This window comes from Bacillus infantis (genome assembly GCF_008180445.1).
In the GTDB taxonomy this organism is placed as follows: domain Bacteria; phylum Bacillota; class Bacilli; order Bacillales; family Cytobacillaceae; genus Bacillus_AB; species Bacillus_AB infantis_B.
In genome coordinates, this window is the sequence record NZ_VTER01000003.1 from 285,853 (window position 1) to 343,523 (window position 57,671).

The following is a 57,671-nucleotide window of genomic DNA, read 5'->3' on the forward strand; positions in this document are numbered from 1 at the left end:
GTCATTCAGCTCTTCGTTGATTTCAACTACCTTGCCGCTGATTGGAGCATATAATTCAGATACAGTCTTTACAGACTCAACGCTTCCAAAAGGCTCATTTACCGTGATGCTGTCCCCGACTTCAGGAAGCTCAACGAAAACGATGTCCCCGAGTTCTGATTGAGCAAAATCGGTAATGCCGACCCGTACTTTTTCTCCTTCAACTTTTACCCATTCATGTTCTTCTGAGTAACGCAATTCCTTAGGTATGCTGCTCACAATAATCCCTCCAAGATTCTAGTTCTTTACCGGGCTTAAGCCTTCGCTATAAAGGAAATAGCAGATGATGCCTTAAAGCCATGTTTTAGCAAAATCCTCTTCTTTGAAACCGACTGTCGCTTTTTGGCCGTCGAATGCCAAAGGCCGCTTTATCAGCATTCCGTCAGATGCAAGCAAGTCCAGCAGCTCTGTGTCGGACATGGTGTTCACCTTGTCCTTCAAGCCAAGCTCCCTGTACTTCTGGCCGCTCGTATTAAAGAATTTTTTAATATCGAGGCCGCTTTTTCTATAAGCATCTTCAAGCTCAGTGCGTGAAGGAGGATTTTCGACAATATGTACTTCATGGTAAGGAACGCCGTTTTCTTCAAGCCATTTTTTGGCCTTGCGGCATGTCCCGCATTTCGGATACCAGTAAAAATTCAGCAGCAAATTCTGCACCACCCAATCGTTTCTATCCAAACTCACAGGCTGATCACCCATTTAATTGCATACTATCATATTTTCGGCAAAATTCATAACCTTGAGTTTTAAAAATTTCGTCAGATTGACGTGTCCAAAAACAGCAATTGCCCCTCCGGATAGAGGAGCAATGCTTCTTTTAGCCAGTTTCGGATTTATATCCGATTATAGTACAAAACGCTCAGCGTCGATCAGCTTCTCTGAGGCCTCGCGCTTTTTAGCGATCAGATTGATCGGTGTGTGGCGGGTGAATTTGCGGAGAGCGGAAAGCATCATGCGCAGTGCATCCCCATCCTCTGCAGCAACCAAAGTCTCTTTCGCATCCTGTTCGATCTTATTGAATGCCTCCTGGCAGAAAATCTGCGTGTAAAGAAGCTTTTGCTTGCTCTTTTCAGCGCCGTCCTTGCTGATAGCCTTTTCCGTCCGGAGAACCGCCGACTCCATTGCATAGGCATTGGAAACGATGTCTGCAATATTCACCAGGATTTCCTGTTCTTTTTCAATCGCTTTGCCAAACTTCTGTGCGGCAAGCCCTGCTGCAAGCAAGCCGATTTTCTTGGCATTCTTCACTAAATATTTTTCCTGTGCCAAAGGCTCATCTCCAGGCTCCTCAGGCATCAGCATCATCAGCTCTTCCTGGAGCGCCTGTGCTTTCTGGAATAATGGCAGCTCTCCTTTGAAAGCTTTGCGCAGGTAAGTGCCAGGCACAAGAAGGCGGTTGATTTCGTTTGTACCTTCGAAAATCCTGTTGATGCGGGAATCGCGGTAGATCCTTTCAATTTCATATTCAGCCATGAAACCATAGCCGCCATGCAGCTGTACGCCTTCATCGGCAATATAGTCAAGGACTTCTGTTGCAAAGAACTTGTTCAGGGAGCACTCGATTGCGTACTCTGCAATAGAGTTGGCAACTTCCTTGCCGTTCTTTACTTCTTCATCTGTAAGCCTGCTCATCCGGTCCTCGAACAAACCGACTGTACGGTAGACAGAGCTCTCAGCCGCATACAGCTTTGCCGCCATATTGGCAAGCTTCTCTTTCGTAAGGTTGAATTGGGAAATCGGCGTTTTGAACTGCTGGCGCTGATTTGTATATTGTACAGTAACTTCGTACGCACGCTTGGAAGCTCCGACAGCTCCTACTCCAAGCTTGTAGCGGCCGATATTCAGGATATTGAAAGCAATGATATGCCCCTTGCCAAGTTCACCCAGCAGATTTTCCTTCGGCACTTGTGCATCTTCCAGGATCAGCGTCCTTGTGGAAGAGCTCTTGATGCCCATTTTCTTTTCCTCAGGGCCCGTTGAAACACCAGGGTACTCCCTCTCAACAATGAAGGCGGAGAAATGTTCGCCATCCACTTTCGCATAAACCACAAACACATCGGCAAAGCCGGCATTGGTAATCCATTGCTTCTCGCCGTTCAGAACATAGTGCGTGCCTTCAGCGTTTAATTTTGCAGTCGTTTTTGCCCCAAGTGCATCTGATCCTGAACCCGGTTCAGTGAGTGCATAGGCAGCAATCTTTTCACCAGTCGCCAGAAGAGGCAGATATTTTTGCTTTTGCTCTTCATCTCCGAACAAAACGATTGGAAGCGATCCGATTCCGACATGGGCGCCATGCGTGATTGAGAACCCGCCTGCACGGGACATTTTTTCAGCAATCAGAGCTGAGCTCACCTTATCAAGGCCAAGTCCGCCGTACTCTTCCGGCATATCTGCACCAAGGAGCCCAAGGTCCCCTGCCTGCTTCAGCAGTTTTACAGAGCGGTCAAATTCATGGTTCTCCAGGTGTTCAACCTGCGGGACCACTTCATTTACGACATAATCTTCAGTTGTCTTGGCAATCATTTTCTGCTCATCAGTATAATCCTCTGGTGTAAACACACGCTCATAGGATACATCATCAATCAGGAAGCTTCCGCCTTTGATTACGTTTTCTGTTTGGTTAGACATTCTTTTATCCTCCATTCAATTGAAGGAGCACCTGGCTCCGGTTTTTTATTGAAAGTTAAGATTTTAATATGATAGATGGCGTTTAGAGAAGCTCGAATACCCCGGCTGCACCCATGCCGCCGCCGATGCACATTGTGACTACCCCGAACTGCTGGTTGCGGCGCTTCATTTCGTGCAGAAGAGTAAGAGTCAATTTTGCACCTGTACAGCCCAGCGGATGCCCAAGGGCGATTGCTCCGCCGTTAACATTCACTTTATCCTCATCAAGGCCAAGCTCTCTGATAATCTGGATGGATTGTGAAGCAAATGCCTCATTCAGTTCGAACAGGCCGATATCAGACAGCTCCAGGCCTGCAAGCTTCAATGCTTTAGGAATCGCCACAATCGGTCCGATCCCCATTACTTCAGGGGGCACACCGCCAACGGCAAAGCTTCTGAACTTGGCCATCGGCTTCAGGCTGAGGGAATCTGCTTTCTCCCGGTCCATCACCATGACCGCGGCAGCGCCGTCGCTTGTCTGTGATGAGTTTCCTGCCGTAACTGAACCTGTGACAGAGAAAGCTGGACGCAGCCTGCCGAGTGTATCGACCGTTGAATCAGGGCGCACTCCCTCATCTGTAGTGAATTGAACGTTTTTCTCAACAAGCTTATTATCCTTTCCGACTGAACGGAAGGTCACATCCACCGGCACGATTTCATCCTGGAACTTTCCTTCCTGGATCGCTTTTGCCGCTCGCTGATGGCTCCGGACCGCGAATGCATCCTGGTCTTCACGGCTGATGCCGTATTTTTTGGCTACTTCTTCTGCCGTATGCCCCATGCCCATATAATATTCTGGTGCACTTTCCGCGAGCTTTGCATTCGGGCGGACCACATGGCCCATCATCGGCACAAGGCTCATTGATTCAGCCCCGCCTGCGATGACAGTGTCCGCACTGCCTACCATGATTTTTTCTGCAGCATAAGCAATGGTCTGCAGGCCGGAAGAACAATAACGGTTCACTGTTACTGCCGGCACTGTATGAGGCAGCCCGGCAAGCGCCCCGATATTGCGGGCCATGTTCAGCCCCTGCTCAGCCTCCGGCATGGCACAGCCGATAATCAGGTCATCGATATTGCCTTCATATCCTCCGGCACGCCTTAAGGTTTCTTTTACAGCCAGTGCCCCCAAATCATCTGGACGGACATGGGCGAGTGTTCCTTTTTTCGCTTTGCCGACGGGCGTCCTGGCACCAGCAACAATAACTGCTTCTCTCATCGTTCATTCCCTCTCTTTCTATGGATGTTCGAGATTTAATCTATCAATCTGCCAATCTGTCAGTTGCGCAATGGTTTTCCTTTTACAAGCATATGCTGCATGCGCTGCTGGGATTTCGGCTGCGCTACCAGGCTGAGGAATGCTTCCCTTTCCAGATCCAGAAGATACTGTTCATCAACTTCTGTCCCGTATGGCACCTTGCCGCCGGCAATGACATACGCCAGCTTTTGGGCAATTTTTAGATCATGCTCAGAAATAAAGCCGGAATACAGCATCGCCTGCGCTCCAAGGAGAAGCGTCGCATATCCCGTTTCACCGACTACAGGAATATTCTTCCTTACCGGCGGCGTATAGCCTTGTTCATGGAGAGCAAGTACAGCCTGCTTTGCATCATACAGCTGATGGTCCCCGTTCACGCTGATTCCGTCTGCAGCTCCCAGGAAGTTGTTTTCCCTTGCTTCCTCCCCTGAAGTTGATACCTTGGCCATAGCGATGCTTTCGAATACTTTGTTGGCCACTTTTTGCAGATCAAATTCCACTCCGTTTGGCATGCCTTCAAGATGCTTGATATACAGCTCCTTGTTGCCGCCTCCGCCAGGGATGAGGCCGACGCCTGCTTCCACAAGCCCCATATAAGTTTCCATTGAAGCCTGGATATGCGCTGCCGGCAGGCATATCTCTGCGCCGCCGCCAAGCGTCATGGCAAATGGCGCAGCCACTACCGGCTTGGTGCTGTACTTGATTTTCATCATCGCCTGCTGGAAGTGGCGGACAACCATATCCAGTTCAAAGACATTATCATCCTGGGCCTCCATCAGGATCATGGCCAGATTGGCGCCGACGGAGAAGTTCTTGCCCTGGTTGCCGATCACAAGGCCCTTGAAGTTCTTTTCAACCTCATCAACCGCAAAATTGATCATCTGGATAATATCGAGTCCGATTGCATTGCTTTGTGAATGGAATTCAAGAAGGGCAACCCCGTCTCCAAGGTCCAGCAGGCTCGCGCCTGTATTCTTCTTGATAACTCCCTTTTGTTTTTTAAGCTTTTTTAGATTAATATTCTTTGGATTTTCTTCTTCCGGCACATACTCGCCGTTTTTATAAAAAGAAATATCCCCGTTTTCTTCTTTATAGAAGGATGTATGCCCATTGGAGAGCATTTCCTTGATCCATGCAGGGACTTCCTTGCCTTCAGCTTCCATTTTACCGACAGATTTTTCAAGGCCGATAGCGTCCCATGTTTCAAATGGGCCCATTTGCCAGCCAAAGCCCCATTTCATGGCTTTATCTATGCTTGTGACATCATCTGCAATTTCGCCAAGCAGCTCGGCAGAGTACAGCAGCGCCGGGCTTAGAATATTCCAGAGAAGCTGTCCGGCTTTGTCATCTGCGTATACAAGCGCTTTCAATTTATTAGCCAATCCTTTTTCCTGCTTGCTCATTTCAACCGAAGCAGCTTTCAGCTTTTGGCGCGGCCCGTATTCAAGTGTGTCCGGATTGAGTTCAAGGATTTCTTTTCCTTCTTTCTTAAAGAAACCCTGTCCTGATTTGCTTCCAAGCCAGCCATTCTCAAGCATCTGCTTCATGAATACCGGCACTTCAAAGGCTTCTTTTTCCTTGCCGTCCACCTGTTCATATACGTTGTTCGCCACGTGGATGAACGTATCAAGCCCAACCACATCCAGAGTCCGGAATGTAGCGCTTTTCGGCCTGCCGATCAGGGGACCTGTCACAGAGTCTACTTCTCCTACGCTATAGCCGCCTTTGAGCATTTCCTGCACGGTGATCAGAAGTCCGTATGTCCCGATGCGGTTCCCGATGAAATTCGGGGTATCCTTCGCTTCTACAACGCCTTTGCCAAGCACATCTTCACCGAATTTCTTCATAAAAGAAAGGACTTCAGGTGCTGTCGTTTTTGCAGGGATCACTTCCAGCAGCTTCAGATAGCGCGGCGGATTGAAAAAGTGGGTGCCGATAAAATGCTTCTGGAAATCATCGGATCTTCCTTCAGCCATGCTGTTCACGGAAATCCCGGAAGTGTTGGAGCTGACAATGCTGCCGGGCTTCCGGAACTGGTCAACCTTCGCAAATACCTTCTTTTTTATGTCCAGATTTTCGACGACTACTTCGATAATCCAGTCTACATCTTTTAAACGTTCCATATCATCTTCAAAATTGCCGGCTTCAAGCAGCGCAAGGCTTTTTTTGGATGTGAGCGGTGCCGGCTTCTGCTTGAGAAGCTTTTGCAGCGCTCCCTGGCTGATCCTGTTTCTGACCGCTTTATCTTCCAAAGTCAGGCCTTTCTTCTGCTCTGCCTCATTCAGTTCACGAGGCACGATATCCAGCAGCAATGTCGGGATGCCAATGTTCGCCAAGTGTGCAGCAATGCCCGAGCCCATTACGCCGGAACCTAATACTGCTGCCTTCTTAATTTGTTGGATCAATTTTGTTTCCCCCTTTGACACTTTTGAATGAACACTCATTCATTTTCCTGATAAAAAAAATGGCAGAGAATGAGTTCTGTTAGTTAATACTATAAGATATTTCTGAAATTTTCGCAATATTTAGCAGTGAAATTTATTAAAATTTACAATCTCTGGCTAATAGTGAATTATCTTTGAATGGACAACCTAGTATGGAAGCCCCCCAAAGATGAACGGCACTTTATTGGCAAATGCAGTTCTTCGGGCGGGCAATCCCCGACTAATATTTGATTGGCAGGCAGGAGGTGAGCAGGATGAAGCATTAGAAAAACCCTTCTAAAGCAGGCGTGAGCGCCGCCAGTGTAAAAGGTGACGCTGGCCCGACAGTTGAACGTGACGGCGGAGGCAAGAGAAACAGCCAAAATAATCAGTATAAGAAGTAAGAATTGATGCAGGGGAGCGGGTGGCCGCTCTCTTTTTTGTGATTGTTTGGGAGGATGGCGGGGTGGCGAGGTGGAAATTAGGGGAGAGTTGGGGGATCAGGGGGTTTGAGGTGGGGCTGAGGTGGGGCTGAGGTGGGGTTGGCGGGGGTTTCGGTGGGTTGTATTTGCGGATATTAGCAACTTTTGGGATTTATTAGCAAGTTTGGTGGTTTATTAGCAACTTTCCTGTTTTATTAGCAAATTCTGGATTTTATTAGCAACTTTCAGCTTTTATTAGCAACTGGCCGCTTTCATCCACAATTACTAAGCGGCCTGCCGGTATTTGGGGACTTTCTCCTTGCACAGGGCAGTCAACCGACGGATCCTGCCTCCTTTATTTGCGAGATTTCCGATTTATTTGCGTGTTTCAGTTTTTATTTGCGACTTTCTGATTATATTTGCGACTCACAATTTTTATTTGCGGCTTCTCCATTATATTTGCGATTCCCCCATCCACACCACCAGCCAGCCCCTCTTCAAAACATCAAAAAAGCCCAGCAGATCCCCCGCTGGGCCTTACATACCTATTTCTTAACCATGCCCTTCAGCACAAATGCCACATTGGCCGGGCGCTCTGCGAGCCTGCGCATGAAATAGCCGTACCAGTCTGTTCCATAAGGGACGTATACCCTCATTTTATAGCCTTCATTGGCGAGCTCCAGCTGACGCTCATTGCGGATGCCGTAGAGCATCTGGAATTCAAATTGGCTGTTTGGGATATTATGTTCCCTGACCAGCTGCTTTGTATAGTCGATAATCGCATCATCGTGGGTGGCAACGGCTGTGTAGTTGCCGTTAATGAGATGCATTTTAATGATTTTCTTGAAGTTTTCATCCACGTCTTTCTTTTCCGGGAATGCAACCTCCGGGGATTCTTTATAGGCACCCTTTACAAGCCTCAGATTGGGCGAATATTGGTTTAGGTCGTCCATGTCGCCCTCTGTCCTGTACAGATAAGCCTGAATGACTGTCCCAATATTATCGTATTCCGATTTAAGCTGCTTGAAGATATCAAGTGTCTTCTGGCAGCGTGAATAGTCTTCCATATCGATCGTGACAAATACGCCGTTTTTCTTAGCTGCTTCCAGGATGCGCCTCATATTCCCCATTACCACATCATCGGAAATATCCAGGCCCATGCTCGTCATTTTGAGCGACAGCTGTGAATTGATTCCTTCACGGCCGATTGCTTCGATTGCCAAAATTGAGTTATCCGCCATTTCCCTTGCTTCTGCCTCATTGTCCACGAATTCGCCCAAATAATCAATGGTCACCACCAGACCCTTGCTGTTAAGATCTTTAATTACGTTGACTGCCTGGCTGATCATTTCTCCCGCAACGAAGCGGCTGGCCCCAAAACGAAGGCCGTACTTCTTCGCAAGCTTTGTCAGCGATTTATTTTTGGATAAAAAGAGAAAAAAGTCCCTCATTACTTGTTCCATAATGGCTCCCCCTTGAAAACGCATACATTTTGGATAATTAAGCCCTGTCTTTCAGCGAAATCCGGGCAGTGGCAAAGGATCATGATTCATGGATCATATTCAATTTTGTATATGGTCAATTTTCTGAAATGTGCCTTTGATAACCATAATTCTATCATCTTTCTCTTTATTTGAATATAATTTTCCGTGAAATTTAGCGAGATTTGTCGGCTGCTGGCCAAACTCTTCTATTTGCTGTTATATCGCTTTATTCCGGCTTCGATTAAATGCAGCTCCCTGCCTTTCATTCTGTCTTCCAGCTTTTTCTTGTATAGCAAAGCTGCATAATAAAAGGACCTTCCACCCTGGAAGATCCTTCATTAGTCGCTTCTGCTATTTTCTTCTTTCCGCTTTGCTTCATTAAGCTCTTTGATTTCCATGATCAGCTTCTTGACCGATTCCTTCGACTCCGGGCAGGTTCCATTCCAATGGCGGGCAAGAGCTGGCATTGATTTCGCGATATGATTATAAAGAATCCATATCTTTACCTTTTCGGTCATTTCCTCATTAGCTTCGCCGACAAGAAGTTCAGTATATTTGCTATAAAGGCCTTCTATTTCTTCTTTGAATTTTGGATCCATATTAAACTCCCCTTTCACTCACCCCAATGATTTTGGACAGGTGGTGCACCGCATTGAATCATCTATGAGATTCGAAAGGCAGCATGTCTTCCTCATCTTTGCTTCCTTCTCAGGCGAATGGAACTTTTTTAAAGGATTGTCCTTTATGCCGAATACTTTTCCAGGCAATCCCAGGAGACAGGCAAAATCACCCGCACCTCTTGCTTTCACCTCATCATGTTCACCAGCGAGGACTGATTCGTAGAGCCAATGGATGTAAACGGCTATGTTTTCCCACAGAATATATCTGGAGACTCCAGCTGCTTTGGATACTCTTTCCAGCAGAATTTTCATATGTTTTGAAAATAAAGCTTCAAAACATTCTTCCCTCCGCTCTTCACGGGGTTCAGGCTCTGTTTGAACGGAACTTGTATCCTTGAAATAAAAGCCTGGAAGCCACATTCCATTTTTATAGCCTGATACCACAGTGATATTGGGAAATGATACATCAAGCCTGCAATTTCCGGCTGTGAAGCTATATAAATAGATTACTGCCATGAAGCTGTATCTTTTAATAAAAAGTGACCCTGCGGCTGGGAGGGGTGCATCAAGCTCTTTCGCAAGCCTGTTCAGATATATTTCCATTTCCCCCGGCAGAAGAAGATGATCTGCATTTACTGAGAGAGGATCATCGTTCTCCTCCCGGACAAGGCGGAAATCTTCAAGCCTGCGTAAAGCCAGGGCTGATTCAGACACTGGCAGCCTCAGGCTTCTTCAGAATGCATCTGCCTTTTCCGTACGGGATGCATAATGGCGTGCCGAAAAGCGGATCCATTGTGACCTCGCATTCCATTCCGAACACATTGCGGACCAGGCTGCAATTGATGACGAACTCTGGCTTGCCCTGGGCAAAAATCTTTTTGTCCTTGATTGCTACTATATTATGGGCATAGCGGCAGGCAAGATTTAAGTCATGCAGAACCATCAGGATTGTCCTGTTCTCCCTCTCGTTGAGTTCAAACAGAAGATCAAGGATTTCAATCTGATGGGTCATATCCAGGTAAGTCGTGGGCTCATCCAGAAGAATGATATCGGTATCCTGCGCAAGTGTCATGGCAATCCATGCCCTCTGCCTCTGGCCGCCGGACAGGGAATCGACTGTGCGGTCCTTCAGGTGCTCGATCCCGGTTGCAGCAAGCGCATCATTCACCTTTGCTTCATCATCTTCGGTCCATTGCTTCAGCCATGTCTGATGCGGATATCTCCCCTGTTTCACAAGCTGCAGGACAGTCAGCCCTTCTGGTGCAGATGGCGATTGCGGCAGTATGGCCATCCTTCTTGCTACATCCTTTGTGGACAGCTTGGAGATGGCTTTTCCTTCAAGCAGGACTGAACCTGATTTCGGCTTCAAAAGCCTTGCAATCGAACGCAGCAGGGTTGATTTCCCGCAGCCGTTCCCTCCGATGAATACTGTGATTTCCCCCTTTGGGATTTCCAGCTCCAGTTCATTTATGATAATGGTGTCCCCATATGAAAGTGTCAGCTCTTTTGTTGAAATAGCCTGCCCGGCGGTCATAGCGATCTCTCCTTTTTTATCTTTTCATCCAATGGCTGATATTCTTATATGCTATCCATTTCGGGTTTTAAATAATAAGTAAATAAAATACGGCGCCCCGATGCTGGCAGTAAACACACCTGCCGGAATTTCAAGGGGCGAGAACAGTGTCCTGCCTATCAGATCGGCTGCCATTACAAGTATGCCGCCAATCAGGCCGGCAGTCGGCAGCAGGGCACCGAATGATGAGCCGACGAGCCTCCTTGCAATATGGGGAGCCATGAGCCCGACAAATCCAATCCCTCCGGCGAATGCAACAGATCCGCCGATCAGGCCTGTGCTGAGCATCAGCATGATGAATCTGTGGCGCTGCACTGCTCCGCCGATCCCGGTGGCCACATCATCCCCAAGCTCCTGGATGTTCAGGTTGCGGGCAAATATCATAGCCAGTGCCGATAATAGGATGATCCATGGGACAATAATTTTAACATTATCCCAATTCGATCCGTGGACAGTACCCGTGATCCATATATTGGCCTGTGAAGCCTGGTGGATGGGGCCAAGGATCATCATCAGATTAGTAAGCGCCTGGGTGAGGGTGGATATCCCTATTCCGATCAGCACAAGCCTGATTGGTGATGATCCATTTTTCCATGCCAGAAGATAGACAAGGAAAGCAATGGCTGCAGCGCCTGCGAAAGCGGCAACAGGCATCCATTCTATACTTACGGTCAAGGCATTATTATCATCACTGAATATCGCCAGGAAAGCCACAACGGCGACAGATGCGCCTCCGGTGATCCCGATGATGTCAGGTGAAGCAAGCGGGTTCCTGATCATCCCCTGAAGAATGCCCCCGGCAACAGCAAGCCCTATTCCCACCATAAGGGCAACAATAATTCTTGGCAGGCGGAAGTTCTTGATGACCAGCTGCTCCATATTCGTCCCTCCGCCAAAAAGGACCTGCAGCACTTTGAGCGGATTTATTTTCATCTCCCCCGTGCCTGTGCTGAAAAGAAAGACAAGGAAAGCAGCAGCAGCGAGAATGATTATGGTAAAAAGTGATTTACGGTCAGCCAGGAAGGAAATCCTGCCTTTGAATATCCTTAAATTTATATACTTGGACATCAGCTGCCAAACCCCCTTCTGGCGATATAAACAAAGAACGGGGTGCCGATGATGGCGGTCATGACACCGACAGGGACTTCCTGCGGCATGATGATATATCTGGCAGAAATATCTGCGGCTACAAGGAGGATACCCCCCATAATGGCTGAAAATGGGATCACCCATCGATGGTCGATCCCCACGACTGCTCTTGCCAGGTGAGGGATGACGATGCCGATGAAAACAATCGGGCCGGCTACGGCAACAGCGCCGCCAGCCAAAAGGATGATTGCGGCACCCGCGAATAGCTTCGTCCAGCCGGTGCGGAGGCCCAGCCCTGTAGCAACATCTTCGCCCATTGATATGACATTCAGCTTTTTCGCAAGTAGCAGGGATCCAATCCAGCCTGCCGCAAAGTATGGCAGTACAGCTGTGAGGGACTCCAGCTTCCTTCCTGAAACTGATCCTGCAAGCCAAAAGAGCACCTGTTCCAGCGCCGCTTCATTGACCACAAGCATACCTTGGGTGAAGGCTGAAAACATGGCGCTCATTGCAGCGCCTGCCAGTGTCAGCTTCATAGGGGTAAGCCCCTCACGCCCGACAGAGCCAATCCCATACACAGCTGCAGCGGCTGCTGCTGCTCCTGCAAAAGAGATCCAGGTGTACGCCTGGAGGCTTGAGACGGAGAACACAGATACGGCCAGAACGACTGCAAAGCCGGCGCCTGCATTCACTCCAAATACGCTCGGCGATGCGAGCGGATTCTTTGTCAGCGTCTGCATGAGCGCACCGGCAATCGCCAGGCTTGCTCCTGTAGCAGCACCTATCAGCGCCCGCGGAAGGCGGACTGATTGGAGGATAATATGTTCATTCGATCCATCAAAATCGGAAAAAGCCTCGAAAGCCATTTTCCAGGTAGTATTTGTATAGCCATACACTATGCTCGCGCACATTAGTAATAGAAGTATTAGAATTGAAATAAACAGCCCGAGCCATTTATGTCCTGTTTTTTTTAATAGCATCCTGCGTAAACCTTTCTGCACTCTTTTATAAAAAAATGACAGCTTTTCTCTATTAATAAGTCTAGGGGAATCGGCATACTCTGTCAATGAGTTTGAGAATCATTTTCATTAACCTGTTGACAGTTTGAACGCTTTCATTTTATGATAAGAAAGTCATTGAAAATGATTATCAATTAATCACATTTAGGAGGATACATATATGAAGCTGAGCAAAATTTATCTTGGCCTGTTTTCACTTATAGCCATCCTGATGCTGGCTGCCTGCGGAGGCGCTGCCGAAGATGAAGCGGCAGACAGCAAGGATTCATCATCCGGAAGCGGCGAAGATACAAGCTACACAGTAGAACATGCAATGGGAACTGAAACTTTAGAAAAAACACCTGAAAAAATTGTCATTTTGACAAACGAAGGCACTGAGGCACTTCTCGCTATGGGCGCGACCCCTGTCGGAGCTGTCCAGTCCTGGACAGGTGATCCGTGGTATGATCACATTTCAGACCAAATGAAAGATGTCCAGGTTGTCGGACTGGAGAGTGAAGTGAATGTGGAAGCCATCGCAGCTCTTGAGCCGGACTTGATCATCGGAAATAAGATGCGCCAGGAAAAGATTTACGATCAGCTGAAATCAATCGCGCCGACCGTTTTTGCGGAAACATTGCGCGGCAATTGGAAGGAAAACTTCGAGCTTTACGCCAAAGCCATCAATAAAGAGGAAGAAGGCAAACAGGTCATTGCCGATTATGATCAGCGCATCGCTGATATAAAGGAAAAACTCGGCGATGATGTGGACAAGGAAATCTCCATGGTCCGCTTCATGGCCGGAGATGTCCGCATCTATCATAAAGATTCTTTCTCGGGTGTCATTCTTGATCAGATCGGTTTTGCCCGCCCTGAGAGCCAGGATGCAGATGATTTTGCCGAGAAGAATGCCACCAAAGAACGAATTCCTGCCATGGACGGAGACGCTCTCTTCTACTTCACCTATGAAGAAGGGGACGGCGAAGCAACAGATGTGGAAAAAGAATGGATTGAAGACCCGCTCTTCAAAAACCTTGAAGTTGCTAAGGCAGGAAATGTATACAAAGTAGATGATACCATCTGGAATACAGCAGGCGGTGTCCTTGCAGCCAATCTCATGCTTGATGATATAGAAAAATTCATGATTAAATAAGGAAATTCTGCTTAACAGAAGCCCCCTCTTCTATATAGCAGCCAAAAGGATCCGGAAACGGATCCTTTTTTTATTAGCATCCGTTCATAACTATTCCAACTTTGGCAACAATATCGGTAACGCTAAAAAGATGCGGTGATATGAGTGAAAAAGAAAAGCTGGATGAAAAAGCCACGCATCCAAAAGGATGTTGAGTATAAAGACTGGGAAGAGTCACTTGTTAAATCTGAGGACTATAAAAAGACTTTCTATTATAACCAGAAAACGGGACTGAGGTTCGGCTTTTCCTTTATGTCTACACTTGTGGATGAGAGCATCCTCCAAAAAGGGGTCCTTCCTTATCTTCAGGGAGAGGAATTTACCCGGATCGAGGATGTCAAAAAGATCATTCCTATTCCAGATGTAAGTGTCTCCGAGGACCCTTCGGAAATTGAACAGAAGCTTTTCAATGGCTATGTAATGGTGACCATTGAAACAGAAGTAAAGCATTTTGCATTTGTTGCAGCCCAGAAGGAAGTTGTCAGAAGCCTGACCCAGCCTGAGGTGGAGTTCAGTGTCATCGGCCCGAAGGAGGCCTTTGTAGAAGCTATTGACCAGAACCTGAATCTGATCCGGAAAAGACTGTCCATTAAAGAGTTGATCATTGAGCAGTATACTATCGGAAAGCTGTCTAAAACGAAGGTCGCCGTCCTGTATATCGAGGGAATTGCCGACAATGAGAATGTCAACACGGTGCGGCAGCGCCTGAAGGATATTGAGATTGACCATATCATGGACAGTTCTTATCTTGTCGAAATCATAGCCGACAACCAAAACACAATATTTCCGCAAATCCTTGATTCGGAAAGGCCGGACCGGGTTTCCGGCATCCTTGCAGAAGGAAAGATCGCCATTGTGGTGGACGGCTCCCCGCAAGTGCTGATATGCCCGACGACGCTTGTGGAATATTTCAGTTCTTTTGAAGATTATTATCTGAATTGGTATTTATCTTCCTTCTTCAGGCTTGTCCGCCTGTTTGCGGTTGCCTTTTCCATTTTAATCACACCCATATATGTTGCTACACTGTCTTATCATTATGAACTGATACCAAAGGATCTGATGAGCACGCTGATCACTTCCAGGAGGGAGATTCCGCTGCCGCCGATCCTGGAGGCACTATTCCTTGAATTGACTATAGAATTGCTGCGTGAGGCCGGTGCACGGCTTCCTACCAAGGTTGGCCAGACGATCGGTATCGTAGGAGGAATCGTTATCGGGACAGCTTCTGTTGAAGCCGGCCTGACGAGCAACGTCCTTCTCATCATCGTAGCTCTCTCTGCCCTGGCGTCTTTTACTACACCAGTCTACCGGATGGGCAACACGATCCGCCTTTTGCGGTTCCCCTTCCTTTTCCTGGCTGAGTTATGGGGGCTTCTCGGGATTGTATTTTGCTTCTGCATCCTTATGACGCATCTGATCAGGCTGACTTCACTGGGCCGGCCTTTCCTGGAGCCGATCTATCCACTCAGAGTACCGGATTTAAAGGACGCGCTTATCCGCCTGCCATTCTCAAAGCAGTCAAAAAGGCCGGTATATGTCCGGGCTGAGCAGCCGAGGCGTTTTTCAAAAAAGAAGGCTCAGCAAAAGAAAGACATTGATGAGTAAAACGGAGGGTTATGGCTATGAAGCAGTCCTTGCCTGAAAATGTGAAAATATCTCCCTTCCTGATATTTTATATTATTGTATCCATACAGATAGGCATCGGCGTTCTTGGGTATCAGCGGATCATTGCCAAAACAGCGGGCTATGATGCATGGATGTCAGTCATCGCGGCCGGCGCCTCTATCCATATCATTCTCTGGATGATGTATAAGACAGCCGAAAATGCAGGGGGAGATTTAATATCCATCAACTCATTCGTTTTTGGAAAGAAAATCGGAAAGATAGTCAGCCTGGCTTTTTCAGCCTATTATATCCTCCTGACTACTACAATCATAAGAACCTATATCGAAGTCATCCAAGTCTGGCTGTTCCCGGAATTGAGCACCTTCTGGTTTTCTTTCGGCTTCTTGATCCTGGCAGCATATGTAGTCAGCGGGGGCCTGCGTACAGTCACCGGCGTCGCCTTTCTTGGCGCCATTCTTCCAAGCTATCTGATGCTGACCTTCGCCTTCGCAATCCCATTCAGCGATTACCGCAATCTTTTTCCTGTATTGGACCATTCCATTAAGGACATTGCACTCGCAGCAAGGGATATGTCGCTGACGTATCTTGGCTATGAAATCTTATTGCTTGTCTATCCATTTTTAAAGGATCCGGAAAAATCAAAAAAATGGGCCCATCTGGCCATTTTCACCACCACCTCATTGTATGTCATCCTGACAATCATTACCTTCGGCTATTTTTCTGAAAAGCAGCTGCAGAAAACTGTCTGGGCCACATTGACGATGTGGAAAATTGTTGAAATGCCTTTTGTTGAGCGGTTTGAATATATCGGGATTGCCAACTGGAATTTAATCATTCTCCCAAATGCCTGCCTGGCGATTTGGGGGGCAAGCAGGATCGTCAAACGGGTCGCGGGCATCCAGCAGCGCAAGAACGTCATTGGCATCGTCCTTATTTGCCTTGCTGTTGCCAATATATTTGAGACCAGGGAGCAGATTGATCTCCTCAATAATATCTCTTCCCAATTTGGCTTCTATTTTAATTACGGCTATGTTCCTTTGTTGTTTGCCGGCAGCCTCGTTGCAAAGAAGGTGAGGAAAAAATGAAATTATCCAGTTGTTTATCGCTCATTGCGGTCTGTATGCTGCTGACCGGATGCCTGGAAAAAGAAATTATTGATGATTTAAATATTGAGAGCGGGATTGCTTATGATTGGGAAGATAATAAATTGAAGGGCACTGCCCTTATCCCTGTCTACCTGCCCGACCAGCCTGTAAAAAATGTCACGTTTACCAGCACCTCCACATTGAGCAGGGATCTGCTGCTGGAAATGCAGCGCCAGTCATCTGAGCCTCTGGTGACTGGAAGCCTGGAGGTAGGCGTGTTCGGAAAGGAACTCACCCAAAGGGGTATCATAGATGTCCTTGACTCATTCCAGAGGGATGCCAGCATCGGCGCCAGGGTATTTCTCGCTGTTGCGGATAATAAGGCAGGAGATATCATGAAAGGCGAGTATGGGACAAGGGGCAATGCCATTTATATCTCCAATCTGCTCAAGCACAATATGGAACAGCGCGATGTCCCCAAAAGCAATCTCCAAATTTTCCTGGCATCTTTCTATCAGCAGGGCAAAACTGCTTATTTGCCTAAGCTGAAAGAAATGGGCAAGGATAAAGTCGAAATTGCAGGAATGTCCTTATTTAAATTTGATAAAGTGGTAGACGAAATTGATGCAGAGAAAATGTTCTTTTTTAAGCTGCTGGTAGACAAGTACAGCGAGGGTTCCTATAAGATAAAAATCGGGAACGATCAGGCATCCATCAAAAGCATTAAATCCAAGCATAAAATTAAAATCGATAAACGCGAGCCTTATGAGCTTAAAGTCGAAATAAATATAAAAGGGATTATACGGGAATACTCCGGAAAACAGCTGACCATAAAAGAAATCAAGGGTGTGGAGAAAAACTTCGAGAATCTTATAGACAGGGAAACGGAAGCCCTAATCACCCGCTTTCAAAAAGAGGGCATCGATCCGGTAGGAATTGGCGCTTTAGTAAAAAGCAAAACAAGAGGCTTTGATTTTAAGAAATGGGAAGACGAATACAAGCGCATGAGCGTAAAGGTTACAAGCAATGTAGAGATACTTGAATCAGGGGTAATAGAATGAAAAAAGGACAGGGGCTTCCCTGTCCTTAGTCACTATTGGAGAACATATACTTTTTATAATGGTAGCGGATGGAGAAGATCAGGCTGATGGCAAGCATGCTGCCCATAAGCGAGCTTCCTCCGTAGCTGACAAATGGAAGCGGGATACCCGTGATCGGCAGGAGCCCGATTGTCATGCCGATATTCTGGAATACATGGAATGTGATCATGCTGATGACACCGACACAAATATAGGTGTAAAAGTCGTTCTTCGTTTCCATGCCAACTTTCGTAATATGGTAAATCAGCAGGAAAAACAAGCTGATCAGAACACTCGCCCCAATGAACCCGAACTCTTCCCCGACAATACTGAAAATAAAATCAGTATGGCTTTCTGGAAGATAAACCTCCCTAGTGCCATAGCCCTTTCCGCTTGTCTCCCCAGAACCGATGGCAAGCAGGGAGCGTGTCAGCTGGAATCCGGTCGTCCCCTGATAATTATAGGGATCGATCCAGGAATAGATGCGGCCGAACTGGTACTGTTTGACGCCCAGATATTTTTCCAGCAGATCAGGGTGCCAGAGCACGAGGTAAAAAATGCCTGCGATCAAGGTGATTCCGCCGCCGAATATTGGGAGCAGAAGCTTCCATGTGATCCCAGAGATGAAGATCATGCCAATCATGATTGCTATGAATACAAGGCTTGTCCCGAGGTCAGGCTGCTGCATTACAAGCATAAGCGGCAGGAACGTCACTGCACCGATTTTCACCAGCAGCCAGAGGTCGGTTTGGATCGTCTTGATCCGATACTTCGGATGATGATCTGTTATCACCCTTGCCAGAGCGAGGATGATAAAAACTTTGACAACCTCCGAAGGCTGAAGGGACCCTACCGCAGGAAAGGTATACCAGCTTTTTGCCCCATTTATAACAGGTGCAATCCCCGAAGGAGCCACGATCAAAAAACCAAGCAGCGCAATCCCCAGCCCGTAGGCATACCAGGAAATCTTCTTCAGCTGATCAGAATCAAGCGTCATCACCGTTCCAACAATGCCGGCACCGACCACCCACCAGACAATCTGCTTCAGAAGGAAATTATCTTTATACTGGCCCGTAGTCTGCGCGCTGTAAATCGATATGCAGCTAACCAGGCACAGCAGCATCAAAATCAATATCAACCCAAAATCTATACGATAACTAGAATTATTATTAGAAGTCATAATCGTCTCCTTTTATAGAAAAGCGGAGGGCGCTTGCTCAGCCTCGACAAGCATAAGACGCTTAAGGATAGAAGGCGTTCTTTGCCTTCAATCCTTAAGTGGCTTATGACTCGAGAGGCTAGCGCCCGGAGCTGGACAAATAGAAAAGCGGAGGCGGCTTGTTCAGAGCCGACAAGCATAAGACGCACAAGAATAAAAGGCGTTCTTTGCCTTTAATTCTTGTGTGGCTTATGACTCGAGGCTCTAGCCGCCGGAGCTGGACAATAGAAAAGCGGAGGGCGCTTGCTTATGATGCGCAGGCTGCCCAAACAAAAAATCTACTACAATTCTTCATTATATTTTTTTAAGAGACAAATCACAACTTGTTTCATGCTGCTGGATATTATTTCATTTTTCACTATTCTTTTTCAGTTGCCGGATCAGTCTGCGGCAGGGAAGCTGCCGAAGTACTTTGAACGGATGTCCTCTTTCATCCATTCCAGATTATTGGGGACCTGAGGAATTGAATAGCCGATATAAATAGGCGTTGTTACGAACCGCGGGACTATTTTGGCATAGATGTCATCTCCGAGTTTATAGAAAAATAAATTATAGCTGGAGCATTTGAACGGAAAGCTGTGAAGGATATAGCGGACAGCTGCCTGAATATAAGCAGCAAAGGCACCGATTTCCTTCATGTCTCCAAGCTTTGCATTAAATTCATAGAAGCCGATTTTCGGGGCTGTTGAAATATTGAGCAGTGTTCTGCCTTTTTGGCTGATGGCCAGTCCTTCAAATTCTTCTTCCCTGATATTCTCTGTGTAATCCACTTCATTAAGCCCGACAATCTGCATATGGGGATGCGCAATGGTCCCCCCTGAGAGCGGCCCGTGGTTTTTAAAAAACAGGACAGATGTGAAGCGTCCGCTGTTTTCCATTTCAAGCCAATGCTTCAATCCGAAACTCAGCAGCTTTTCCAGATGCTCTAAAGAATAGGTTGAGATATCCCCGCTGCATTCGTCTGATTCAATCAAAACGGTCTGCAGGGTATTTTCAAGGACAGGGAATTTATTTTTCAGCAAAATGATATTGTCCTCAACTGCAAGGATATCGGTCAGCTTTTCTCTCTCACAGAAAGGGCAGCCCTGCTCTTTGTCACGGATACTGTTTGGCTTTTTCACTCCGATTGAAGTGTTGAAGTTCAAATGTGTTTTTGTCATATTTCCACCATCCTGCAGGTTTTTCTCTTATAAATCATATCACTTACCTACTGAACCTGGCGCCTTTTTGACCTTGCGCAGGAAAAAACGGCAGCCTCTGAGCTGCCGTTTCTCTTTCCTATTCGACTGTCAGAGGAAAATCAGAGTGTTCATGCAGCCCTTCCGAGTTTTCCACATGGACAGTCACGGTATAGCTGCCCGCCTCTGCAAAGCTATGTTCTGCAGAATATTTTCCATCGCCGGACTCTGTCAGGTTCACCCACTCAGGAGTGTCCTTGCCTTCTTTCATAATTTCAAGTTTAACAAGCGCTTCTTCCAGGGGAGACCCATCTTTCTTGTCCACCTGGACCTCAAGGCCCGCCGCCTGTTTCATATGGATATGATCCGGCTTGATGAAACTGATTACAGCCTCACCATGATGGTGGGATGATTCTTCTCCGCCTGACTCATGGTCATGGCCTTCATCTTCCCCATGATCATGAGCAGCTTCTCCGTCTGCGCTATTGCCAGCCTCTCCGCCCTCACCGGCTTGTACCTCAGCTTTTGGCATTGTATGCATATCCCTCGCTGTTACATGGACCTGTACTATATAATCTCCATCCTTGCCGAAGGTCTTGGCAGCCTGGTAAATGCCTTTGCCTGTATGTTCTGCAGGAAGCATTTCACTCTCTTCTTGATTTCCTTCCTGCCAGATTTCAAACTTTACTTCATCTGCATCCTCGACAGCTTCTTCCCCCTGCACTACTTCGACAGAAAGGGTTATTTCTTCATTCAGCTCCACTTTTTCAGGAACATCAAGATTGGCTTCAAGGATTTCCGGCACTTGTCCCCCGTTCCCCTGGCCGCTGTCATCAGAACCCTTTCCGCAGGCTGCAAGAGCCATCACGGCGAGGATAAAAACATATAGATATTTCTTCATTTTTTGTCCCTCTTTCATACAGATTCCTTTTATACAGGATACTATATCTCTTAATTGTGAAATAAGTAAGAAATTACATCAAACATTTGATAACGGATGCTGTGGCCTTTATGTATATTATAGCTTTCCTTCCCCGCGGGTCCAAATTCAATAAAAAAAAGCGGCACAAGGAAGTTCCTTATGCCGCATATTTATTATATGAAAGGAGGTAGGGTTGGATAAGTCTGCGTTTTTTAAGACTGCCTATTACAGGATTTCCAGTTCAATAACCAGCGCAAGAAGTACCTGGATCAGCAGGTTGAGTGTCAGCGCTACTTGAGTATCTTCAAGGTTTACAGTACAGTCTTTCGCATTTTCAATATAAACGCTCTGGCGGTTAGATTGGTTGATTTGTGTGAATTGAAGCAAATCTTCAGTGATTCTTTCAGCTTGGCCTCCGTCAGCAATTGAGATATTGATGACAATGACGATTGCTACAACGAGGGCTGCCTGCAATGAAGCGGCAACTTGGGTTTCACTTGAGTTTACTTCAACATTGAGACAGTTTTTAAGGACAATGGACTCTTTAGAATATTGGCCCATATTCGTGCCTTGCACAACATCTTTTACATCTCTGTCGCTGCTGTCAAAAATGCTCATAGGATGGCTTGACGAAGGATCAAGGGCATTCCATCCGCTGTGGTGGCATGATGAACCGGCAGCATTGCTTTCACAATAAACATCTTCTACCTTTGGACGATAGTTTCCACTTAACAATGTAATCTCTCCCTTAAATTTTTTGCCTTATCGGCTTTTTTTCCTAAACGTGCGTTTGGCTTCTTTCTTAGGCTCTTCTTCGGCAGAATCATTTTTCTTTTTTTGTGCTTCAACAAATTCTTTAACCTGCTGTTCCAGATCTTTCACAAGATTGCGGATACGCGTTTTTTCCTCATCTGACAGGTTTTTCGTTTTCAATCCGCTTTCGTCGCTTTGATTCCGCTTTAAAAGGTCTCTTACTTTAAGGCTTACAAGCTGATTCGATAGCTCAGCCATCTTGTTATTTAGTTCATCCAACACAGTTCACCCCCTCCGAGCGCTTATACTATTTAATATGATTTTTAAGCCGGCAAGTGAGGGCTAATCCCTATCCCGGCTTAAAAGGGCGTTTGTATCGGCTGATGGTGCGCCACTCAAGGCGCTTGGCCCTTATACTACTTGTATATGGGATTTCATCCATTTAGTTCGGGCTCATCCCCCAAAAGCAAAAAAAGGGCCCTATGCAGGGGCCCTTTTACAGCAATAAAGAAGCAGGCGGCACTATTTGCCGCCCGCTGCATCTTGTATTCGGATTTTTAATGCTTCAGCACTCTTCAGTCCTTTTCCACTGCTTCTGCTGCAGCGGTCCCATTATGGATCTTAATGACTTTTTGATTATGTCCATCCCCTGCTACAAAAAAGCCATTGGAGAAGTCGGTGGACAATTCCCTGAAAAAGGTGCCAAGAGTCCCTTCTTTCCCGTTATCATCAAACGAAATTCTATAGCCGCCTTCTTCTTTTACCAAAGAAGCTTCTATCCCCTTGTCCCATTCTCCTGCCGGATCGTATACATCGCGGTTCACTTCAACAAGATGGAGGTCAACGCCTTCAAGAAGCTCGAACAGATGATTGACGAGGGAATGCTTGACGACCATTTCCCATTTGCTCTGAACGGCGTGGGCCATGACGATTTGAGTGGCGGACTTCTCCCGGACTGTTTCGGCGATTAAATCAGAAACCTTCTGTCCGTTCTTATACTTTTGGATGGCAGGGAGGCCGTATTTTTCAGCCAATGATTCAAACAGCATTTTCGTCTGAATCTGATTGAACTCAAGATCCTTTTCCTGCCCCGGGAGCACTGACAATACATAGCACTTCCCCTTAAATGCATCAGCAAGGAGCTTCCCCCTTTGAATGAGCGTTTCAGCATGCTGAGGGCTGCTTACACATACCAGAATCGTTTCCAGCAAATCATTCACCTCGTTTAGAATTTTGCCTACATTATAGCATAGCCAGTCAAACCAACCCAGCCAAAAGCGGGTGTTCAGAGCCATCCCTTCAGCCGCTGCATATAAAAGATTCCTTAATGGGAAGATAATGATGTACTTAGGATAAGGAGGGGAAAAGCGATGACAAAAAAGTATAATAAAGGCAGCAGCAACCAAAACTCCCCGCGCGCTGGCCTGTCCGACCCAATCAGCGGCGACAACAGCAAAGGAAATAAACACAACAAAGACCAAAAAAGCAAAACTGACGCGGACTGAACGAAATGCGGAGGCGGCTTGCTCAGAGCCGACAAGCATAAGACGAGCAGGACGGAAGGTTGTCCTTTAACCTTCTGGCCTGATTGGCTTATGACTCGAGGCTCTAGCCGCCAGAGCTGGACAATCGAAATGCGGAGGCGGCTTGTTCAGAATCAAGGAACGCAGGCTAAAACCGCCACGTCCTGTGGCAACGCCTGCATGACCCGCATCCTGCGGGCCCAGCATAAGACAAGCAGGACGGAAGGTTGTTCTTTAACCTTCTGGCCTGATTGGCTTATGACTCGAGGCTCTAGCCGCCGGAGCTGGACAATCGAAATGCGGAGGCGGCTTGCTCAGAGCCGACAAGCATAAGACGCGCTGGAATAAAAGGCGTTCTTTGCCTTTAATTCCAGTGTGGCTTATGACTCGAGGCTCTAGCCGCCGGAGCTGGACAAATCGAAATGCGGAGGCGGCTTGCTCAGAGCTGACAAGAAGCCAGCCTGTACAAGGCTGGCTTCCTTTCATGCAATGGAAGCATCCAGCCTTGGGCGGGCTGAGTCGGCCTGCAGATAATCAGACAGACTCCCTTTGTATACAAGATGGAGAGAAAAGACTTTCTCCAGTTCATGCGGCTTGAGCAGTGAAACAGGCTTTTCCACCCGGTATCCGCTGGTTTCCTTGAGGATGGTCCCGACGAATTCAGAGCAGAAGAAGGCATTGGATCTGTTATATTCCCAGTTGAACAGCACGGCGAACAAGCCGAGCAGATTATATTTATAATGATGCCTGTTTTCTTCAAAAAATGCCGCCTGCTCCTGCATCCTGCCATATTCCTTCTCGCTCACCGTACAGGCATAAACTGCACAGCGGGCATTTGCAAACAAATTCGCGCGCACATCTTCTTTCACGAATCCCCCGGAAAACGGATTGGCAGGATTAATCCTCCCGAAGCTGTACACATCCAGCAGCCCTTCATCAAATGAGATGGATGCATGATTGAGTTCTTTTCCAGTAAAAACCCGAATCAGCTTCGTGAATAAAGTTCCTGTGTCGGTCAGCAGTACAAATACCTGGCGATGGCCCATTTCTTTTCCCTCCTGAAAAAAATGAAGGGAAATGCGCAGTGGCGACCGTGCTGCCCTTCTCCATAATCATACAGCCTCAATGCTCCCTAAAAGAACGAACTCCGGTATTATTTGCTTCTAAGCCCCTGGGCCTAGATGATGGGGATTAATGATGGAAAACATCAGCAGATCATCAAACTTTCCGCAACTATACTCATAATTCCTCAGCAATCCTTCACGGATAAACCCGCATTTTCCGAAAAGGCGCTGGGACTGGAGGTTTGCAGGTTCAATCAGTGCCTGAATTCTCATCAGATTCAAATCCTCAAAGCCATACTGGATGATAGCCGTGATTGCCTCGGTGCCGATTCCCTGATTCCAGCAGGCAGGATCCAGCTCAAGCCCTATATCTGCCCGGAAATGGGCGGAATCCATGTTCAAAAATCCGCAGCTTCCAATCAGCCCTTTTCCGTCCTTTAACGAAATTCCCCAGCGGACGCCCGTTCCTTCCTCAAGAATGCGTTCATACCAGCCAATTTCGGAGCGTGCATCATCCAAGTCAGCAAATGGCTCGATTCCATAGTATTTCGTTACTTCGGCATCAGAAAGATATCCGAGGATATCCTCTGCATCCTCCATTATCACTTTCCTGAGCAGAAGGCGGGCCGTTTCGATTTCCGGAAACGATCCTTTCAATTTTTCTTTTATAAGATTCATTGGACATTCTTCCGTTTCTCATTTTAGTAATTATTCTCCAGCTGCAGAACCAGCCAATTCAAAGACGGGATTAGCTTCCCACTCTTCACGCAAAATGCCCATCCTGATTGAATCATAATGGACGCCCTTGTATATCCGGCATTTCCGCAGCCTGGCTTCCATCGTCATCCCCAGCTTTTCGCCGACCTTGACCATCCGCTCATTTCCTGACCAGGTGGTGTAGCCGGTCCGGGCAATCGGCTTTGTTTGGAAAAGATGGCTGATCCAGAGCTTCAATGCCCTTGTCCCATAACCGCCATTCCAATATTCCGGCGAATAAATGACGATTCCCATTTCCAGCCACAGAGATGGCTCATGCTCCCAGTAATAGCTGACCGTCCCTTCTATCTTGCCGTTGATTTCGATGGCCAGCATATCCTCCTGGTTGACTACCTGCCCCTTCCTCAACTCGTATTCAGCAAACGTCAGTGATTTATGCTCAAAATAGGGAGCGTCCCACTTTTTCCACTCCGGATGCTCTTCCTTAAAAGCCAGCTCCCATAACCGGGGAAGATCTTCTTCGGTGATGGTCCGGAGAATAACTTCAGCGTCTCTCAGTAACATAGCTCTACCTCTTTATATTTATTTTTGTAATATTTTCATTATAACAATAAAACCTCTCTCAAAAAATGGAAACTTCATCATTTTCTCATAATAAAAAACCGCCTTATGGCGGTTTCGCTAAATAGATTAATTGAAGGGCGGATCAATGCTGCTCCCGGCGCTCCACGTATAAGTTCTCCCCGGTTTTTTCGCAGGCTGGTATTTTCTCATCGGCCCTTTTTCAAGCACCTCTTTTAAAAACAGGCCCCCGTCCGGGTTTTGCTGCTTCATCAGCTCCATCAGATATGTAATATCGTCCATCGCCCTGTGAGTTTGATGGTCTGTAATATTGTGGGCGGAAAGGAGAGTCGCCAGCTTGCTGTTGGCAAAGCCATACTTTTTCCATTGTACTCCCTTCATGGTGCAATACCATTTAAGGTCATTCACTTCAGGATACATCTGATACATGAAGCTTCTGTCAAATGAGGCATTATGGGCAAATACAGAATCGGCTTTATTAAGGAAAGACTGGACTGACTCATCATGGAAAACCTGTCCCCTTACCATTTCAAACGGAATCCCATGAATCCTGTACGCACTGCTATAATTTCTCAGCGCCCTGCTTGAAAGCGGCTCCCTAAGGAAAGACTCCTTTTCCTCAACCTGCAGGATTTCACCTGTAGCTCCATCATAAGAAAACAGAATAAATGCCAGTTCGATGATTTCGTCCCCGCCAGGAGCCAGGCCTGTTGTTTCTACATCGACCAGCAATCCTTTTTTGTTTATATTCATTTTGATCACCTTTATATTTTTTTGCCTTCAAAAAGAAAGCTGGAATTTTTAACATTCTTATAGCTATTTCTTATTCTAGTATTTTTGCGGGAAAAATGACAGTTAAACCCCCTTTCTGGATCAAAATGGAATTTAATAAAAACAAAAAGGCACGGCAGAGACCGCACCTTTAATAGGACTATAATGAAGCAACCCTTTCATATACATCTTTCAGTGTCATACATCCTTTATCCCGGACCTTGCTTATATAACAGCACCATAGTTCGGCAGCCAGCCGGGCATCCTCCAGAGCATGATGCCGCTCCATGACCGGAATGCCGTTGTGGCTGCACAGGTCCTCAAGCCTCTGCAGGTTAAGCTCCGGCTCAGCAATCCGGTACAGGAAAGAGGTATCTATAATTCTGTGCTTAAGAGGAGCTTTAAAATGCTTCCAGCTCGCATTCTGCAGGAAGCTCTTCTCATGCCGGGCATGATGCGCTATGATAGTCCGCGCTTCGCAGAATTTGAAGAAATCTATCAGCACTTCAGGCAGCGGGGGTGCCTCCTTAAGCTGGGAGCCCCTTATGCCTGTAAGCTGTTCAATCTGAGGTGAGAGTGTTTTTTCATATCTGATCAGGGAATAAAACTTCTTATCCTCATTTATGATTCCATTCTCTATCTTGACCGCCCCTATCGAAATAATCTCATCTCCCTGATCAGGAAAAAAACCCGTTGTTTCAATATCCATGACGATAGCCTCCATCCTGTCAAGCGGCACCGACAGCGCTTCTTCTGCCCGTATCTCTTTATTCAGCCTGCGCAGGAAGGCCTGCTGCTGGGAATTCTGCCCGCCCTGCATCCCCCCGAAAACACCTGAATTCAGTTTCCCCGGCAGCCCTTTCATCATTTGAAACATGCTTTCAAAGCCCATTATTGGACACCCTTTTCAATCTTGGCCTGTACAAATTGATGCAGCTTTTTTCCGCCCTTCAGGATATTGCGGAGCTCCGCCCGTTCTTCCCTTGGAAGGTTTCTTACATTCAAATAGTGTGAAGCCTCATAAGAGCGGGCAGTGGAGAAAATGGATTCCCTGCAGGACAGCAGAAGGCGGAAATTGTGCTCTGCCTTTTTCAGTGCGTCCCTATACTCTGCCTTTTCCGCAAGCCTGCTGATCCTTTCAAGGGTGGAGGTCTCAAAAAGCCCTTCCTTCATCGCCAATAGACGGATGCTGTTAACATAGGGAAGGAAAGCAGTCTGCTTCAAGTCTATGCATCCCTCAAATTTCCCTTTTTCCTCAACAAGGATTTGCCCCAGGGGACCTACAGCCGGTTTAATATGCATGCTATTCTCTGCAAGCCTTTTTAAAAGCCTGGGACCTGCCATCATCTTAGTGTGCACATAAGATTTAAGCTCACTGATATACACTCCGCTTCCTTCAAGGGACCTCGCATCATAAAAAATCTGCAGATACCGGATCGACTCCCAGCTCTCCTCCTCAATCCATTGCTCCAGCTGCCCTTTCCATGCTTCCGCTGTTCTCCGCCATAAAGGGTTGCTGCTCATCACCTTGCCTTCACAATAGGGATATCCCGTTTCATTCAGGCCATATGACAGCTCTTGCCCCAGTTCCTGAAAGTACGCCGCTTTCTCTTCCCCCCCGGTAAAAACAATGCCGTGATCCTGATCACTGATAACACCCTGTTCCAGCCTGCCTCCGCTGCCGGTCACAAACCAGACAAAATCCGATTCATCCGGCCTTTTTCTAACCTTTTGCACAGACTGCCTGAACACATATTTCATCGCTTCATCATGGATTTCATTTATTCTGGATGTACTGGCGGCAGCCATGAAGATGCGGCTGTCCTTCCATTCCCTGATTTCTGCATATGACTGAAAATCCTGCATACACACGCACTCCCTTGATAATAAGAAAAGCGCAAGCGCCTTGCTCACCCTAAAGGAACGCAGACTAAGAGCGCCACGTCCTGTGGCAACGTCTGCATGACCCCCATCCTGGGGGCCTCAAGACGATCCTGCCGAAAAGGCGTTCTTTGCCTTTTTGGCAGGATTGGCTTGTGACCTCGAGGGGGGTAGGCGCTGGAGCTAGACAGTAATCGAAGTTAAAGAATATACTTTCTTATTTGCGAAACATAAGGCCTCTCATAAAGAGGCCCTACGTTATGCTCATGAAGACATTTTGTTATCTTTAGAAAGAAAAACCTCCGGGTATCCATAGCTGCCATGCTCACTGACATCAAGGCCCATAATTTCTTCTTCCTCAGATACACGCAAGCCATTCATAACCTTCTTTGCTATAAGCAGTATGACAAATGATACGGCAAAAGCATAGAGGGCAGATACAGCAACGCCCATGAATTGGACTCCCAGCTGTGCGAAGCCTCCTCCGTAGAATAGTCCAGGCTGGCCGACTGCTGCCAATTCCGGAGTGGCAAAGAATCCGGTTGACAATGTGCCCCACACCCCTGCAGCTCCATGGACAGAAAGGGCGTATATCGGATCATCAATTCTCAGTTTCTCGAAGAATCGGACACTATAGAAAACGAGTATTCCCGCAACAAATCCAATGAGTACAGCTGCCCATGTGTCAACGAAGGCACAGGATGCTGTTATGGCAACAAGGCCTGCCAGGGCGCCATTAAGCATTGTCGTAATATCCGATTTGCCGAGAACCATCCATGAGATCAGGAGCGCTGCGACCGCCCCTGCACCTGCAGCAAGATTGGTATTAAGGGCAACAAATCCAAAGAATGCTCCGTCAACAGAAACGGTGCTTCCTGCATTGAATCCAAACCAGCCGATCCAGAGAATCAATACCCCAAGGGCTGTAAACACCTGGTTATGTCCGTAAATATTATTGGCGGAGCCATCTTTATTATATTTGCCGATCCTTGGTTTAAGAAGGAGGGTCGCTGCCAATGCCGCCATCGCCCCTGTCAAGTGAACGACAGTTGAGCCGGCAAAATCCTGCTTCCCATGTTCAGCCAGCCATCCCCCGCCCCAGATCCAATGGGCAACCACCGGATAGACAAGCGCTGAAAACAGAATCGTAAATATCAGATAGATTGAAAGTTTTGCCCTTTCTGCGAAGCCGCCGAGGGCAATCGTGATGGAGATTCCTGCAAAAGCAAGCTGGAAGAGGAAAAATACTGATGAGGAAAGACTCATTCCTTCAATTTCATATCCTGAATAAAAAAAGTGCGATAACCCTGTAAAGAAATTGCCGTTGTCTCCAAAAATAAATCCAAAGCCGACAGCCCAAAAAACGAGTGAGGCCAGCCCGAATGTAAAAATGGTCTTCCCCGCGATATGGCCGGCATTTTTCATTCGTGTAGACCCGGCCTCCAGCATAATGAATCCGCCAAGCATGAAGATGACCAGGACTGCACTAACCATGACCCATAAACTGTTCATCAAAAAAGTTGTATCCACTTTCTCTCCCCCTCAAATATTGTATGCTTATTATCTAACAAATTCATGTTAGATAATATAACATTAAGTTTCTTACCCTTATTTTATCTCTTTTCAAACTGGTGTCAATGAGTATTTTAAAGTTTCTGATAACTTTATGTTAATTAAACTAACATGAAACCGCTGTCTTCCTTGATATATATGGTTTTACTTTTTTGAGGAAAAAGTTAAAAGGGATTTACGGAAGGGGACCAGATTTAATGGCTGAACTGAATTCAGCATAAAAAAAGAAGAGGGCATCTGCCCCCTCCTGATCATCACTCGTCTTGCTTCCTCTGCTCTTCGATTTGTTCCTGCGGAAGCTGGGTATTCCGCTCCAGATCCTTCGTTTCCTGTCCCATCCCTTTCAGGAAGGTCAGCAGCAGGGTGACGGCTCTGTTGATTTCCGGATCTTTCAAAGATTTAGCCAGATCGAAAAAGCTTGTTTTTTCCTGAGTATCTCCTGCTTCCGCCACCCTGGCAATGCCTGAGTCGATTTTAAGCAGGAACGGCTCCAGCTGTTTGACATTGATCATGCCCAGTGTCCCGCCCATCAGGAGCAAATTTTTCAATGTGTTCGAGGTTTCCGGCTTGTCAGCCGCCCTGACAAAGATGTCGAGGACTTTGTCTCCCTGGCCAAACAGACCGCTGAGCAGGGAAAGCACCCCACGGTCATGCATATTCCTCATGACCTTGAGAGACTCCAGGATGGCTTCTTTATTTTCAATCAGGGCATCTTCCACTTCCATCAGATCTTTTTTACGCTTTTCTTCCTCGCTTAATGTCTTGCGCTGGATATGCGTGATCGCTTTAGCCATGTTCTCGCTCCTTTTTCACAAGATCTCCCGGGAAAATATAATCCTTCCGCGCCCACTTTTTCTGGACCTGTACACCAATCTGCGGCTGCGGGTTTCCATAGCGGTGGTTGATTCTAGGAAGCGGGTCTTCGCCCTTGGCCTTCAGTATCTCCATTTTTGCCCGGATCTCTTTATAAGCCGGCGTATCAGTATCTTTATCAGCATAGCTGCTTGTCAAGAGATTGATGGCAGCCTCTCCCCTGTCATTCATCGGAAGGTACACTTCCTTCCCTTTTACCCTGTCGGTAATATGGCATTGCACCTTCACATTTCCATAAGGAGATGAAAGCCTTACAAGCGTGCCGCTTTCCAGTCCGCGCTCTTCTGCAAGCTCCGGGGATACCTCCAGGAACACGCTTGGCGTCTTCTCGGTGATTCCTTTTGAACGGTACGTCATATTGCCTTCATGGAAATGCTCAAGAAGGCGCCCATTATTGATATGGAGATCATACTCTTCCGCAAACTCCAGCGGCTTCGTCCAATCGACCGGCACAAGCCTTGCCCTGCCATCATCAAACGGGAACCTTTCTGTATATAAAAGCGGGGTATCTGTACCATCCTCCGCTACCGGCCACTGCAGGCTGTTATACCCTTCCAGCCTTTCATACGTCACACCGGAATACAAAGGCATCAATCTGGAGGCTTCTTCCATGATTTCGGATGGATGCGTATAGTTCCAGCCTGCCCCAAGGCTGTTGGCGATTTCCATGATGATCTGCCAGTCAGGCTTTGAGTCACCAAGCGGTTCAAGGGCCTGGTACAGTCTTTGGATCCTGCGCTCGGTATTGGTGAATGTCCCTTCCTTTTCAAGGCTCGGGCTTGCAGGAAGGACAACATCGGCGAACTCCGCCGTCTTGCTGAGGAAGATATCCTGGACCACGAAGAAATCAAGCTTTTCAAACGCAGCATGCACATGATTGATGTTTGAATCAACGAGTCCCATATCCTCACCTTTCAGGTACATCGCCTTAAGGGTGCCGGCATGAATGCCTTCCACCATTTCATGGTTATTGAGCCCAGGCTCGCCCGGAAGCTCTGTTCCCCATGCCAGCTCATACTTCTTCCTGATCTCAGGATCGGCGACTTCCTGATATCCCGGGAACATATTCGGCATGCTGCCGAAGTCGCTCGCACCCTGGACATTGTTATGCCCTCTAAGCGGGTAAGCCCCGGCACCCGGCTTTGCATAGTTGCCAGTGACAAGCAGAAGGTTGGAAATGGCTGTACTGGCATCACTTCCGCCCATATGCTGGGTGATGCCCATCGCCCAGAGTGCGCAGACGGATTTTGCCCTGCCGATCATTTCGGCCATATCAATCAGCTGTTCCAGCGGGATGCCAGTCACTTCAGCCGCATACTCCATCGTGTACTTTTCCAGATTCTTCGTGAATTCTTCCAGCCCGTTCACTTTTTCAGCAATGAACTTTTCATCTGCCATGCCATTGTCAATAATATATTTTGCCACTGCCGACAGCCAGACAATATCAGTGCCTGCCTTAGGCTGCACGAACAGATCGGCCCTGTCAGCCATTTCATGCTTCCGCAGGTCTGCCACAATCAGTTTCTGGCCGCCAAGTTTATGCGACCTTTTCACCCTGGTGGACAGGACAGGATGGGATTCTGCTGTATTGGAGCCAATGATGAGGACAAGATCGGCAATTTGGATATCCCGGATGCTCCCTGCATCCCCGCCATAGCCGACCGTCCTGAACAGCCCGACAGTCGCAGGAGTCTGGCAGTATCTGGAGCAGTTATCGATATTATTTGTCCCGATTACCGCACGGCCCAGCTTCTGCATCAGGAAAGACTCCTCATTCGTACATTTAGAGGAAGAAATGAAGCTCATGGCCTGAGCTCCATGTTCATTTTTAATTTCGGTGAAACGGCGGGCAATCAGGCTGATGGCTTCATCCCATTCCGCCTCCCTGAAGAATTCTCCTTCCCGGATCAACGGCTTTGTCAGGCGCTCTTCGCTATTGACAAAATCCCATCCGAACTTTCCTTTCACACAGGTGGAAATACCGTTTGCCGGGGCTTCCGGCTGCGGATCCACCTTCAGGATCTCACGGCCCTTTGTCCAGACATCAAAGCTGCAGCCCACTCCGCAGTATGTGCAGACCGTTTTCGTTTTTTTAATCCGCTCATCGCGCATCGCGGCTTCCATATCCGAGATGGCAAGAATTGATCCGTAGCCTGTTTCGACATTTTTAGTGATCTCAATCATCGGCCGGAGCGTCTGCTTGGCAATACCGGTTAAATAGCCGGCTTCCCCTTCCATGCCTTTTTCCAGCATGGCATTGCACGGACAGACGGTTGAGCAGTGTCCGCATGAAACACAAGAAGACTCATTGATCGGGACATCATTATCCCAGATGACCCTTGGTTTTTCACGTTCCCAGTCGATTGTCAGCGTCTCTGTCACCTGAACATCCTGGCATGCTTCGACACAGCGTCCGCAAAGGATGCACTGATCCGGATCATACCGGTAGAAAGGATGGGAATTATCCGCAGGATACGGCTTCTGTGCAAAAGGGACGCTCTGATGATTGATTTTCATTTCTTTGACTGTGTTATGTACTTCGCATCCGCCATTATTATAGTCGCATACCGTGCAGTAAAGCTCATGATTAGTCAGGATGCGGTCCATCCCGATAACCTGCGCTTCCTTTACATCCGCTGATGCCGTATCAATAATATCCCCGTCTTTCAGCCTGGTTGAGCATGACCTGACAAGCTCCCCATTCACACTGACGATGCAGGTATCACATGTTTCAATCGGCCCAAGGCTCGGATGGTAGCAGACATTCGGCACCTCCACCGATGAATTCTGCAATAGCTGAAGGATGGTTGTCTCATCACCTGCCGCCACCTTTACTTCAGCGCCATTTAGTTTTACTTGGTATGTATCAGGCAAATCACTCATCCTTTCTTTCTTCATTCATATTCCTGCTAACAATCCCTCTACCCTCCTTTTTCCAAGATAAACTTCCGAAGAAAAAGCGGTTTCACTTGTATGTCTAAGGTCTTAGAAGAAAATCATGCGGAGGTGCATTAAAGGGGATTGGATCTTCCGGTAGAATACAAACAAGGACATTTAATGCTAAATATAATATAGAAAGAGGTTTCCATATGAAAAAAATCATTCTGTTATTCCTGGTTATCACCGGTCTTTATCTGGCCTTTACAAGCTTCAGCCAATTCAGCTGGCTGGGCCTGGGCGCAAACGGAAAGGAAAAAGCTTCAGCCGAACGGGTAAGCCGGATTGAAGTAAATGTGTCAGGAGTAGAGACAACTATCATCCAGGAAGAAAGAGATACCGTTGAAGCCGTTCTGGATGGCAAGGGTGAAGTGGACGTGAAGAAAAACGGCAGGACAATAAAGGTCGATTATAAACGAAAATGGCCTCACTGGTTCGGCGGCTTTGAAAAGACAGAGCTCAGCATTTATATTCCTCAAGACTATGACAAAGATCTGGACATTAATCTCGGATCCGGGGATTTTGATTTTGCCGGCAATGAACCGATAAAGCTGCGGGACGTCTCTCTGGATATGAGCTCAGGAGATGTTATGCTCGGAGACCTTCAAGTACGGGAATTTGAGCTTAACGGCGCATCTGGAGAACTATTCATCTCTTCATTGAAAGCAGAAGAAGCAGACCTTGAAATCAGCTCAGGCAGCACCACCATTGACAGCTTAGAAGGAAAACTTGAGGCCGGCATCGCATCAGGAGAGCTCGGCATCAAAATGAAAAAGCTTGCGGCACCTATCGACCTTGATGTCAGCTCAGGCGATGTACAGCTCGACTTGCCTGACAATGCCAGCTTTACACTTGATGCCCAATACAGCAGCGGTGACATTCATGCAGATGTTCCCATGAACCAAAAAGAAGTGACAGACAACCGCATAAGCGGCATCAATAAGGAAGGCAAACATGAAATCAAGGTTGATGTTTCCAGCGGTGATGTCAGCATTTATTAATCCGGAAAGGGCCCCTCATTAGGAAGGAAGGCCCTTCTTTTCTTTCAGGATGGACGAAGATAAATGATCCATCAGCTGAAGCGCATCCGTGATCACATCTTGTTCAGGTGCTGCCGGAGGTGTATCTCCCTTCCGGACAAGCAATGCCAATTCAATCACTGAATGCCATTTATCCGGCATATGCTTGAGCCCATATTTCCCTGCCCCTGCTTTGGAGGTGATCCCGTTCTCCCGAATGGTATAAAACTGCCGCAGCAGGCCCAATATGCTCCACTCCAGCTCTTCATAAATCATCTCTGCCGGAAGAGCCATAATTCTTTTCGGGTCAGCTTTCATTGCCTCCGTTCTTTTCCGCCAGTACGACTGGCTGTTCTCCCTGATATATTCAGCCAGGTCCTCCTCCCGAACAGGGAAAGAAAGATCTGATATGTCTGGGCCCCTTAATCCTATGCCTTGATCTTTTAAAATTCTCCACATAACAGGATTAAACGGAACACCCTCTGCCAGCTCTCCGCCATTATAGACATAGCGCAGTTCTTTCGAGAGGCTGCCAAGATCGTCCCATACCAGATAACAGCCATCCAGTTCAGGATATTGATGCCTTGTGGCAAAATCTTTATGGACCTTCTGCAGCCGCCCTGCTTCTTCCTGTTCCAGGATCCCTTTTGTTACCGCGATAAAGTCAATATCGCTTTTGCCCGGCAGATAAGCCCCGAGCGCGGCAGAGCCATGGATATACAGGCCTTCCAGCATGCCTGGCAGATAACGGTCGGCCAGTTCCATATACTCTTCCATCATCAGATATAATCCATTTCCCAATCTGCTGCCTCCTCCCTGATATTTTCTCATCACCCTCTACTATTCGAGCCGGAATATAAAAAACCTTCTGTAAAAGAGAAATTACCTGCCAGTCCTTCACTAAGGCCCCGGCATGCTGCTTCAGGTTAATTCATCGGTTAAAAGGGAAAGGACAATAAAAACGCTAAAGGAGAGAAATTCTTTGAAAAAAGCAATGATAGCTGCAGTTATTGTGCTTGCCGGCTGTTCTGACAGCAGCGGTCCCGAAGAAGAAGCTGTCTCCAGGCCAGCCGAGGAGCAGACAGCCGAGCAGATGATGATCGATGCCCCGCATATTTCCCAGAAGCCTGAGCTGATGAGGGGCTGCGAAGTGACTACTCTTGCCATGCTCCTCCAGGATGCTGGTGTCTCTGTTGACAAAATGACCCTTTCCGAAGAAATCAAGCGGGTGCCTTTCGAGGAAAATGGTGTCCGCGGCAATATCCATGAAGGATTCGTCGGCAATATGCAGACAATGGATGAGCCTGGCCTTGGCGTTTATCATGAACCGGTCGCCGAACTGGCAGAAAACTATCTGCCGGGGAAAATAAAAGACATGACAGGTGAAAGCTTTGACTCTGTCCTGGAGCAGGTCGAAGATGGCCGCCCTGTCTGGGTCATCGTCACCAGCACCTTCGATAGGCTTCCTGAAAGCGAGTGGGAAACATGGGAGACCCAAAGCGGGCCTGTCAAAGTCACCTACAGCATGCATTCAGTCCTTGTCACAGGATTTGATGAAGAAAACCTCTATGTTAACGACCCTCTCGACAAAAAAAACCGCAAGCTCCCGCGGGAAGAGTTCATAGCCGGCTGGGAGCAGATTGGAAAGCAGGCAATCACCTATGAGGAAGCGGCAGATTAACAGACGAATCATTGGCATTCCAGCTTTATGACAACAGGAGGCAGAACTCGCTCTGCCTCTTTTTCCCATTGCTTCAGGAGAGATGCTGGTATTTCAGGAACCCTTCATGGCCAAAATCGTTAGCCGTCTGCCGCACTGCAGGTTTTCTTCCGGGCCATAAAAGGGAATCGCAAACAGCCGCTTAATTTTCTACTTCTGCTGCTGCTAAAATCCAGCCGGCAGGACAACTTAATAAAGTGAAAAACAAAAAAGACTGCTTCGCATGAAGCAATCTTTTTTCGTCACTTTGCAGTCTGATCGGTATCCTGGCCAGAGTTTAAGACGGTTTCCATATAATTTTTTCCCCAGCTGTACATGCTGTCCAGGATTGGCATGAGCGTCCTGCCCTGTTCAGTAAGGGAATATTCGACCTTCGGCGGCACGACAGGATAAACTTCGCGGTGGACGATTGCATCTTCCTCCAGCTCACGCAGCTGGTTGACAAGCATGCGCTGGGTAATGCCCGGTATAAGAGCTTTAAGTTCACCAAATCGTTTGGTGCCTTCTTTGCCCAGGTGCCATAAAATAATCATTTTCCACTTTCCGCCAATCACGGAAAGAGTCAGTTCTTTTTCACAGTTAAAGGTTTTATCCAGCATTCGGGACATCCCAACCACCTCCAAAGCCTATTATAACTCATTAGTATACTTTTAGGCACTATGTAAAAATAAAGTGCGTACTTACAATCGAGAGTCGTTATCTCTATAATGACATTCATACTGTGATATTCAATAACACAGTTCATCCCAGACAATTTTGAAGGAGTGAAAGAAATGGAATTACAATTAGCATTAGACCTGGTAAACATTCCTGAAGCAATCGAGTTGGTGAAAGAAGTAGAGGAGCATATCGATGTCGTTGAAATCGGCACTCCTGTTGTTATAAATGAAGGCCTCAAAGCCGTTAAAGAAGTTAAAGAAGCATTCCCTAACCTGAAAGTGCTTGCCGACCTGAAGATCATGGATGCAGCAGGATATGAAGTCATGAAGGCATCTGAAGCTGGCGCAGACATCATCACGATCCTCGGCGCTGCTGAAGACGAGTCCATCAAAGGCGCAGTGGAAGAAGCGAAAAAGCAAGGCAAAAAAATCCTTGTTGATATGATTGCCGTCAAGGACCTCGAAGGGCGTGCAAAAGAACTGGACGAGCTTGGCGTTGACTATATTTGCGTACACACCGGCTATGACCTGCAAGCTGTCGGCCAGAACTCTTTTGAAGACCTGAAAACAATTAAAAGCGTTGTAAAAAATGCCAAAACAGCCATTGCGGGCGGAATCAAGCTTGAGACCCTTCCGGAAGTGGTCAAGGCTCAGCCGGATCTGGTCATCGTCGGCGGAGGCATCACCAGCCAGGACGATAAAAAAGCAGCTGCAAGCAAAATGCAGGAAATCATCAAGCAAGGGTAAGATGATGGATACTGCAGAATACCTGAAAAAGATTCTGAGCGAGCTGGAGCATGCAGCAGAAGCAATTGACCCAGGGCAGGCGGAAGCACTCGCAAGCCAGATACTAGAATCCGGAAAAGTGTTCACAGCAGGTGCCGGCAGGTCAGGCTTCATGGCGAAATCCTTTGCCATGAGACTCATGCATATGGGGGTCAACGCCTATGTCATCGGCGAAACCGTCACGCCGGGCTTCGAGGAGAATGATCTTCTGATCATCGGGTCGGGCTCCGGCGAGACAAAGAGCCTCGTTTCCATGGCTGAAAAAGCCAGGTCGATCGGCGGCAAAATAGCAGCCGCTACAATAGTCCCTGACTCATCCATCGCCAGCCTTGCTGACATCACTGTCAAAATGCCGGGCGCGACAAAGGATCAGAATGAAGGCGGGCTTTCCACCATCCAGCCGATGGGATCACTGTTCGAGCAGTCCCTTCTTCTGCTTTATGATGCCATCATCCTCCGCGTCATGGAGAAAAAAGGACTTGATTCAGCCAAAATGTTTGGCAGGCATGCCAATTTGGAGTAGTATCATATCATTAAAAGGAGTGATCTTATGCAAAGCCTAAAAGGAAAAACAGCTTTAATCACAGGCGCCGGCCGCGGCATCGGCCGTGCAGCAGCAATTGCTTTCGCCAAGGAAGGCATTTCTGTCGGCCTGCTCGGAAGGACTCTTTCCAATCTTGAAAAAGCAGCCGAAGAGCTGAAAGAGTTTGACGTAAAAGTCTCTATTGCAGCTGCCGATGTCCAGGACAGCGAGTCCGTCAACAAAGCCGTTGAGAAAATAACTTCTGAGCTTGGCCAGATCGATATCCTGATCAACAATGCAGGCATCGCTAAATTCGGCGGCTTCCTGGAGCTTTCCCCGCAGGAGTGGGAAGACATCATTCAGGTAAACCTGATGGGCGTCTACCATGTAACACGTGCGGTCCTGCCTGGAATGATCGAAAGAAAATCCGGCGATATAATCAATATCTCTTCAAGTGCAGGCCAAAAAGGGGCTCCTGTGACCAGCGCCTACAGTGCTTCCAAATTTGCCGTCCTCGGCTTGACAGAATCACTGATGCTTGAGGTCAGAAAGCATAATATCCGGGTCAGTGCCCTGACGCCGAGCACTGTGGCGACAGATCTTGCAATTGAAACAAATCTGACTGACGGAAATCCTGAAAAAGTCATGCAGCCAGAAGATTTGGCAGAATACATGGTTGCCCAGCTGAAGCTGAACCCGCGCATTTTTATTAAAAATGCCGGAATGTGGTCGACCAATCCATAAAAAATGCAGAAAAGCAGACCCTCACCGGTCTGCTTTTTTTATAAAATATCCATCCATATCTTAATAGCTGTAGCAAAGATCAGGACAGCCAGGATTACTTGCAGCACTTTCGTATTGGCCTTTTTCCCGGCCTTCGCCCCAAGTGGGGAAGCCAGCAGGCTTGCCGCAACCATGATCAGGGCCGGCAGATATTCCACCTGTCCGGTCGAAATCTTAGCCGCTGTTGCACCGATGGAAGAAATAAATGTGATGGCAAGGGAAGATGCAATCGTCATCCTTGTTGGGATTTTCAGGATAACAAGCATAATCGGAACAAGCAGGAAGGCTCCGCCGGCACCGACGATTCCTGCACCTATGCCGACGATGAGGGCAAGGGAAGCAGCAAGCCACTTATTAAAAACGACCTCATCGAGCGGTACATCATCGATCCCCTTCTTCGGAATGAACATCATCACTGCCGCAATCAATGCCAGTATGCCATACACAAGGTTGATGCCTGCTTCAGGCAGGAATTTCGAACCGAATCCGCCGATCATGCTTCCGGCAAGGATGCTGATTCCCATATAAAGGATCAGAGACTTATTTAAGAATCCGCCTTTGCGATAAGCCCATACACCGCCGAGTGTCGCAAATAGCACCTGGACCGCACTGATGCCGGTCACTTCATGCGCAGTGAATGAAGCCAAACCCAAAAGAGCCGGCATATACAGCAGCATAGGATAATTGATGATCGCACCGCCTATGCCAAGCAGTCCGGAAATAAACGATCCAGCAAAGCCAAGCAGGAAAATGACGATGATTAATTCAATGCTCATGGTTCTCATCCTCCCTTTTTCAGAAAAATGCCTGCAGGGGTACTGGCAGGCATTTCCCTGTTATTATCTGACAGCACAGCGGTTTGGACCTATTTCCATTTCACGCTGCTCTTCTTCATCAGGAGTGATTCTGCCCATATTGGTTTTGCGGATTTCCTGATAGGCATTCGGCTGCGGCGGGAGGTTTTCGGTGACCAGCCTGCGGAATTCTGACTCGTCGCTGATGTTCAGACCATGGTTTTCTGCAAATAATGTGCCCAGCTTCTTTGAAACAGAACCATCATGATTCAATTCATCAATGATCATGAAATGGGCCGGCAGAACCAGCAGCTCTTCCGACAGATCGCGGTATCGCTTATACAGTGTCTCACGCAGATCCCCTACCCAGTCGTCTGCCAGGCCGGCCAGATCAGGGCGGCCAATGCTGTCGATGAATAAAATATCGCCAGAAAGCAAGTATCGCCCATCAATCACGAAAGATGTTGATCCAATCGTATGGCCAGGAGAGTACAATGCATGTATATCAATAGCAGTTGTGCCGATTTCCACAGTTCTTCCACCTTCAAGGCTGCTGTAATCGAAAGTGACTTCGCCGGCATCCTTTGGCGGCAGCCAGTAGCTAGCGCCAGTCTGTTCAGCAAGCATTCTTCCTCCGGAAATATGGTCGGCATGAAGATGTGTGTCAAACACATGCTTGATCGCTGCTCCTTTTTCATCAGCAAACCCTCTGTATACTTCCGTCATCCGGGCTGCATCAATAATGGCCGCTTCCCCGCCGGAAATCGCCATATAAGAAAGGCAGCCTTTCCCGAGGCGCACAAACTGGTACAGCTCTCCGCCGTCCTTCAGGTCCCCAACTTTGACCGGTTCAAGATGCTCGCTCCATAGCTTCATTCCGCCCTGCAGATAAGATACATCCAGCCCTTCATCGGAAAGCATCTCAGCTACCATTACAGATGAACCTTCCTTGGCACATACAACCAGGATATCTTTATCTGCCGGCAGCTTTTCCATAATCTCCCCGACGCCTTCCAAAAGGTCGAAATAAGGGATATTCAAATATTCAAAATGGTCTCCTTCAATTTTCCAATCCTCGAATGCATCATGATTGCGGACATCAAGAATGAACATTTCTTCTTTTTGAATTACTTTTCCTGCAGCTTCTTTAGCAGTCATTGCTTTTACAGTCAACCCAATTACCCCCTACCGTATATTTCGGTGTAAAATTTTTTATTGATTCATACTGGCTGATGGTCCGTTCCACTGGCTCATGCCGGGGATCACATTTTTGACATCCTTGAAGCCTTTGGCATCAAGGATCCTTGCAGCAAGATCGCTTCTGCTGCCTGTCCGGCAGACTACATAGACCGGCGCGTCACTGTCCAGTTCTCCGGCGCGTTCCTCCAGCTCTCCTAATGGGATGGAGACAGCGCCAGGAATGTGGTGGAAAGCATATTCTGCAGATTCCCGTACATCCAGCACAATGATATCGCCGTCTTCTGCCACAAGCTTCTCAAGATCATCATTGCTGACAACATGAGGATGCTTTTTCTCCTGTACCTCTTCGCCGCTTGCTTTGCGGAGATAGTGCTTTAATACGCCTTCCTCTTCAACAGTACCAAGATACTGATGGCCGGCACTTTCAGCCCATGCCTTCAAATCTGCTTTTGAACCTTTATCCGTAGCCAGAACCTCCAGCACTTCGCCTGCATTCATACCCGTAATCATCTTCTTCGTTTTGACAATCGGCATAGGGCATGCAAGCCCTTTTGCATCAAGAGTGGAATCTGTTTTAATCTGTGTCATCTTTAAACCTCCCGGGGTATATGATTTTTCAAAAAAATTACTCTGTCTGCCCTTCCCAGGCAAGCATTCCGCCCTCCATATTTACGACCTTGAAGCCATTGGATTCAAGCAGCTGGCACGCCCTTCCGCTGCGGCCGCCTGACCGGCATACGAGGACATATTCTTTATTTTTATCAAGCTCATGCATCCGGAATTCAAGGAGTCCAAGCGGGATATTGACACTATCAGGAATACGCCCTTCTTTTACCTCATCCACTTCCCGGACATCAACAATATTAAGCATCCCTTTTTCCAGCTTGCTTTCTACTTCTTTAGCTGACCATTTCTCCATTGTTTTGCCTCCTATATAAACAGATTTACATTGCCGTCTTCGGCATCACCGAGATAAGCTGCAACACCAGCATATTCAATATTGTCAAGCAGCTCTTCCTGCTGCAGTCCGAGCAAATCCATCGTCATCGTGCAGGCAACCAGTTTTACTTCCTGTTCCTGGGCCATCTCGATCAGCTGCGGCAGCGGGAGTGCATTATGCTTTTTCATGACGCCTTTGATCATCTTAGGCCCAAGCCCTGCGAAGTGCATCTTTGAAAGCCCCATTTTATCGGCTCCCCTTGGCATCATCCTGCCGAACATTTTTTCCATGAATCCTTTTTTAACCATAGTATTCTCATCTTTCCGAAGAGCATTCAATCCCCAGAAAGTATGGAAAATGGTAACTTCGTGGTCATAAGCTGCAGCTCCGTTCGCAATGATATAGGCTGCCATTGCTTTATCATAGTCTCCGCTAAAAAGGACAATCGTTGTTCTTTTCTTCTCTGACATTCTAATCCCCCTCATCCATTATACTGTGCCGGGTATATAACCCTGCAAAAAAATCAGCCTTTTTTAATGTAAAAAGTAAATACGCCTGCTTCTTCCTTCATATCAACCAGTTCATGCCCTGTTGATGAAGCCCATGCTGTCAGATCGCTCTTTGCTCCTTTGTCAGTCGCGAGAACCTCTAAGATCTGCCCTGATTCAAGCTCACCGATTGCCTTCTTTGTTTTAACGATCGGCATTGGGCAAGCCAAAAGGATGTCAACCTTATCTGCTTCTTACAAGCAGATTGACTGCTTCCTTTATCATCTCTTCCGGCTCCAGAGTGCCATCTTCATCGGCATCTTTCATGCATTCCACCAGATTTGTGCTCACGATTACGCCGATTGCCCGGTCAATTGCCGACCTTGCAGCAGACAGCTGGGTAATGACATCCTTGCAATCTGCATCTTCTTCAATCATGCGCATAATGCCGCGCATCTGACCTTCGACCCGCTTGATCCGATTCTTCGTGCCATTATTATATTCCAAAGGATGCCCCCTCCATTCTTTTGTGAACGCCGCTTTGTTCGGCGGCTATGAACCAATAATATACCCTACTAGGTATTTTGTCAACACTCCAAATCTGAATTTCTGTAATACTGCATAGCAGGCGCTTTAATACCGGTGATAAGGCTTAAGATTGGACGGTAAGTCTGTAATCCTGCCAGCCTCTTCTTTGCGCTGCAGACTCCCCTGCCTCTTCATTTTTTATCAGAACTGGCATTCATCCTTCCAGCACCGGCTGATCCTGATACCCCCTCGGCTATAAGTTTCTATCTGCTGGCAAAAGGGTAATTTTTCTATAAAATGCGAAAGGGGGAAAGAGCATGGAGCCGATAAAAATAATTCTGCTGCTTTTGGCGGGCTATATTGTTTTAACCATTGATAAAAAGAAAAAGCTGTTCCCAGGTCCGCCTGTATTGGTGGTGATAGGAATCTGCCTTTCTTTTATAGGCTATTTTGCATCGCTTCATATCGGAAAGGAAATTTTGTACGATATTTTCCTGCCTTCATTATTATTCATTTCAGCATATCGCTTTCCTCCAGCCGCCCTGAAAAAAAATGCAGGCATGATTGGTTTCCTGAGTACAGCAGGCCTTTTGATCACGGCTCTGCTCCTAGGGGCTGCCATTTATTATTTTGCCAACCTTTTCATTAGCATCAGCTTCCTGGGAAGCCTGATGATTGCGGCCATTCTTACACCGACCGACCCGGTTTCCGTCATTTCCATCCTTAAGGAGGCGTCCTCCGATCCGAGGGTAAGCGAAATCGTCGAAGGTGAATCCATGATCAATGACGGGACAAGCTTTGTACTGTTCACTGTGCTGACAGGGATGTTTGCCAGAGGAGAATCTTTTTCGGTTTTTTCGTTTGCAAAAGACTTTCTCTTTGTATCTCTCGGGGGTATTTTTCTTGGACTAATATGCGGCTGGATCGTCAGCAAGGCTGTCCATGTGACCGAGCGGAAAGATTATCAGGTGATGCTCAGCATCATTCTTTCATACGGAATCTTCTATGCAGCCGAGCTTGCAGGCGTTTCTGGTGTTCTGGCTACGGTTTCTGCCGGCATCATGCTGTCATGGGAGTTCAATCACACAAATAAGGAAGACCATTACCGTGAGTCTCTCGACAGCTTCTGGGGAATAATCGAGCCGACCATTATTTCCCTTGTCTTTCTTATGATCGGAATTGAAGCAACCAGCCATCTGGCCATTGATCAATGGGGCATTGCCTTTGTCATTTTTGCTATGAGCATCCTGATCCGCTTTGCTGTCATCCATGGAACCGTCCTAGCCCTGCCGAAAGAAAGGAAGCTGTTCAGCTGGCGTGAATCGTCCATCATATCATGGGCCGGCATCAAAGGGACCATGTCGGTCGTTCTGCTGCTGATCCTCGATGCAGCACAAACCACCAGGGCAGATATGATCATTTCGCTCACCTTTACAGCGGTCATCTTAAGCTTGATCATTCAAAGTTCAACCATCTATCCGCTTTCCAAAGCACTTATAAAAAAATGAAAAAGCTGCCATGGGGCAGCTTTTTCCATTGATGAGCATATTCTTTAGGATGACAGCTTCTTTTCCTTGCTCCTGCCCTCAAGATCCTTCACCGTTTTGCTTGTTTCTACTTCCTTCTCATCCTTTAATGTCCCAAACAGAGCATCGACAAAAGGAGTTGAGACACCGTACCAATAGTTTTCATTTTTAAAATGGTGAAGGCTATGCGTTTTTTTCAGCCATATTCCAAATTTGGATTTCGGTTTGATCGGGCGGTGTGCTACATAATGCTTCCATTCATAGATCAGCAGCATGAGCACGAGGCCGAGGCTGAACGATACCGTATCAGGCAGCGAACCAGTAATGAAGAAAAAGATGAGGGCAAGGACCGATAAGTTCGGCAGGCTGTACCAGACCGGCAGAAAAAGCAACTTTAAATCATTGGGATATTTGTGGTGGTCATAATGAACGCGCTTTAAAAAAGTCAGAAACAAAGCATTCTTTGGCGGATTAAGATGGAACAGGAAGCGGTGTGTGAGATATTCACTGAACATAAATGTAAGCATTCCCCCTGCTGTAAAAGCAAGGAGCTGCCAGCCCGCACCGAGTACTGCTATATACCAAATGAGCCCGGCTGCAAAGAGGCCTGACATGATGATGATATCAGGATGGAAAAAGAAATCCTTATAAATGCCTTTGCTTTTCAATTGCTTCACACTCCTGTCTAATATGTCCAATATATTCTTGGAGATATTATATGTCAATATTTTCTGAATATTTATCAGGCAATAATAAAAGCCTGGATAGAGTCTATCCAGGCTTTCGCTTTTTAATCCGCTTTACTCAGCCACTTCCACATTTCCTGCGGAGTGGCATTTTTGCCGTGCATTAAAATGCCAACCTTAAATATCTTCCCGGCCGCCTTCATCAGTAAAGCAATACTGGCCAGGAGGATGATTGCTGAAAGAAGGATCTCTCCCCATGGCCATTCCTCCATGACGGAAAGCCTCATGATCCATACCCCCGGGGCTGTGAAGGGGATAAAAGAGCCCGCGATTGCAATCACTCCTTCAGGATCGGAAAAGACCGGCTTGATTAACAAAAGCGGTGCAAATGGAAGCATCAGTATAAAGCCCTGAAAATTGCTGGCAGAATTTACATCCTCCACGGTTGCACCCATCCCTGCAAAAACTGCGGCAAACAGCAGATAGCCAAGGATCGCAAACAGCATAAGGACCAACGTTTCCGGGGCTGCAAGATACTGGATCAGCGGGACATCGAGCCTCCATGATGCAGCCGGGATGACGAACAGAAGCCAGACGGCCACCTGGATGATGCCAAGGGTAAAATAACCGATGATTTTTCCCTGCATCAGTTCACCGGATGTCAGAGAAGAGAGCATAATTTCAGCTATTTTATCTTTCTTTTCCTGTGACGCGCTCTGGAAGATCATCATTCCCGAGATTACAACCGAAAACAGGACAACACCCGCAGTGATTCCCGGAATCAGCTGTTCATACATATCCTCTCCAGCGCCCGTCTCCTTCGCATCAACCGCTGCAAAACTGATATCCTGTGAGACTGCTGCCAGCTCCTCTTCATCAAGCGCCAGCTGGCTCAGCTGAAAGGCGCGCAAGGGCTGCTCCAGCAGCATCGCCTGCTGCAGAATATCATCCGGTACTCCTTCACTCATATAGATCGGGAAACGTCCAGCATCAAGTCCGTTCTTTGTCAGTGGAATAAAAATCGTATTCTCAGCAGCTTCAAGCTTATTTAAAATCTCACTTTCAGAGGCATTTGTCAGCTCGACTTCCCAATCAAGCCCTGCCATGATTCCTTCTGTGCCATTCCAGATACCCAGTTCGTCCTTTATTATTACATTAACCGGCTCGGGCTCGCTTTGGAAACGGTCCATCATGGCTGGCAATATGGCAAAAAACAGGAAGCTTAACGGAGTCAGCAAAAGCGAAATGACAAAGGATTTATTTTTCATATTCCGTTTTATCTCCCATTTGGCTACCTTTAAGCTATTGCGCAATTCTATGACCTTCTTTCTGTACAGGATGCTTTTCCGATGCAATGTCTATGAATATTTCATGCAGGGAAACACGGTCGATGGACAGCTCGTGGACATCCAGCTCCTCAGGCAGCTGCTTCAGCCACCTGGCAGGATGAACAAGGCTGTCGAGATAAAGGACTGACACATCGCCTTTTTGCTCCACCCTCTGCACATGGGGGATTTTCTCCAGCATTGCCGCTCCATTTTCCCCGCGGATTGTGCATTTATAGTTCGCATACTCTTTTTTCACTTCTTCCACCGTTCCAGCAAGGACCTTGTGCCCTTTATGGATCATAAATAACCGGTCGCACATTTCCTCTACCATATTCATCTGATGCGAGGAAAGCAGAATCGCCGTCCCTTTATCCGCAAGCTCCCTGATTTCCTTTTTGAAGACCTCCTGGCTGACTGGATCAAGCCCGGAAAAAGGCTCGTCAAGGATGAGAAGGCGGGGCTCATGAAGGACAGAGGCGATAAACTGGATTTTCTGCCCCATCCCTTTGGACAGTTCCTCCAGTTTAGCTTTCTCCTTCCCTCCCATATTGAACTTAGCCAAATACTCCAAGATCCGCTCTTTTGCCTTTTTCAATGGGTAGTCCTTTAACTCCGCAAGATAGAGCAGCATATCCATCACCTTGACATTTTTATAAAGGCCCCTTTCTTCAGGCAGGTATCCGATCAGGTGGCAGGGAATGCTTTTTCCTGAAGAATGCCCGTGAAATGTGATATCTCCTTCATCAGGCAGAATGATGCCCATGATGCTGCGTATCGAGGTGGATTTGCCGGCGCCATTCGGTCCAAGGATAGCCATGATCTCACCCTCATGCACCGAAAAAGAAATATCCTTCAGCACTTGTTTGTCTTTATACGACTTGACGATACCTTCCACGGAGAGCACCTTCCCGCTCACTCTCTCCACCCCTTTTCCTGTTTTGGCTGCTGAAGCATGATGGCCAGCGCTTCCTCAAGCTCCGGCACCTCTTCCTCCAAAATCGAGATGCCAGCTTTTTTAAAATAACGTTCTGCTTCCATGGCTGCCGAGGTTATGACCATCCTTTCCCCCTGGCGTGATACTTCCCCGGGTATGCTGGAATCCGGCAGCTGGCCCACCCAATACTTTTTAAACTTGAGGGCCAATTCATCTTTTTCAAAGTGGCCAGTGATTTCTCCATCCTTCATAAAAAGGATATAATCGGCCAGTTTGCGGATATCCTCTGCCTGATGGGTCGCAATGATCATCGTCTTATCTCCCCGCTCCATCCACTTCGCAAGCACTTCCATTAAAAGATGCTTTGCAGGTATATCCATGGAGGCAGACGGTTCATCCAGAAGAAGGATCTCTGTATCCCTTGGCAGGGTCAATGCAAGATTAAGCTTCTGCTGGACGCCTTGGGAAAGCTTTCCGTACGGCTTATCAAGGGGAACTGAAAATAGGTTTACAATCTCGTCGAACAGCTGCTTATCCCAGGAAGGATACCATCGCGAAACAAGTGAATACAGCTCATATCCGGTAAGCGTGCTGACGCCGTTCAGTGTCTGGGGCTGATAAGCGATGGTCTGCTTCCATGACTCCCCCTCTGAAATCGATTGTCCGTTTATCCGGATATCTCCCTTGTCTCTCTTGGCAAGATTCATCATTAATTTTAATAGGGTGCTTTTTCCTGATGAGTTATTGCCGATCAAAGCTGTGATGGTCCCTGGCTCAAAGCTTGCATCCAAAGGGCCCAGTTTAAAGCCGTCTATATTTTTTTCAAGTCCGGTGATTTCTATTGGCAGCATGATCATTCCTCCCCGTTCTTAATTTTTTCTATCACTTTATGAAAAATCTCTTCTATTTCTTCAAGTGTGCAGTCATAGCTCATGGCCGTCCGGATGCCATTTTCGAGCGCCTGGTATACTGAACTGTGTTTAACATCCGCCTTTTCCGATTCAGCCACCTCGGCCACAAAGGTTCCCTTTCCCTGAATCGTGGTGATGAAGCCTTTATATTCAAGATCCTGATAAGCCCTTCTCGTTGTGATGACACTCACCTCGAGATCCTTAGAGAGGGAGCGGATGGACGGGAGCGGCGATCCTGCCGGGAGCACCCCGCTCGCAATCAAAGCTTTTACCTGGCCCTCAATCTGGTGGTAGATGGGGACGCGGGATTCCTTGGATAATCTGATAGGAAGCTCCAAGCGGTTTCCTCCTTTCTATGACAGATAGTCGATTGTAGACATTTTCTTCAGCATGTATTTTTTATAGAAGAGCGTGCAAGCCAGTGCCGCTGCAATCGCCAGCAGGGAAGTGAATAACGGCCATTTCCCCGCAGCCATAATCGTCCAGCCGACAAGGCCGCTGCTGTAGGTATTGATAAGGATGACAGCTGCAATTCCTCCGCCATACAGCATAATGCTGTAAATGACCATGCGGGTCCGCTTTATCATATCGCCAGCTTCCATCGCCGGGAAAGACAGTCCAAAGAAAATGCTGAAAGAAAGCCACATAAGCGAAAAGGCGGCAAATCCGCCGATTCCCAGCTCACTGTTCAGACTTGGACTAAAGCTGTACAGCAGAATCATGAAGATCAGCTGTGCTGGGATAACAGTCAGAAAATAAGTCAAAAAACGGCTTTTCACCAAAATCCCTTTCCCGATCGGCAGCTGGCTCAGCGTCATGAAATAAGGGGAGGCCCATACATCTCTTTGCACCTTTTGAGATTGAAAGTCTTTTGTCCTCGACCAGGCCGCCGAGAAACCGAATAAAATCATAAACATAAAATCCACAATGGCTGTTTTGCCAATACCGAGCGAAAAAGCTAAAACGGTCACACCAAGAAACAGGACAGTATTGAGTATGAGCTGTATAAACCCTCTTGCTGATTTGCCCAGTTCGAATTTAACGAGCCACATTGCTTCTTTCCATTCATTCAATTTTGATTCCTCCCACTGTTATACTGTTTATATCTATATACACAGTATATAAGACACTCGTTCTTTTTGCCAGCATTTTTGTAAAATAATCCAAATCATTTGCAGCCATAAAGAAACACCGCCCTGCCAAGCAGGACGGTGCAGAAGAAGCTAACAGCTTTTATTCATTTGTTCCCCTTCTGAATGGCCACCAGTTTGCCTGGCCGAAGTTTTTCACCATAACCGGGATAAACAGCGGCAGGATGATGAACGCATACAGCAGGAGTCCGACCAGGATGATCGAGGCAATCTGCAGCAATGACAGCATGCCGGATGGCATCATCGCCGCGAATGTACCGCCAAGGATGACAACTGCCGAGATGATGACAGTTCCCATCTTCTTCATCGCCATCAGCATCGCGTCTGCTACAGAAAGGTCTTTATATTCATTGAAGCGGTCCATGAGGAAGATGCTGTAATCCACCCCAAGCGCGACAAGAATGACAAATCCAAAGAACGGCACGGCCCAGCTGATGCCTGTATAGCCGAGAATATCCACGAAAATCACTTCGTTCATCGCCATGGACGTATAATACGTCAGGATCAGTGATCCGATAATATAGACTGGCATAATGATAGAACGGAACAGGAATACAAGAATGATAGAAATGCCGACGAGCATCAGCACGACTGTGCGGGAATAATCCTTGCCTGACATCTCATCAAGATCTGCGTTCGTACTTGTAATTCCGCCCAATGCCAGTTTCGCATTTTCAAGCTTTGTATCCTTTGTCGCCCTCTCCACAGCATCCTTGATTTTAGGAACCTGATTGATGGCTTCGTTTGAATACGGATTTGCTTCAAAAATAACATCCAATGTCATGACTTTGCGGTCTTTTGACATATAAGCATCTACCGCCTGGTCGAAACCATCACTTTCCAGGACTTCTTCCGGCAGATAGAAAGCATTCAGGGAATCTGACTGCGACAGTCCGGACAGATAGTCCTGTGCAGAACCCAGTCCGTCTGATACCTGATTCAGCCCATCCACACTCTGATTAAGGCCGTCAGTCAGCTCACCCAGCTGGCCGCCGAGGCTGCCGAAGCCGTCCAGAAGCTGCTTCTGGCCATCATTGACGCCGGCAAGTCCGTTTGACAGCTGCGGGAATCCATTGACAATCTGGCCCTGGCCGTCTGCCAGCTGTTCAAGGCCGGCCTGCTGCTGTTCGATGCCGGTGATGATTTTCTGAAGTCCGCCGGCCAAATTCTGCTGGCCGCTGATTGCCTTGCCGAAGTTAACATTTGCCTTATTAAGTCCAGTCTTTACGCCTGCCAGCCCGCCATTCAGCTGTGTCAAGCCTTCTGCCAGAGGTTTAATATTTGCCTGTACATTCTGCACAGTTCCTTTAATTTTTTTGTAAGAATCATTTTCAGCTATTCCCTGATACTTATCTTCCAGTACAGCAAAATCATCTGTTTTAATGCCTGCAAGGGCTTCTGAAAGACCATTCAAACCTGAACCGATATCATTATATTTAGCTTGCAGACCGCTTACTCCGTCTGCCGCTTCCTGATATCCTCCAAGTAATTTTTTATAATTTACAAGAAGCTCTTCCGCCCCGGCTTTTGTCTTCTCCAGCCCTTTTTTCAGCTCAGTGGATCCGGCTGTGCCCTGGCGGAGGCCGTCTTCAATTTTGGCCAGATTGGTTTCGATTTCGGATAGGCCATTCTGTATCTCGCCTGTTCCCGATATTAAAGTGCCAATGCCAGAAACGGCCTGATCCAGCTCCGGCTCTGATTTAGACAGTTCGCTTCCTGCTTCCTGGAGCCCGTCGCTGATCTGGTCAAGTCCGTCTTTTCCTTCGCCAAGGCCATCTTCAAGGCTTTCGGCCTGCTTGGAAACGAAGAAATCTTCAATCGGCTCACCTGTCGGCCTTGTTACAGACCGGACCGTATCGACCAGGTCCACTTTTTCCAGCTCCTGGCTGATTTTTTCTGCGAGAGCGATGTATTCAGCAGAATCCATCCGCTCATCGTTCTGGAGCACAATTTGCGTCGGCATCGATTCACCGGGGCCAAAGCTGCCGCTGATGGCATCAAATGCCTTGATGGACGGTACATCTCCGCTGATTTCCTCCAGGGAGTTATAGGAAAGATCTCCGTCATACACCACAAGGAATGGTACACAAACTGCAGCAACTATGAACAGGGCAATGAATGGGCGTGCAAGCGAGAAGCGCCCGACAGTACCCCAAAGCTTGCTTTCTCCATGCTCTGCCGTGCTTTTTGAAGGCCAGAAGATCTTTTGTCCCAGTACAGCCATAAAGAATGGTACCACTGTGAACAGGGCGATCAGCAGAAGTGCCACACCGACAGCCACGGCTGAAGCTGACTGGTACAGTTTAAACTGGGAGAATCCAATGGCCGCAAAGCCGATCATAACCGCCAATCCGCTGAAAAATACGGTGCGGCCGGCATTCTTATATGTGGCTACAATCGCATCTGCCGTTGATTCACTGTGAGCCAATTCTTCTTTAAACCGGCTTAGCAGCAGGATGCAGTAATCAGTCCCGATACCGAAAAGGACGGCCACCAGGAAGATCTGCGTATAGTTGGAAATCGGGAAATCCACTTTATCCACCAGGATCGATACAATCGATTGTGAAGCCAGATATGAAAAACCGACAGTCAGCAGCGGGATGACCGGCGCCACGATAGAGCGGAATACCAGGAGCAAGACAACGAGGATGAACACAACGGTAATACCCTCTGTTTTCTTCAGGCCTTCCTCAGAGCTGGTGGTCAGATCTTCATTGATCATCCAGTTGCTCGTATAATAATGGTCAACATCCGCATCTTCAATGGTTTCATACAGGGCATCGCTCAGCTCGCCTGCTTCGCGGCCGTTCCAGCTGATGCTCAATGATGCGAGAATCGACTTCCCGTCATCGGAAACAAGCTGGTCTTTCAGGTTTTCTTCTGTAAAATGGGAGAGGATCTGCGTGATCCCAAGTTCCTCTTTATTTGCTTCCAGATCATTGATGGCTTTCTCAGCTTCTTTGATCTGATCTGCCGACAGCTTTTTATCATCATGGAAAACAAGGGCCACAGAGGTTTCATCGCCTCCGCCTTCCTGCTTCTGCACTTCGTCCATGATTTGGCCGGCCAGCTTGGAGGAATATTCCTCCGGCACATCCACCTGCCCTTTTTCACGGACAAGATCAGCCATATTAGGGGCCAGGAAAAACAATCCGGCAATAACTGCAATCCACGCAATAAGGACAAACCATTTTCTCTTAATTATTGTATACACGCCTATTCCTCCACCTGTTGATCTTTAATTTCAAGCAGAATACTGCCCAGTTTCTCATAGGTTGTGATAAACTGCTCTATCTCCTGCTGGTCAAATTTTTTGATAAAAGATTCAACCAGCTTGTTGATGCGCTCTTCCGTTTCCGAAAAAAGCTCCCTGCCTTTTTCAGAAAGCGTCAAGTACACGACCCTGCGGTCTTTTTCATCACGGGTCCGTTCGATCAGGCCCTTCTCAAACAGTCTGTTGATGATGGCTGTGATCGCACTTTTTTTGACATCGAACACCTCAGCCAATTCCGTTGACGTGCAGTTCTCTGAATGGTGGATGTATCTGAGCGTGTAATGCTGGTCATTTGTCAGTTCATCCCCGAGCTGGCACTTTACCAGGTTCTCGCCCGTCTTGTTTACTGAGAAGGAAACGGATATGTACCGGTCCACTAAGTCTTTTATATTCTCATGCGGCATGCATTATTCACCTCTCCCGCTATAAAGTTCTACCCTTTAATAATTCAACACTTTAACTAATTTATCTTAATTGTATTTTTCTGTCAAGGGGGAGACTTTGCCTAAAAATTGAACTAAAATGGATTACCTATAATTGAAACTGTTTCTGTAATAAGTGAGGTTTTTCCAGGTTTCTGCTTGTTATGGGGTGTTGATTTCCGTTGCAGGCACTTCGCTTTCCGCGGGGCGGCGCTACTTTCCCGCTGGAGTCTTCGTGCCTTCCACTGCAATCAACGGGTTTTTTGAATTTAATGCTGCTATACATCAAGGTTATTTAAAACACTTAACACAATAAAAAAAAGGGTACGGAATGAGAATATTCCGTACCCTTTTTTCTATTATTTACTTAGTCGATTAGGTTTTTCTGTTTCAGGAAGTCGATTGCTACTTCGCGCGGGTTTTCTTTGTCGAGGTCGACTCTGGCATTCATTTCAGCCATTTCTTCCTCGGAAATCTGGTTGCCGAGCCTGTTGATGACTTCTTCAAGCTCTGGGTATTTTGCCAGTGTTTCCTGGCGGATGATTGGTGCTGCATAGTATGGCGGGAAGAATTGCCTGTCATCTTCAAGCACCTTCAGGCCGAAGCGGACAATCCGCCCGTCTGTGGTAAAAGCAGGGATGGCATCTACTTCCCCCTCCTGTACAGCGGAGTACATCAGGTTTGCATCCAATGTCCGCTTTTCTCTGAAATCGAGATTATACGTCTCAGTGAAAGCTGTAAATCCATCCTCACGCTCGTAAAAATCAGCAGGGCCGCCAAACCGGAGCTCCGAGGACACAGGAGAAAGGTCGGAAATTTTTTCAGCACCATACTCGCTGTCGGTTTCCTGATTGACTGCAAGGGCGTATGTGTTCTGGAATCCTAAAGGCTCCATCCACTCCAGCTGAAATTCTTCGCTGTAGCCTTTCTTTACTTTGTTATATATATCCTCAGGGCTGTCCTCCGGATTATAGGATTCCTTCATGATCGTCAGGAGACCCGTCCCCGTATAATCCACATACATATCAATATCGCCTTTTTGAAGGGCCTGGGTCAGGATCGGGGTATCGCCGAGCCCTTCCTGCACCCTGACATTATAATCTGTCTGATCTTTGATATATTCAGAAAGGATATGAGGGAGGATATACTGCTCTGTCCATCTTTTTCCGCCGAGGACAATGGTATCTTCCTCATTGCCTCCCCTCAGTCCAAAGAATAATGCCAGCGCAGCAATAGGAATGAGGACTAAGGAGAACCTCTTCCAGTTCACCTTTTTGCCTCTGCGCGGGTCGGTGGCAATTTCAATTCTTTTCAGGATCAAATCAATAATAATCGCAAGGACGGCTGCCGGTATCGCACCTGCAAGCACAAGCTCATTGCGGGCAGTGGAAAGGCCCCTGTATATCAAGTCCCCAAGACCGCCTGCCCCAATGAAGGCGGCGAGGGTCGCCACACCGATTGTCAGAACGGCTGCTGTCCTGAGGCCAGCCATAATGATCGGCAATGCAAGGGGAAGCTCAATCATCCTGAGGATCTGGTTGCTCGTCATCCCCATGCCGCGTCCTGCCTCAACGGCAGACTGGTCGACCCCATTGATGCCGGTATATGTATTTCTTAAAAGAGGCAGCAAAGCATACACAGTCAAGGCGATGATCGCCGTTACATTTCCTATCCCGAACAAGGGAAGCAAGAATCCGAACAGCGCAAGGCTCGGAATCGTCTGGAAGATGGATGTAATGCCAATGATCGGCTCAGCCAGCTTCTTCCTCCGCGAAATAAAGATGCCCAAAGGCAGGGATATGGCTGCTGCTATCACAATGGAAACAACCGACAAAAATAAATGCTGCTGAAGGGCTTCCAGAATTTCAGGCCATCTATTTTTAAAAATATCAACAACGAGTACAAAGAAATTATCATTCATTTATAGTGCCCCCTTCAGCCGGTGATGAAATTTTCATCCCCGCCAGGCCTCTCATCATCGTTGACCTTGTGATAAGCCCGGCAAGCTTTCCGCCCTCAAGGACGGGAATGTAAAGGGACCCTTTGGCAAACAGCTCAGCAACCTCATTATAAGGTGCATCAACAAGTACTGACTGATAGTCCGCGCTCATAATATCGCCAATCGTCTTTTCTTCCTCGGCGTAATATTTTTCGACGTCATCAATGGTTGCGATGCCGAGGAGCTCATTCTCGCCATTCACTACAAAAAGTGAGTCAACTTTATATGTCTTCATTGTTTTCAACGCCTGTGCCAGACCTCTGCCGGGACGGGCTGTAATGACCTTCCTGAGCATCAGGTCAGCAGCAGGCTGCCCATTCTCAGCATCATTCAGGCGGTCTTCGCCAATGAAGCCTTTGACAAACTCATTTTTTGGATAACGCAGAATTCTTTCCGGCGTATCGAACTGGATGATTTCGCCGTCTTTTAAAATGGCAATCCGGTCGGCGATTTTAATGGCTTCATCCATATCATGTGTGACAAACACAATGGTTTTTTTGATGGTTTCCTGCAGCTTGACCAGCTCATCCTGCAGCTGCTCACGGCTGATCGGATCCAGTGCGCTGAAAGGCTCGTCCATAAGGATGATGGGCGGTTCTGCCGCCAGGGCGCGGATAACGCCGACACGCTGCTGCTGCCCGCCCGAAAGCTCGCCGGGGAACCTGGTCCTGTACTCTTTTGGATCCAGGCCGACAAGCTCCAGTAATTCGTCCACTTTATCGGAGTATTGCTCCTTTTCCCAGCCTTTCAAACGCGGGACAAGTGTAATATTATCTTCAATGGTCATATGGGGAAGCAGGCCGATCTGCTGGATCACATAGCCGATATCCCTCCGCAGCTTCACAGGATCCCTTTTGGATATATCCTCTCCATTGATAAAAATCTGGCCGCTGGACGGCTCAATAAGCCGGTTGATCATTTTCATGGTTGTCGTCTTTCCGCAGCCGCTCGGCCCGATCAGGGCAACCAGTTCCCCTTCTTCTATATGGAAATCGATATCCTTGAGGGCAACAAAGCCATCCGGATATTTCTTTCCTACATGCTTAAACGTAATCAATAATCAACGCCTCTTTCATTATGTAGTGCTGCTAGGATTAACATGCCCAAAACAGGCAGCTTGAATGAACGCACAGAAAAAAAGCAGACTGTAGCTTCATAAGCAGCCAGGTATAAACTATTGGATTTGCAAAATGGTATTAGACAAGAGTTCTGCCAATGGCAGATGCAGATAAATGCGGGAATTTCAAAGACAGGTAGATCCTGAAAGATTGATTTGCCTTATATGGCGCTGAGGATTTTGGCCATAATATCGCGGGTTCAGCAAATCAATGTGTTGAGCAGGCTTTCGCCGTTCCCAAATACTCAGCAGCATGTGCGGTGGAGACCGCCGGAGCCGCCTGCCCAAAATAGGGCTGATGCAAAAAAATGAAATCCCATGGCAATGATTCTTTGTAGCCTTCCCTCCTTTATACTAGTCCAACTTTTTACCCATCTCTATTTAATTGTAAACATAAATGACACAGTTTTTCAAATTTATTTGCAATACCAACTGTTTTAACTTGATGCGGAATTCAATTTTCAGTGGTTTCTTAGTGAATGAAGCTGCGATTTAACAACACAGCACATTAGCTGCCAGCTTCTATATTGTTTTTTAATCAAACGGACAAGGATTCTACCAAATCCGACTTTAATTTCATCAATTGAGCATATATTCTACCGAATTGGGCAAGGATTCTACCGAATCGGCCAAATATTCTACCGATTGAATATCTGCCTGCTAAACAGCCTAATTCTCACCAGCCATTACCTCATCTGCACGCCACGCCATTTATTTGCCAATTAAACACCATCAGCCAGCTCTTCCATGTTGGATTCCAGCACGTTTACCGCAATTTCAGTCCAACCAAAAAAGGCCGCCATTCAGGCAGCCAGCTAGGATACGGAAACAGGTGATTCACAGCATGTAACTCTGTTTCTGCCTCCATTTTTTGATTGATATAAAGCAGTGTCTGCATTGTGAAGCAGCCGTTCGAGCGTCATTCGCGGGGCTGCTTCTGCCGCCCCAAAGCTCGCTGTCAGTGCTATCGTTCCCTTTTCAGAAGGCAGATGACCCTCTTCGATTCCGGCCCTGATTTCTTCCGCCTTTTCTGCTGCTGCCTCTAAATCGGCACCTGGGAGGCAAATGACAAATTCCTCGCCTCCATAGCGGGCAAAAATCGAATCCCCGCCCAGCAGGCTTCCGCTGACACGCGCTATATGCCGAAGCGCTTCATCGCCCTGCAGGTGACCATACTGATCATTGATATTCTTAAAATAATCGACATCAAATAAAATGACTGACATGGTTCCCCCGGCAGCTTCCGCTTCCTGAAGAAGCCTGCCGCTCTGCTCAATGAAGTATGTCCGGTTATAAATGCCTGTCAGCCCATCTTTAAAAGCAAGCTCCTCCAGTT

Annotated in this window: 57 protein-coding genes and 1 pseudogene (2 of these 58 only partly in view); 12 read left to right on the top strand and 46 right to left on the bottom strand. The window is 47.4% G+C overall.

Translation table 11 applies throughout. The features are described from left to right. The 5 genes from gcvH to FZD51_RS06185 form a co-directional block, all read right to left on the bottom strand. On the bottom strand, window positions 1-258 hold the 5' portion of the coding sequence (gene gcvH / locus FZD51_RS06165; protein WP_009791493.1) for a glycine cleavage system protein GcvH. Its footprint begins 129 nt before the window's first position; 258 of the gene's 387 nt are visible here — the first part of the coding sequence; the start codon lies at window positions 256-258; its stop codon lies beyond the left edge, outside the window. A gap of 72 nt (window positions 259-330) precedes the next feature. Then, complete coding sequence (locus FZD51_RS06170) at window positions 331-687, bottom strand: arsenate reductase family protein (protein WP_148974252.1); 357 nt, start codon at window positions 685-687, stop codon at window positions 331-333. A gap of 195 nt (window positions 688-882) precedes the next feature. After that, window positions 883-2,667, bottom strand: coding sequence for an acyl-CoA dehydrogenase family protein (locus tag FZD51_RS06175; RefSeq protein WP_148973961.1), 1,785 nt, complete (start codon window positions 2,665-2,667; stop codon window positions 883-885). An 82-nt stretch (window positions 2,668-2,749) separates the two neighbouring features. Further along, entirely contained in the window at window positions 2,750-3,925 is a 1,176-nt protein-coding gene (locus tag FZD51_RS06180) for an acetyl-CoA C-acetyltransferase (protein ID WP_148973962.1), read from the bottom strand. A gap of 59 nt (window positions 3,926-3,984) precedes the next feature. Next, window positions 3,985-6,366 carry a 3-hydroxyacyl-CoA dehydrogenase/enoyl-CoA hydratase family protein gene (locus FZD51_RS06185; protein ID WP_187445672.1) on the bottom strand — a complete coding sequence of 794 codons (2,382 nt, stop codon included), beginning with the start codon at window positions 6,364-6,366 and terminating at the stop codon, window positions 3,985-3,987. A 308-nt stretch (window positions 6,367-6,674) separates the two neighbouring features. Here FZD51_RS06185 and FZD51_RS06190 point away from each other — a divergent pair. Continuing rightward, a pseudogene (locus tag FZD51_RS06190) lies at window positions 6,675-6,791 on the top strand (YuzL family protein); the annotation flags it as partial. 563 nt (window positions 6,792-7,354) lie between these two features. Here FZD51_RS06190 and FZD51_RS06195 read toward each other — a convergent pair. From FZD51_RS06195 to FZD51_RS06220, 6 genes are all read right to left on the bottom strand, one after another. After that, entirely contained in the window at window positions 7,355-8,272 is a 918-nt protein-coding gene (locus FZD51_RS06195; protein ID WP_148973965.1) for a proline dehydrogenase family protein, read from the bottom strand. 359 nt (window positions 8,273-8,631) lie between these two features. Then, complete coding sequence (locus tag FZD51_RS06200) at window positions 8,632-8,892, bottom strand: YusU family protein (RefSeq protein WP_148973966.1); 261 nt, start codon at window positions 8,890-8,892, stop codon at window positions 8,632-8,634. An 18-nt stretch (window positions 8,893-8,910) separates the two neighbouring features. Continuing rightward, on the bottom strand, window positions 8,911-9,627 hold the full coding sequence (locus FZD51_RS06205; RefSeq protein ID WP_148973967.1) for an IucA/IucC family C-terminal-domain containing protein: 717 nt from the start codon (window positions 9,625-9,627) through the stop codon (window positions 8,911-8,913). Further along, window positions 9,620-10,447, bottom strand: coding sequence for an ABC transporter ATP-binding protein (locus FZD51_RS06210; RefSeq protein ID WP_148973968.1), 828 nt, complete (start codon window positions 10,445-10,447; stop codon window positions 9,620-9,622). The genes FZD51_RS06205 and FZD51_RS06210 overlap by 8 nt, the downstream gene beginning before the upstream one ends. Before the next feature lie 51 nt (window positions 10,448-10,498). Next, window positions 10,499-11,554, bottom strand: a complete 1,056-nt coding sequence (locus FZD51_RS06215; RefSeq protein ID WP_148973969.1) for a FecCD family ABC transporter permease — start codon at window positions 11,552-11,554, stop codon at window positions 10,499-10,501. Further along, complete coding sequence (locus tag FZD51_RS06220; RefSeq protein WP_148973970.1) at window positions 11,554-12,555, bottom strand: FecCD family ABC transporter permease; 1,002 nt, start codon at window positions 12,553-12,555, stop codon at window positions 11,554-11,556. Before FZD51_RS06220 ends, FZD51_RS06215 begins: the two co-directional genes overlap by 1 nt. A gap of 199 nt (window positions 12,556-12,754) precedes the next feature. Here FZD51_RS06220 and FZD51_RS06225 point away from each other — a divergent pair, with 199 nt between their 5' ends. The 4 genes from FZD51_RS06225 (at window position 12,755) to FZD51_RS06240 (ending at window position 17,537) form a co-directional block, all read left to right on the top strand. Then, window positions 12,755-13,726 (top strand): ABC transporter substrate-binding protein, encoded by a 972-nt coding sequence (locus tag FZD51_RS06225; RefSeq protein ID WP_148973971.1) that lies wholly within the window; start codon window positions 12,755-12,757, stop codon window positions 13,724-13,726. A gap of 162 nt (window positions 13,727-13,888) precedes the next feature. Further along, window positions 13,889-15,370: a spore germination protein gene (locus tag FZD51_RS06230; protein ID WP_148973972.1), complete on the top strand. Its 1,482-nt coding sequence runs from the start codon at window positions 13,889-13,891 to the stop codon at window positions 15,368-15,370. Window positions 15,371-15,387: 17 nt separating this feature from the next. Continuing rightward, the gene (locus FZD51_RS06235) at window positions 15,388-16,476 is read left to right on the top strand and encodes a GerAB/ArcD/ProY family transporter (RefSeq protein WP_420886219.1); all 1,089 of its coding nucleotides are present in this window, start codon (window positions 15,388-15,390) and stop codon (window positions 16,474-16,476) included. Next, window positions 16,473-17,537 carry a Ger(x)C family spore germination protein gene (locus tag FZD51_RS06240; protein WP_148973974.1) on the top strand — a complete coding sequence of 355 codons (1,065 nt, stop codon included), beginning with the start codon at window positions 16,473-16,475 and terminating at the stop codon, window positions 17,535-17,537. The genes FZD51_RS06235 and FZD51_RS06240 overlap by 4 nt, the downstream gene beginning before the upstream one ends. A 25-nt stretch (window positions 17,538-17,562) precedes the next feature. Here FZD51_RS06240 and FZD51_RS06245 read toward each other — a convergent pair whose 3' ends face one another. The 6 genes from FZD51_RS06245 to FZD51_RS06270 form a co-directional block, all read right to left on the bottom strand. Continuing rightward, the gene (locus tag FZD51_RS06245; RefSeq protein ID WP_148973975.1) at window positions 17,563-18,735 is read right to left on the bottom strand and encodes an FtsW/RodA/SpoVE family cell cycle protein; all 1,173 of its coding nucleotides are present in this window, start codon (window positions 18,733-18,735) and stop codon (window positions 17,563-17,565) included. Window positions 18,736-19,154: 419 nt separating this feature from the next. Next, the gene (locus FZD51_RS06250; RefSeq protein WP_148973976.1) at window positions 19,155-19,934 is read right to left on the bottom strand and encodes a DUF4931 domain-containing protein; all 780 of its coding nucleotides are present in this window, start codon (window positions 19,932-19,934) and stop codon (window positions 19,155-19,157) included. 118 nt (window positions 19,935-20,052) lie between these two features. Further along, window positions 20,053-20,853, bottom strand: a complete 801-nt coding sequence (locus tag FZD51_RS06255) for a FixH family protein (protein WP_187445643.1) — start codon at window positions 20,851-20,853, stop codon at window positions 20,053-20,055. A gap of 246 nt (window positions 20,854-21,099) precedes the next feature. Continuing rightward, window positions 21,100-21,609 (bottom strand): spore coat protein, encoded by a 510-nt coding sequence (locus FZD51_RS06260; protein ID WP_022544363.1) that lies wholly within the window; start codon window positions 21,607-21,609, stop codon window positions 21,100-21,102. A 27-nt stretch (window positions 21,610-21,636) separates the two neighbouring features. Continuing rightward, on the bottom strand, window positions 21,637-21,906 hold the full coding sequence (locus FZD51_RS06265) for a hypothetical protein (protein ID WP_148973978.1): 270 nt from the start codon (window positions 21,904-21,906) through the stop codon (window positions 21,637-21,639). 296 nt (window positions 21,907-22,202) lie between these two features. Beyond that, window positions 22,203-22,847, bottom strand: coding sequence for an adenine nucleotide alpha hydrolase family protein (locus FZD51_RS06270; RefSeq protein WP_187445673.1), 645 nt, complete (start codon window positions 22,845-22,847; stop codon window positions 22,203-22,205). A gap of 150 nt (window positions 22,848-22,997) precedes the next feature. Between FZD51_RS06270 and FZD51_RS26525 the strand changes: the two genes are divergently transcribed. After that, the gene (locus tag FZD51_RS26525) at window positions 22,998-23,132 is read left to right on the top strand and encodes a hypothetical protein (RefSeq protein ID WP_022544366.1); all 135 of its coding nucleotides are present in this window, start codon (window positions 22,998-23,000) and stop codon (window positions 23,130-23,132) included. A 500-nt stretch (window positions 23,133-23,632) separates the two neighbouring features. Here FZD51_RS26525 and FZD51_RS06275 read toward each other — a convergent pair whose 3' ends face one another. From FZD51_RS06275 to fdhF, 9 genes are all read right to left on the bottom strand, one after another. After that, complete coding sequence (locus FZD51_RS06275; RefSeq protein WP_148973980.1) at window positions 23,633-24,196, bottom strand: hypothetical protein; 564 nt, start codon at window positions 24,194-24,196, stop codon at window positions 23,633-23,635. A gap of 117 nt (window positions 24,197-24,313) precedes the next feature. Beyond that, the gene (locus tag FZD51_RS06280) at window positions 24,314-24,892 is read right to left on the bottom strand and encodes a GNAT family N-acetyltransferase (protein ID WP_148973981.1); all 579 of its coding nucleotides are present in this window, start codon (window positions 24,890-24,892) and stop codon (window positions 24,314-24,316) included. Window positions 24,893-24,922: 30 nt separating this feature from the next. Then, complete coding sequence (locus FZD51_RS06285) at window positions 24,923-25,495, bottom strand: GNAT family N-acetyltransferase (RefSeq protein ID WP_148973982.1); 573 nt, start codon at window positions 25,493-25,495, stop codon at window positions 24,923-24,925. 126 nt (window positions 25,496-25,621) lie between these two features. Beyond that, window positions 25,622-26,266, bottom strand: coding sequence for an exonuclease domain-containing protein (locus FZD51_RS06290; protein ID WP_148973983.1), 645 nt, complete (start codon window positions 26,264-26,266; stop codon window positions 25,622-25,624). A gap of 178 nt (window positions 26,267-26,444) precedes the next feature. Further along, complete coding sequence (locus tag FZD51_RS06295) at window positions 26,445-27,176, bottom strand: exonuclease domain-containing protein (RefSeq protein WP_148973984.1); 732 nt, start codon at window positions 27,174-27,176, stop codon at window positions 26,445-26,447. Then, window positions 27,176-28,150: a putative nucleotidyltransferase substrate binding domain-containing protein gene (locus FZD51_RS06300; RefSeq protein ID WP_148973985.1), complete on the bottom strand. Its 975-nt coding sequence runs from the start codon at window positions 28,148-28,150 to the stop codon at window positions 27,176-27,178. Before FZD51_RS06300 ends, FZD51_RS06295 begins: the two co-directional genes overlap by 1 nt. A 279-nt stretch (window positions 28,151-28,429) precedes the next feature. Continuing rightward, window positions 28,430-29,695 carry an ammonium transporter gene (locus tag FZD51_RS06305; protein ID WP_148973986.1) on the bottom strand — a complete coding sequence of 422 codons (1,266 nt, stop codon included), beginning with the start codon at window positions 29,693-29,695 and terminating at the stop codon, window positions 28,430-28,432. Window positions 29,696-29,991: 296 nt separating this feature from the next. Next, a complete protein-coding gene (locus tag FZD51_RS06310; RefSeq protein ID WP_148973987.1) occupies window positions 29,992-30,531 on the bottom strand; it encodes a helical membrane plugin domain-containing protein in 540 nt (179 codons plus the stop codon). After that, entirely contained in the window at window positions 30,524-33,493 is a 2,970-nt protein-coding gene (gene fdhF, locus FZD51_RS06315) for a formate dehydrogenase subunit alpha (RefSeq protein WP_148974253.1), read from the bottom strand. The genes FZD51_RS06310 and fdhF overlap by 8 nt, the downstream gene beginning before the upstream one ends. A gap of 206 nt (window positions 33,494-33,699) precedes the next feature. On the opposite strand from fdhF, the gene liaG reads away from it, so the two are divergent. Continuing rightward, the gene (liaG, locus tag FZD51_RS06320) at window positions 33,700-34,548 is read left to right on the top strand and encodes a LiaG family protein (protein WP_148973988.1); all 849 of its coding nucleotides are present in this window, start codon (window positions 33,700-33,702) and stop codon (window positions 34,546-34,548) included. 18 nt (window positions 34,549-34,566) lie between these two features. On the opposite strand, the gene FZD51_RS06325 is transcribed toward liaG, so the two are convergent. Next, window positions 34,567-35,367: an aminoglycoside adenylyltransferase domain-containing protein gene (locus FZD51_RS06325; protein WP_187445644.1), complete on the bottom strand. Its 801-nt coding sequence runs from the start codon at window positions 35,365-35,367 to the stop codon at window positions 34,567-34,569. A gap of 181 nt (window positions 35,368-35,548) precedes the next feature. Here FZD51_RS06325 and FZD51_RS06330 point away from each other — a divergent pair, with 181 nt between their 5' ends. Continuing rightward, on the top strand, window positions 35,549-36,247 hold the full coding sequence (locus FZD51_RS06330) for a C39 family peptidase (protein WP_148973990.1): 699 nt from the start codon (window positions 35,549-35,551) through the stop codon (window positions 36,245-36,247). A 281-nt stretch (window positions 36,248-36,528) separates the two neighbouring features. On the opposite strand, the gene hxlR is transcribed toward FZD51_RS06330, so the two are convergent. Continuing rightward, the gene (hxlR, locus tag FZD51_RS06335) at window positions 36,529-36,894 is read right to left on the bottom strand and encodes a transcriptional activator HxlR (RefSeq protein WP_148973991.1); all 366 of its coding nucleotides are present in this window, start codon (window positions 36,892-36,894) and stop codon (window positions 36,529-36,531) included. Window positions 36,895-37,059: 165 nt separating this feature from the next. On the opposite strand from hxlR, the gene hxlA reads away from it, so the two are divergent. The 3 genes from hxlA to FZD51_RS06350 are packed head-to-tail and all read left to right on the top strand — an operon-like array spanning window position 37,060 to window position 38,998. After that, window positions 37,060-37,692: a 3-hexulose-6-phosphate synthase gene (hxlA, locus tag FZD51_RS06340; protein ID WP_009793119.1), complete on the top strand. Its 633-nt coding sequence runs from the start codon at window positions 37,060-37,062 to the stop codon at window positions 37,690-37,692. A 4-nt stretch (window positions 37,693-37,696) separates the two neighbouring features. Continuing rightward, window positions 37,697-38,254 (top strand): 6-phospho-3-hexuloisomerase, encoded by a 558-nt coding sequence (gene hxlB / locus FZD51_RS06345; RefSeq protein WP_148974254.1) that lies wholly within the window; start codon window positions 37,697-37,699, stop codon window positions 38,252-38,254. A 27-nt stretch (window positions 38,255-38,281) separates the two neighbouring features. After that, window positions 38,282-38,998 (top strand): 3-ketoacyl-ACP reductase, encoded by a 717-nt coding sequence (locus tag FZD51_RS06350; RefSeq protein WP_148973992.1) that lies wholly within the window; start codon window positions 38,282-38,284, stop codon window positions 38,996-38,998. Window positions 38,999-39,036: 38 nt separating this feature from the next. Here FZD51_RS06350 and FZD51_RS06355 read toward each other — a convergent pair whose 3' ends face one another. The 7 genes from FZD51_RS06355 to FZD51_RS06385 all read right to left on the bottom strand — a co-directional run bounded on the left by FZD51_RS06355 (window position 39,037) and on the right by FZD51_RS06385 (window position 42,966). Beyond that, a complete protein-coding gene (locus FZD51_RS06355) occupies window positions 39,037-39,813 on the bottom strand; it encodes a sulfite exporter TauE/SafE family protein (RefSeq protein ID WP_148973993.1) in 777 nt (258 codons plus the stop codon). Window positions 39,814-39,876: 63 nt separating this feature from the next. Next, window positions 39,877-41,004, bottom strand: a complete 1,128-nt coding sequence (locus tag FZD51_RS06360) for an MBL fold metallo-hydrolase (protein WP_148973994.1) — start codon at window positions 41,002-41,004, stop codon at window positions 39,877-39,879. A 39-nt stretch (window positions 41,005-41,043) separates the two neighbouring features. Then, a complete protein-coding gene (locus FZD51_RS06365) occupies window positions 41,044-41,619 on the bottom strand; it encodes a sulfurtransferase TusA family protein (RefSeq protein WP_148973995.1) in 576 nt (191 codons plus the stop codon). 37 nt (window positions 41,620-41,656) lie between these two features. After that, window positions 41,657-41,950, bottom strand: coding sequence for a rhodanese-like domain-containing protein (locus FZD51_RS06370; protein WP_148973996.1), 294 nt, complete (start codon window positions 41,948-41,950; stop codon window positions 41,657-41,659). 11 nt (window positions 41,951-41,961) lie between these two features. Beyond that, window positions 41,962-42,441: a DsrE/DsrF/DrsH-like family protein gene (locus FZD51_RS06375; protein ID WP_148973997.1), complete on the bottom strand. Its 480-nt coding sequence runs from the start codon at window positions 42,439-42,441 to the stop codon at window positions 41,962-41,964. Between the two features lie 53 nt (window positions 42,442-42,494). Continuing rightward, window positions 42,495-42,677: a sulfurtransferase TusA family protein gene (locus FZD51_RS06380; RefSeq protein WP_148974255.1), complete on the bottom strand. Its 183-nt coding sequence runs from the start codon at window positions 42,675-42,677 to the stop codon at window positions 42,495-42,497. Between the two features lie 25 nt (window positions 42,678-42,702). Beyond that, complete coding sequence (locus FZD51_RS06385) at window positions 42,703-42,966, bottom strand: metal-sensitive transcriptional regulator (RefSeq protein ID WP_148973998.1); 264 nt, start codon at window positions 42,964-42,966, stop codon at window positions 42,703-42,705. Between the two features lie 338 nt (window positions 42,967-43,304). Here FZD51_RS06385 and FZD51_RS06390 point away from each other — a divergent pair, with 338 nt between their 5' ends. Then, window positions 43,305-44,495, top strand: coding sequence for a cation:proton antiporter (locus tag FZD51_RS06390; RefSeq protein WP_148973999.1), 1,191 nt, complete (start codon window positions 43,305-43,307; stop codon window positions 44,493-44,495). 44 nt (window positions 44,496-44,539) lie between these two features. Here the strand turns inward: FZD51_RS06390 and FZD51_RS06395 are convergent, their stop codons facing one another. The 11 genes from FZD51_RS06395 to FZD51_RS06445 form a co-directional block, all read right to left on the bottom strand. Continuing rightward, window positions 44,540-45,127 (bottom strand): sterol desaturase family protein, encoded by a 588-nt coding sequence (locus FZD51_RS06395; RefSeq protein WP_262380794.1) that lies wholly within the window; start codon window positions 45,125-45,127, stop codon window positions 44,540-44,542. 176 nt (window positions 45,128-45,303) lie between these two features. After that, complete coding sequence (locus FZD51_RS06400) at window positions 45,304-46,467, bottom strand: ABC transporter permease (protein ID WP_148974001.1); 1,164 nt, start codon at window positions 46,465-46,467, stop codon at window positions 45,304-45,306. A 34-nt stretch (window positions 46,468-46,501) separates the two neighbouring features. Next, window positions 46,502-47,443: an ABC transporter ATP-binding protein gene (locus FZD51_RS06405; RefSeq protein WP_148974002.1), complete on the bottom strand. Its 942-nt coding sequence runs from the start codon at window positions 47,441-47,443 to the stop codon at window positions 46,502-46,504. After that, complete coding sequence (locus FZD51_RS06410) at window positions 47,440-48,312, bottom strand: ATP-binding cassette domain-containing protein (protein WP_187445645.1); 873 nt, start codon at window positions 48,310-48,312, stop codon at window positions 47,440-47,442. The genes FZD51_RS06405 and FZD51_RS06410 overlap by 4 nt, the downstream gene beginning before the upstream one ends. A gap of 2 nt (window positions 48,313-48,314) precedes the next feature. After that, window positions 48,315-48,710 carry a GntR family transcriptional regulator gene (locus FZD51_RS06415; RefSeq protein ID WP_148974004.1) on the bottom strand — a complete coding sequence of 132 codons (396 nt, stop codon included), beginning with the start codon at window positions 48,708-48,710 and terminating at the stop codon, window positions 48,315-48,317. A gap of 15 nt (window positions 48,711-48,725) precedes the next feature. Then, complete coding sequence (locus tag FZD51_RS06420; protein WP_148974005.1) at window positions 48,726-49,445, bottom strand: hypothetical protein; 720 nt, start codon at window positions 49,443-49,445, stop codon at window positions 48,726-48,728. 160 nt (window positions 49,446-49,605) lie between these two features. Beyond that, the gene (locus tag FZD51_RS06425) at window positions 49,606-52,737 is read right to left on the bottom strand and encodes an MMPL family transporter (protein WP_148974006.1); all 3,132 of its coding nucleotides are present in this window, start codon (window positions 52,735-52,737) and stop codon (window positions 49,606-49,608) included. A 2-nt stretch (window positions 52,738-52,739) separates the two neighbouring features. Beyond that, the gene (locus FZD51_RS06430; protein ID WP_009793098.1) at window positions 52,740-53,201 is read right to left on the bottom strand and encodes a MarR family winged helix-turn-helix transcriptional regulator; all 462 of its coding nucleotides are present in this window, start codon (window positions 53,199-53,201) and stop codon (window positions 52,740-52,742) included. A 385-nt stretch (window positions 53,202-53,586) separates the two neighbouring features. Next, a complete protein-coding gene (locus FZD51_RS06435; protein WP_148974007.1) occupies window positions 53,587-55,140 on the bottom strand; it encodes a glycine betaine ABC transporter substrate-binding protein in 1,554 nt (517 codons plus the stop codon). Continuing rightward, on the bottom strand, window positions 55,133-56,275 hold the full coding sequence (locus tag FZD51_RS06440; RefSeq protein ID WP_148974008.1) for an ABC transporter ATP-binding protein: 1,143 nt from the start codon (window positions 56,273-56,275) through the stop codon (window positions 55,133-55,135). Before FZD51_RS06440 ends, FZD51_RS06435 begins: the two co-directional genes overlap by 8 nt. 875 nt (window positions 56,276-57,150) lie before the next feature. Further along, window positions 57,151-57,671 carry the 3' end of a histidine kinase N-terminal 7TM domain-containing diguanylate cyclase gene (locus tag FZD51_RS06445; RefSeq protein ID WP_148974009.1) on the bottom strand. The gene runs 1,039 nt beyond the window's last position, so only the last 521 of its 1,560 coding nucleotides appear in the window; its start codon lies beyond the right edge, outside the window; it ends in the stop codon at window positions 57,151-57,153.

What these genes read in the sequence shown, in the direction of transcription:
- FZD51_RS06175 (WP_148973961.1), bottom strand. Translation starts at nt 2,667, where the DNA reads ATGTCTAACCAAACAGAAAACGTAATCAAAGGCGGAAGCTTCCTGATT.
- FZD51_RS06180 (WP_148973962.1), bottom strand. Translation starts at nt 3,925, where the DNA reads ATGAGAGAAGCAGTTATTGTTGCTGGTGCCAGGACGCCCGTCGGCAAA.
- FZD51_RS06195 (WP_148973965.1), bottom strand. Translation starts at nt 8,272, where the DNA reads ATGGAACAAGTAATGAGGGACTTTTTTCTCTTTTTATCCAAAAATAAA.
- FZD51_RS06200 (WP_148973966.1), bottom strand. Translation starts at nt 8,892, where the DNA reads ATGGATCCAAAATTCAAAGAAGAAATAGAAGGCCTTTATAGCAAATAT.
- FZD51_RS06210 (WP_148973968.1), bottom strand. Translation starts at nt 10,447, where the DNA reads ATGACCGCCGGGCAGGCTATTTCAACAAAAGAGCTGACACTTTCATAT.
- FZD51_RS06215 (WP_148973969.1), bottom strand. Translation starts at nt 11,554, where the DNA reads ATGTCCAAGTATATAAATTTAAGGATATTCAAAGGCAGGATTTCCTTC.
- FZD51_RS06220 (WP_148973970.1), bottom strand. Translation starts at nt 12,555, where the DNA reads ATGCTATTAAAAAAAACAGGACATAAATGGCTCGGGCTGTTTATTTCA.
- FZD51_RS06225 (WP_148973971.1), top strand. Translation starts at nt 12,755, where the DNA reads ATGAAGCTGAGCAAAATTTATCTTGGCCTGTTTTCACTTATAGCCATC.
- FZD51_RS06230 (WP_148973972.1), top strand. Translation starts at nt 13,889, where the DNA reads ATGAAAAAGCCACGCATCCAAAAGGATGTTGAGTATAAAGACTGGGAA.
- FZD51_RS06235 (WP_420886219.1), top strand. Translation starts at nt 15,388, where the DNA reads ATGAAGCAGTCCTTGCCTGAAAATGTGAAAATATCTCCCTTCCTGATA.
- FZD51_RS06240 (WP_148973974.1), top strand. Translation starts at nt 16,473, where the DNA reads ATGAAATTATCCAGTTGTTTATCGCTCATTGCGGTCTGTATGCTGCTG.
- FZD51_RS06245 (WP_148973975.1), bottom strand. Translation starts at nt 18,735, where the DNA reads ATGACTTCTAATAATAATTCTAGTTATCGTATAGATTTTGGGTTGATA.
- FZD51_RS06250 (WP_148973976.1), bottom strand. Translation starts at nt 19,934, where the DNA reads ATGACAAAAACACATTTGAACTTCAACACTTCAATCGGAGTGAAAAAG.
- FZD51_RS06255 (WP_187445643.1), bottom strand. Translation starts at nt 20,853, where the DNA reads ATGAAGAAATATCTATATGTTTTTATCCTCGCCGTGATGGCTCTTGCA.
- FZD51_RS26525 (WP_022544366.1), top strand. Translation starts at nt 22,998, where the DNA reads ATGACAAAAAAGTATAATAAAGGCAGCAGCAACCAAAACTCCCCGCGC.
- FZD51_RS06275 (WP_148973980.1), bottom strand. Translation starts at nt 24,196, where the DNA reads ATGGGCCATCGCCAGGTATTTGTACTGCTGACCGACACAGGAACTTTA.
- FZD51_RS06280 (WP_148973981.1), bottom strand. Translation starts at nt 24,892, where the DNA reads ATGAATCTTATAAAAGAAAAATTGAAAGGATCGTTTCCGGAAATCGAA.
- FZD51_RS06285 (WP_148973982.1), bottom strand. Translation starts at nt 25,495, where the DNA reads ATGTTACTGAGAGACGCTGAAGTTATTCTCCGGACCATCACCGAAGAA.
- FZD51_RS06290 (WP_148973983.1), bottom strand. Translation starts at nt 26,266, where the DNA reads ATGAATATAAACAAAAAAGGATTGCTGGTCGATGTAGAAACAACAGGC.
- FZD51_RS06295 (WP_148973984.1), bottom strand. Translation starts at nt 27,176, where the DNA reads ATGGGCTTTGAAAGCATGTTTCAAATGATGAAAGGGCTGCCGGGGAAA.
- FZD51_RS06300 (WP_148973985.1), bottom strand. Translation starts at nt 28,150, where the DNA reads ATGCAGGATTTTCAGTCATATGCAGAAATCAGGGAATGGAAGGACAGC.
- FZD51_RS06310 (WP_148973987.1), bottom strand. Translation starts at nt 30,531, where the DNA reads ATGGCTAAAGCGATCACGCATATCCAGCGCAAGACATTAAGCGAGGAA.
- fdhF (WP_148974253.1), bottom strand. Translation starts at nt 33,493, where the DNA reads ATGAGTGATTTGCCTGATACATACCAAGTAAAACTAAATGGCGCTGAA.
- liaG (WP_148973988.1), top strand. Translation starts at nt 33,700, where the DNA reads ATGAAAAAAATCATTCTGTTATTCCTGGTTATCACCGGTCTTTATCTG.
- hxlR (WP_148973991.1), bottom strand. Translation starts at nt 36,894, where the DNA reads ATGTCCCGAATGCTGGATAAAACCTTTAACTGTGAAAAAGAACTGACT.
- hxlA (WP_009793119.1), top strand. Translation starts at nt 37,060, where the DNA reads ATGGAATTACAATTAGCATTAGACCTGGTAAACATTCCTGAAGCAATC.
- hxlB (WP_148974254.1), top strand. Translation starts at nt 37,697, where the DNA reads ATGGATACTGCAGAATACCTGAAAAAGATTCTGAGCGAGCTGGAGCAT.
- FZD51_RS06350 (WP_148973992.1), top strand. Translation starts at nt 38,282, where the DNA reads ATGCAAAGCCTAAAAGGAAAAACAGCTTTAATCACAGGCGCCGGCCGC.
- FZD51_RS06355 (WP_148973993.1), bottom strand. Translation starts at nt 39,813, where the DNA reads ATGAGCATTGAATTAATCATCGTCATTTTCCTGCTTGGCTTTGCTGGA.
- FZD51_RS06365 (WP_148973995.1), bottom strand. Translation starts at nt 41,619, where the DNA reads ATGACACAGATTAAAACAGATTCCACTCTTGATGCAAAAGGGCTTGCA.
- FZD51_RS06370 (WP_148973996.1), bottom strand. Translation starts at nt 41,950, where the DNA reads ATGGAGAAATGGTCAGCTAAAGAAGTAGAAAGCAAGCTGGAAAAAGGG.
- FZD51_RS06375 (WP_148973997.1), bottom strand. Translation starts at nt 42,441, where the DNA reads ATGTCAGAGAAGAAAAGAACAACGATTGTCCTTTTTAGCGGAGACTAT.
- FZD51_RS06380 (WP_148974255.1), bottom strand. Translation starts at nt 42,677, where the DNA reads ATGCCGATCGTTAAAACAAAGAAGGCAATCGGTGAGCTTGAATCAGGG.
- FZD51_RS06390 (WP_148973999.1), top strand. Translation starts at nt 43,305, where the DNA reads ATGGAGCCGATAAAAATAATTCTGCTGCTTTTGGCGGGCTATATTGTT.
- FZD51_RS06395 (WP_262380794.1), bottom strand. Translation starts at nt 45,127, where the DNA reads ATGTCAGGCCTCTTTGCAGCCGGGCTCATTTGGTATATAGCAGTACTC.
- FZD51_RS06400 (WP_148974001.1), bottom strand. Translation starts at nt 46,467, where the DNA reads ATGAAAAATAAATCCTTTGTCATTTCGCTTTTGCTGACTCCGTTAAGC.
- FZD51_RS06410 (WP_187445645.1), bottom strand. Translation starts at nt 48,312, where the DNA reads ATGCTGCCAATAGAAATCACCGGACTTGAAAAAAATATAGACGGCTTT.
- FZD51_RS06430 (WP_009793098.1), bottom strand. Translation starts at nt 53,201, where the DNA reads ATGCCGCATGAGAATATAAAAGACTTAGTGGACCGGTACATATCCGTT.
- FZD51_RS06435 (WP_148974007.1), bottom strand. Translation starts at nt 55,140, where the DNA reads ATGAATGATAATTTCTTTGTACTCGTTGTTGATATTTTTAAAAATAGA.